The organism is Mycobacterium intermedium (assembly GCF_002086275.1).
Taxonomy (GTDB): domain Bacteria; phylum Actinomycetota; class Actinomycetes; order Mycobacteriales; family Mycobacteriaceae; genus Mycobacterium; species Mycobacterium intermedium.
Genome location: NZ_MVHT01000038.1, coordinates 1 through 56047, shown reverse-complemented (window position 1 = coordinate 56047; position 56047 = coordinate 1). Strand labels below are relative to the sequence as shown.

At 65.0% G+C, this 56047-nt stretch carries 57 protein-coding genes and 1 pseudogene (1 of these 58 cut by a window edge); 31 read left to right on the top strand and 27 right to left on the bottom strand.

Features of this window, described 5'->3' with window-relative positions; all coding sequences use genetic code 11:
• Both BST27_RS15180 and BST27_RS15175 read right to left on the bottom strand, forming a co-directional pair.
• Positions 1–324, bottom strand: partial view of an enoyl-CoA hydratase/isomerase family protein gene (locus BST27_RS15180; protein WP_232007280.1) — the 5' portion only. It extends 303 nt beyond the left edge of the window; only the first 324 of its 627 coding nucleotides appear in the window; its start codon is at positions 322–324; its stop codon lies off the left edge, out of view.
• A gap of 87 nt (positions 325–411) precedes the next feature.
• Positions 412–1047: a TetR/AcrR family transcriptional regulator gene (locus BST27_RS15175; RefSeq protein ID WP_069419383.1), complete on the bottom strand. Its 636-nt coding sequence runs from the start codon at positions 1045–1047 to the stop codon at positions 412–414.
• A 177-nt stretch (positions 1048–1224) separates the two neighbouring features.
• Here BST27_RS15175 and BST27_RS15170 point away from each other — a divergent pair, with 177 nt between their 5' ends.
• Complete coding sequence (locus BST27_RS15170) at positions 1225–1800, top strand: FKBP-type peptidyl-prolyl cis-trans isomerase (protein WP_276014435.1); 576 nt, start codon at positions 1225–1227, stop codon at positions 1798–1800.
• 26 nt (positions 1801–1826) lie between these two features.
• Here BST27_RS15170 and BST27_RS15165 read toward each other — a convergent pair whose 3' ends face one another.
• On the bottom strand, positions 1827–2174 hold the full coding sequence (locus BST27_RS15165) for a WhiB family transcriptional regulator (RefSeq protein WP_372515481.1): 348 nt from the start codon (positions 2172–2174) through the stop codon (positions 1827–1829).
• A gap of 485 nt (positions 2175–2659) precedes the next feature.
• Positions 2660–3052 carry a hypothetical protein gene (locus BST27_RS34805; protein ID WP_079220221.1) on the bottom strand — a complete coding sequence of 131 codons (393 nt, stop codon included), beginning with the start codon at positions 3050–3052 and terminating at the stop codon, positions 2660–2662.
• 73 nt (positions 3053–3125) lie between these two features.
• Between BST27_RS34805 and zwf the strand changes: the two genes are divergently transcribed.
• Positions 3126–4622, top strand: a complete 1497-nt coding sequence (gene zwf, locus BST27_RS15155; protein WP_069419382.1) for a glucose-6-phosphate dehydrogenase — start codon at positions 3126–3128, stop codon at positions 4620–4622.
• A gap of 23 nt (positions 4623–4645) precedes the next feature.
• Here the strand turns inward: zwf and BST27_RS15150 are convergent, their stop codons facing one another.
• On the bottom strand, positions 4646–6448 hold the full coding sequence (locus BST27_RS15150) for an adenylate/guanylate cyclase domain-containing protein (RefSeq protein WP_069419381.1): 1803 nt from the start codon (positions 6446–6448) through the stop codon (positions 4646–4648).
• 39 nt (positions 6449–6487) lie between these two features.
• Positions 6488–6700, bottom strand: a complete 213-nt coding sequence (locus tag BST27_RS15145) for a VOC family protein (RefSeq protein ID WP_069419380.1) — start codon at positions 6698–6700, stop codon at positions 6488–6490.
• Between the two features lie 41 nt (positions 6701–6741).
• Here BST27_RS15145 and BST27_RS15140 point away from each other — a divergent pair, with 41 nt between their 5' ends.
• Complete coding sequence (locus BST27_RS15140) at positions 6742–7509, top strand: SHOCT domain-containing protein (protein ID WP_069419379.1); 768 nt, start codon at positions 6742–6744, stop codon at positions 7507–7509.
• Positions 7510–7530: 21 nt separating this feature from the next.
• Here the strand turns inward: BST27_RS15140 and BST27_RS15135 are convergent, their stop codons facing one another.
• On the bottom strand, positions 7531–7950 hold the full coding sequence (locus tag BST27_RS15135; RefSeq protein WP_197518109.1) for a pyridoxamine 5'-phosphate oxidase family protein: 420 nt from the start codon (positions 7948–7950) through the stop codon (positions 7531–7533).
• A gap of 135 nt (positions 7951–8085) precedes the next feature.
• Here BST27_RS15135 and BST27_RS15130 point away from each other — a divergent pair, with 135 nt between their 5' ends.
• Positions 8086–9543 carry an aldehyde dehydrogenase family protein gene (locus tag BST27_RS15130; RefSeq protein ID WP_069419378.1) on the top strand — a complete coding sequence of 486 codons (1458 nt, stop codon included), beginning with the start codon at positions 8086–8088 and terminating at the stop codon, positions 9541–9543.
• Positions 9544–9546: 3 nt separating this feature from the next.
• Here the strand turns inward: BST27_RS15130 and hrpA are convergent, their stop codons facing one another.
• A complete protein-coding gene (gene hrpA / locus BST27_RS15125; protein WP_069419377.1) occupies positions 9547–13455 on the bottom strand; it encodes an ATP-dependent RNA helicase HrpA in 3909 nt (1302 codons plus the stop codon).
• 198 nt (positions 13456–13653) lie between these two features.
• On the opposite strand from hrpA, the gene BST27_RS15120 reads away from it, so the two are divergent.
• Genes BST27_RS15120 through BST27_RS15100 form a run of 6 tightly spaced genes read left to right on the top strand, consistent with a single transcriptional unit; the run spans position 13654 to position 18287 of the window.
• A complete protein-coding gene (locus tag BST27_RS15120; protein WP_069419376.1) occupies positions 13654–14973 on the top strand; it encodes a PPE family protein, SVP subgroup in 1320 nt (439 codons plus the stop codon).
• Between the two features lie 48 nt (positions 14974–15021).
• Entirely contained in the window at positions 15022–15198 is a 177-nt protein-coding gene (locus tag BST27_RS32440) for a hypothetical protein (RefSeq protein ID WP_170062324.1), read from the top strand.
• Positions 15195–16091: an SGNH/GDSL hydrolase family protein gene (locus tag BST27_RS15115; RefSeq protein ID WP_079219575.1), complete on the top strand. Its 897-nt coding sequence runs from the start codon at positions 15195–15197 to the stop codon at positions 16089–16091. The genes BST27_RS32440 and BST27_RS15115 overlap by 4 nt, the downstream gene beginning before the upstream one ends.
• A gap of 41 nt (positions 16092–16132) precedes the next feature.
• Positions 16133–17227: a YihY/virulence factor BrkB family protein gene (locus BST27_RS15110; RefSeq protein WP_069419375.1), complete on the top strand. Its 1095-nt coding sequence runs from the start codon at positions 16133–16135 to the stop codon at positions 17225–17227.
• 33 nt (positions 17228–17260) lie between these two features.
• Complete coding sequence (locus tag BST27_RS15105) at positions 17261–17599, top strand: DUF3253 domain-containing protein (protein ID WP_232007279.1); 339 nt, start codon at positions 17261–17263, stop codon at positions 17597–17599.
• A gap of 43 nt (positions 17600–17642) precedes the next feature.
• On the top strand, positions 17643–18287 hold the full coding sequence (locus tag BST27_RS15100; protein ID WP_069419374.1) for a cutinase family protein: 645 nt from the start codon (positions 17643–17645) through the stop codon (positions 18285–18287).
• 124 nt (positions 18288–18411) lie between these two features.
• On the opposite strand, the gene BST27_RS15095 is transcribed toward BST27_RS15100, so the two are convergent.
• Positions 18412–19263, bottom strand: a complete 852-nt coding sequence (locus BST27_RS15095) for a PPOX class F420-dependent oxidoreductase (RefSeq protein WP_069419373.1) — start codon at positions 19261–19263, stop codon at positions 18412–18414.
• A gap of 257 nt (positions 19264–19520) precedes the next feature.
• Here BST27_RS15095 and BST27_RS15090 point away from each other — a divergent pair, with 257 nt between their 5' ends.
• Both BST27_RS15090 and BST27_RS15085 read left to right on the top strand, forming a co-directional pair.
• Positions 19521–20783, top strand: a complete 1263-nt coding sequence (locus BST27_RS15090) for a L,D-transpeptidase (protein WP_069419372.1) — start codon at positions 19521–19523, stop codon at positions 20781–20783.
• A 67-nt stretch (positions 20784–20850) separates the two neighbouring features.
• Positions 20851–21546: a DUF899 domain-containing protein gene (locus BST27_RS15085; RefSeq protein WP_069419371.1), complete on the top strand. Its 696-nt coding sequence runs from the start codon at positions 20851–20853 to the stop codon at positions 21544–21546.
• Here BST27_RS15085 and BST27_RS15080 read toward each other — a convergent pair.
• Both BST27_RS15080 and BST27_RS15075 read right to left on the bottom strand, forming a co-directional pair.
• Positions 21530–22393 carry a cyclopropane mycolic acid synthase family methyltransferase gene (locus tag BST27_RS15080; protein ID WP_069419370.1) on the bottom strand — a complete coding sequence of 288 codons (864 nt, stop codon included), beginning with the start codon at positions 22391–22393 and terminating at the stop codon, positions 21530–21532. The two genes, BST27_RS15085 and BST27_RS15080, sit on opposite strands and share 17 nt — an antisense overlap.
• Before the next feature lie 104 nt (positions 22394–22497).
• On the bottom strand, positions 22498–22776 hold the full coding sequence (locus BST27_RS15075; protein WP_069419369.1) for a hypothetical protein: 279 nt from the start codon (positions 22774–22776) through the stop codon (positions 22498–22500).
• Positions 22777–23182: 406 nt separating this feature from the next.
• Between BST27_RS15075 and BST27_RS15070 the strand changes: the two genes are divergently transcribed.
• Positions 23183–24598: an APC family permease gene (locus BST27_RS15070; RefSeq protein ID WP_232007278.1), complete on the top strand. Its 1416-nt coding sequence runs from the start codon at positions 23183–23185 to the stop codon at positions 24596–24598.
• Here the strand turns inward: BST27_RS15070 and BST27_RS15065 are convergent.
• Positions 24595–25392 (bottom strand): DUF1906 domain-containing protein, encoded by a 798-nt coding sequence (locus BST27_RS15065; protein ID WP_069419367.1) that lies wholly within the window; start codon positions 25390–25392, stop codon positions 24595–24597. The genes BST27_RS15070 and BST27_RS15065 overlap by 4 nt on opposite strands.
• Before the next feature lie 22 nt (positions 25393–25414).
• Positions 25415–26209: a class I SAM-dependent methyltransferase gene (locus tag BST27_RS15060; RefSeq protein ID WP_069419398.1), complete on the bottom strand. Its 795-nt coding sequence runs from the start codon at positions 26207–26209 to the stop codon at positions 25415–25417.
• A gap of 245 nt (positions 26210–26454) precedes the next feature.
• Here BST27_RS15060 and BST27_RS15055 point away from each other — a divergent pair, with 245 nt between their 5' ends.
• The 3 genes from BST27_RS15055 (at position 26455) to BST27_RS15045 (ending at position 30132) form a co-directional block, all read left to right on the top strand.
• Positions 26455–26859, top strand: a complete 405-nt coding sequence (locus BST27_RS15055; RefSeq protein ID WP_069419366.1) for a Fur family transcriptional regulator — start codon at positions 26455–26457, stop codon at positions 26857–26859.
• Between the two features lie 33 nt (positions 26860–26892).
• Positions 26893–29130, top strand: a complete 2238-nt coding sequence (gene katG / locus BST27_RS15050; RefSeq protein ID WP_069419365.1) for a catalase/peroxidase HPI — start codon at positions 26893–26895, stop codon at positions 29128–29130.
• A 162-nt stretch (positions 29131–29292) separates the two neighbouring features.
• Positions 29293–30132: a glucose 1-dehydrogenase gene (locus tag BST27_RS15045; protein WP_069419364.1), complete on the top strand. Its 840-nt coding sequence runs from the start codon at positions 29293–29295 to the stop codon at positions 30130–30132.
• Positions 30133–30135: 3 nt separating this feature from the next.
• Here the strand turns inward: BST27_RS15045 and mmaA2 are convergent, their stop codons facing one another.
• Positions 30136–30999, bottom strand: a complete 864-nt coding sequence (gene mmaA2, locus BST27_RS15040) for a cyclopropane mycolic acid synthase MmaA2 (RefSeq protein ID WP_069419363.1) — start codon at positions 30997–30999, stop codon at positions 30136–30138.
• 66 nt (positions 31000–31065) lie between these two features.
• A complete protein-coding gene (locus BST27_RS15035) occupies positions 31066–31899 on the bottom strand; it encodes a hypothetical protein (protein WP_069419362.1) in 834 nt (277 codons plus the stop codon).
• Between the two features lie 120 nt (positions 31900–32019).
• Here BST27_RS15035 and BST27_RS15030 point away from each other — a divergent pair, with 120 nt between their 5' ends.
• The gene (locus BST27_RS15030; RefSeq protein WP_069419361.1) at positions 32020–32712 is read left to right on the top strand and encodes a cutinase family protein; all 693 of its coding nucleotides are present in this window, start codon (positions 32020–32022) and stop codon (positions 32710–32712) included.
• Between the two features lie 21 nt (positions 32713–32733).
• Here the strand turns inward: BST27_RS15030 and BST27_RS15025 are convergent, their stop codons facing one another.
• Complete coding sequence (locus tag BST27_RS15025) at positions 32734–32985, bottom strand: hypothetical protein (protein WP_069419360.1); 252 nt, start codon at positions 32983–32985, stop codon at positions 32734–32736.
• 788 nt (positions 32986–33773) lie between these two features.
• On the opposite strand from BST27_RS15025, the gene BST27_RS15020 reads away from it, so the two are divergent.
• The 4 genes from BST27_RS15020 (at position 33774) to BST27_RS15005 (ending at position 37429) form a co-directional block, all read left to right on the top strand.
• Positions 33774–34073, top strand: coding sequence for a PE family protein (locus BST27_RS15020; protein ID WP_069419359.1), 300 nt, complete (start codon positions 33774–33776; stop codon positions 34071–34073).
• Between the two features lie 27 nt (positions 34074–34100).
• The gene (locus tag BST27_RS15015; RefSeq protein ID WP_069419358.1) at positions 34101–35279 is read left to right on the top strand and encodes a PPE family protein; all 1179 of its coding nucleotides are present in this window, start codon (positions 34101–34103) and stop codon (positions 35277–35279) included.
• Positions 35280–35342: 63 nt separating this feature from the next.
• Complete coding sequence (locus BST27_RS34515) at positions 35343–36512, top strand: PPE family protein (protein ID WP_069419357.1); 1170 nt, start codon at positions 35343–35345, stop codon at positions 36510–36512.
• Positions 36513–36586: 74 nt separating this feature from the next.
• Complete coding sequence (locus BST27_RS15005; protein WP_069419356.1) at positions 36587–37429, top strand: glycoside hydrolase family 16 protein; 843 nt, start codon at positions 36587–36589, stop codon at positions 37427–37429.
• 26 nt (positions 37430–37455) lie between these two features.
• Here the strand turns inward: BST27_RS15005 and BST27_RS15000 are convergent, their stop codons facing one another.
• The gene (locus BST27_RS15000) at positions 37456–38961 is read right to left on the bottom strand and encodes an FAD-dependent oxidoreductase (protein ID WP_139805166.1); all 1506 of its coding nucleotides are present in this window, start codon (positions 38959–38961) and stop codon (positions 37456–37458) included.
• Between the two features lie 62 nt (positions 38962–39023).
• Here BST27_RS15000 and BST27_RS14995 point away from each other — a divergent pair, with 62 nt between their 5' ends.
• Positions 39024–40166, top strand: a complete 1143-nt coding sequence (locus BST27_RS14995; protein WP_069419355.1) for a serpin family protein — start codon at positions 39024–39026, stop codon at positions 40164–40166.
• On the opposite strand, the gene BST27_RS14990 is transcribed toward BST27_RS14995, so the two are convergent.
• The 3 genes from BST27_RS14990 to BST27_RS14985 form a co-directional block, all read right to left on the bottom strand.
• Positions 40163–41212, bottom strand: coding sequence for a M48 family metallopeptidase (locus tag BST27_RS14990; RefSeq protein WP_069419354.1), 1050 nt, complete (start codon positions 41210–41212; stop codon positions 40163–40165). The two genes, BST27_RS14995 and BST27_RS14990, sit on opposite strands and share 4 nt — an antisense overlap.
• 93 nt (positions 41213–41305) lie before the next feature.
• Entirely contained in the window at positions 41306–41455 is a 150-nt protein-coding gene (locus BST27_RS32435) for a hypothetical protein (RefSeq protein ID WP_156789264.1), read from the bottom strand.
• A gap of 175 nt (positions 41456–41630) precedes the next feature.
• Entirely contained in the window at positions 41631–42479 is an 849-nt protein-coding gene (locus BST27_RS14985) for a class I SAM-dependent methyltransferase (RefSeq protein WP_069419353.1), read from the bottom strand.
• 74 nt (positions 42480–42553) lie between these two features.
• Between BST27_RS14985 and BST27_RS14980 the strand changes: the two genes are divergently transcribed.
• Positions 42554–43564, top strand: a complete 1011-nt coding sequence (locus BST27_RS14980; RefSeq protein ID WP_069419352.1) for an NADP-dependent oxidoreductase — start codon at positions 42554–42556, stop codon at positions 43562–43564.
• Positions 43565–43570: 6 nt separating this feature from the next.
• On the opposite strand, the gene BST27_RS14975 is transcribed toward BST27_RS14980, so the two are convergent.
• Positions 43571–43942, bottom strand: a complete 372-nt coding sequence (locus BST27_RS14975; RefSeq protein WP_069419351.1) for a hypothetical protein — start codon at positions 43940–43942, stop codon at positions 43571–43573.
• An 87-nt stretch (positions 43943–44029) separates the two neighbouring features.
• On the opposite strand from BST27_RS14975, the gene BST27_RS14970 reads away from it, so the two are divergent.
• From BST27_RS14970 to BST27_RS14950, 5 genes are all read left to right on the top strand, one after another.
• A complete protein-coding gene (locus tag BST27_RS14970; RefSeq protein ID WP_069419350.1) occupies positions 44030–44299 on the top strand; it encodes an EF-Tu/IF-2/RF-3 family GTPase in 270 nt (89 codons plus the stop codon).
• 23 nt (positions 44300–44322) lie between these two features.
• Positions 44323–45792: an amino acid permease gene (locus BST27_RS14965; RefSeq protein ID WP_069419349.1), complete on the top strand. Its 1470-nt coding sequence runs from the start codon at positions 44323–44325 to the stop codon at positions 45790–45792.
• 70 nt (positions 45793–45862) lie between these two features.
• The gene (locus BST27_RS14960) at positions 45863–46132 is read left to right on the top strand and encodes a hypothetical protein (RefSeq protein ID WP_069419348.1); all 270 of its coding nucleotides are present in this window, start codon (positions 45863–45865) and stop codon (positions 46130–46132) included.
• 120 nt (positions 46133–46252) lie between these two features.
• Positions 46253–47008, top strand: a complete 756-nt coding sequence (locus tag BST27_RS14955) for an SDR family NAD(P)-dependent oxidoreductase (RefSeq protein ID WP_069419396.1) — start codon at positions 46253–46255, stop codon at positions 47006–47008.
• A 32-nt stretch (positions 47009–47040) separates the two neighbouring features.
• Positions 47041–47862, top strand: coding sequence for an alpha/beta fold hydrolase (locus BST27_RS14950; RefSeq protein ID WP_069419347.1), 822 nt, complete (start codon positions 47041–47043; stop codon positions 47860–47862).
• Here the strand turns inward: BST27_RS14950 and BST27_RS14945 are convergent.
• The gene (locus BST27_RS14945) at positions 47853–48761 is read right to left on the bottom strand and encodes an NAD-dependent epimerase/dehydratase family protein (RefSeq protein ID WP_069419395.1); all 909 of its coding nucleotides are present in this window, start codon (positions 48759–48761) and stop codon (positions 47853–47855) included. The two genes, BST27_RS14950 and BST27_RS14945, sit on opposite strands and share 10 nt — an antisense overlap.
• A gap of 433 nt (positions 48762–49194) precedes the next feature.
• Here BST27_RS14945 and BST27_RS14940 point away from each other — a divergent pair.
• The 3 genes and pseudogenes from BST27_RS14940 to BST27_RS14930 all read left to right on the top strand — a co-directional run.
• A pseudogene (locus BST27_RS14940) lies at positions 49195–49746 on the top strand (PPE family protein); the annotation flags it as partial.
• A 45-nt stretch (positions 49747–49791) separates the two neighbouring features.
• Positions 49792–50211, top strand: a complete 420-nt coding sequence (locus tag BST27_RS14935; protein WP_069419394.1) for an NYN domain-containing protein — start codon at positions 49792–49794, stop codon at positions 50209–50211.
• Entirely contained in the window at positions 50201–51175 is a 975-nt protein-coding gene (locus BST27_RS14930) for an NAD(P)H-dependent flavin oxidoreductase (protein WP_069419345.1), read from the top strand. Before BST27_RS14935 ends, BST27_RS14930 begins: the two co-directional genes overlap by 11 nt.
• Here BST27_RS14930 and BST27_RS14925 read toward each other — a convergent pair.
• Genes BST27_RS14925 through BST27_RS14905 form a run of 5 tightly spaced genes read right to left on the bottom strand, consistent with a single transcriptional unit; the run spans position 51145 to position 55987 of the window.
• A complete protein-coding gene (locus BST27_RS14925; protein WP_069419344.1) occupies positions 51145–51771 on the bottom strand; it encodes a CAP domain-containing protein in 627 nt (208 codons plus the stop codon). The two genes, BST27_RS14930 and BST27_RS14925, sit on opposite strands and share 31 nt — an antisense overlap.
• Before the next feature lie 13 nt (positions 51772–51784).
• Complete coding sequence (locus BST27_RS14920) at positions 51785–52132, bottom strand: DUF732 domain-containing protein (RefSeq protein ID WP_069419343.1); 348 nt, start codon at positions 52130–52132, stop codon at positions 51785–51787.
• 29 nt (positions 52133–52161) lie between these two features.
• Positions 52162–53589, bottom strand: a complete 1428-nt coding sequence (locus tag BST27_RS14915; RefSeq protein ID WP_069419342.1) for an MCE family protein — start codon at positions 53587–53589, stop codon at positions 52162–52164.
• On the bottom strand, positions 53589–54746 hold the full coding sequence (locus BST27_RS14910; RefSeq protein WP_069419341.1) for a virulence factor Mce family protein: 1158 nt from the start codon (positions 54744–54746) through the stop codon (positions 53589–53591). Before BST27_RS14910 ends, BST27_RS14915 begins: the two co-directional genes overlap by 1 nt.
• Positions 54746–55987, bottom strand: coding sequence for a virulence factor Mce family protein (locus BST27_RS14905; protein WP_069419393.1), 1242 nt, complete (start codon positions 55985–55987; stop codon positions 54746–54748). Before BST27_RS14905 ends, BST27_RS14910 begins: the two co-directional genes overlap by 1 nt.
• Positions 55988–56047 lie beyond the last annotated feature (60 nt).

The following is a 56047-nucleotide window of genomic DNA, read 5'->3' as shown; positions in this document are numbered from 1 at the left end:
CCGGATCTTGGCGATCGACGTCACGGGCAGGTGCGAGAGGCGGGTGCTGGTGTCGACCACCAGCGGATAACCGGTGACCCCGAGGTTTGTCGGTGTTTCCGCTACCCGCGACGTGTCGTAGTGGTTCAAGAAGTAATCCGGATTGGCCGACTCGAACACCACCACACGCAGCTGGCTTGACGCTTCCATCTGGTCGATCAGCTCAGGTAGTTCGACGAGCATCTCAGGGGTCACCAGATTGATCGGCGGGTTATCAAAGGTGACCCGCCAGAGAGACTCGCTTTCGGCGACCACCGAAAAGTGGGTCCCCTGCTGAATTCTCATCCCGCTGGCCCGTCTCTTCGTGGCTGTCGACGGGCGGCAGGTGGTTCCGCTACATCAACCTTGTCAGCAGTGTAGAAGATCTGACCCCTAATCGACGGGCTCGACCGCGCGCTCGACCATCGGCGTCAGCACATCGTGGGCAAACCGCCGCAGCTCGTCGTCATCGCCGAAGTCGGGATCCGTTGGCGGAGCGGAGATATAGGTCATGAACAGCCGTGCGAACACGTCGGCTACCCATCGCACCGGCTGACTCGGAGTTGCCGGCTCGTCACCGTGGATCTGCCTGGCAATGAACGCTGCGCCGATATTGAGCAGTTCGGCGTTCTCGGTGGCGGACAGCGCCGACTCGGTGTGGGCGGCTCGGCGCAGCATCGGGTGCGAACGCGAGAAGCGCACAGCTGCGATGAACGCCTCGACAATGCCGTCGTGCGGGTCCGCGGTCTTCTCGATGGCATCCGCCACGGCGGCAAGGAAGCGCTGGGTCTCCCGTCGCACCAAAGCTTCCACGAGATCGTCGCGCCGGGGATACCGCCGGTAGACGGTCATCCGGGCCACCCTCGCGCGCCGTACCACGTCTTCGACCGTAAGTCGTTGCAGTCCAACGGTTGCCGCCTCTTGGAGGGCGGCGTCTAGGATCCGCTGGGTCGTGCGGTCGGCGGCCTCGAAGTCGGCGCCACCAGTCGCGGCGGCGCCGAGCATCCGGACCAGCGCGCCCTCGGTCACCCGGCCGCTTTCAGTTGCAGCCCGACCATCTTCTCTAAGTCGTCGACGATCTGTTGGCGAGGCAACTTCACGATAAACCCCTGCGATATGAGTGAGACGGAATCTAACTAATCTATACCATTTGCCTGGTAGCCGGGCCTCCAGATGCGGCCAGATCCTCACGTTGCCGGGGACGAAATGACAGACGGTAGCCTGACGGCCGTGAAAGCCTCCCGGATGTATTCCTCCGTCGCTCTCGCGGCCTGCACGGCCGCCGTTCTCACCTTCGCAGGCGCGGGTACGGCAAGCGCGGCCGCAACTTGTCCCACCGCAGCACCACAGAACAGCGGAACGCCGGAATGGACGCTTTCGGGGACCACCGGCAGCGTCGCGGTCACCGGATCCACCGACACGACCGCTCCCGTGGTGAAAGTGACGGAACCGTTCAGCGTGAACCAGACCCAGGTGCATACGCTGCGCGCGGGCGACGGGCCGGTCGTCTCCAACACGGCGACGGTTTCCGTCTGCTACATGGGCGTCAATGGGCGCGACGGGTCGGTTTTCGACAGCAGCTACCAGCGGGGTGTGCCGGTCGACTTCCCGCTCACCGGAGTAGTGCCGGGCTTCCAGAAGGCCATCGCCGGACAGAAGGTCGGATCTACCGTCGCAGTCGCAATGACTTCGGCGGACGGCTATCCCGAAGGTCAGCCACGAGCCGGAATTCGGCCTGGCGACACGCTCGTCTTCGCGATCAAGATCCTCAGCGCCACCTGACCACGAGGGCCGTTACCCGACGGCCTCTATCCGGTGGAGCGTTTAGCGCGCTTTTCGAAGAAGCTCGCCCACGAAACGACCTCGGGATGCTGCTTGAGCAGCGCCCTGCGCTGGCGCTCGGTCATACCTCCCCAGACCCCGTATTCGACCTGGTTGTCGAGCGCATCCGCGGCGCATTGCTGCATGACGGGGCAGTGCCGACAGATGGTCGCGGCCTTGCGCTGCGCGGCGCCGCGCACGAAGAGTTCGTCGGGGTCTGCGGTCTTGCACGCCGCCTTTGTCACCCAAGACCGGTCTTCTGAAGTGGTTGAGCGCGGGGCGCTTTTTATAGCTACCAAATCAAGTCGCCGGGGAACCGAGCGCATTTCTGACACCGAACTCATCCTTTCGTCTCTGCCGCAATTTGCGACCGTCTCCCCCGGTCCAAACAATGTGCGCTCGATGATGCCTTCGGGTGGGCTGATTCGCGCGCATCTCAATTTTAAGTTGGCCTCTCGGGTGCTGAGTGCACCAATTTTCCGGGCCGACGTGCTTGTCCCCGCAGTGGGTATTTGCGCAGGTCGGCGGCGTGCAGCGGGTCTTGAGGAAGCATCTGAAGAGCCACCTGCCGAAGCGAGGATGCTTTGGCTGTCAATCTTCTCGTCATCACTTCGTCGGTCCTGGCGCTGGCATGGACTGGTCAAGCGGCCGAAGTTGCGGGCCGACGTGTGGCGGCCGCTATCAAGTTAATAAACAGCGCGGATTCGGCCCTCGATGACGTCGTGGAATTGCGACGATCTATTCAGTTGTTGCGGACAAGATTGCCGAACTCGCCGAGAGGGCATCGGATCGCCGAAATCGTCGCGCCTAGTTTTGGCGATTACCCGAGTGGCGGCAACAACGGCGGCCGGCACGAGTTGGAGGCCGGATCCCACCACCAGCCGTTGTCACAGGCGAGCGGCTGCGGCCCCACCCCCAAGGGGCGGCACACGTTGGCCGTTGGATCCCACCATTGACCCGCCTCACACGCGAGCGGCTGCGGCCCAACTCCCAAGGGCCGGCACGTATTTGCCGTTGGATCCCACCACTGGCCGGCATCGCAGGGCAGAGCTTCGGGTGCGTTGGCTGGGCGGCACTGATTTGCCTTCGCGTCCCACCATTCACCGTCGGCGCATGCCGCTGAACTCACCGCTGGAGATCCGAGCGTCACGACCGCCATCGATGCCACCGCTAACCCCGCAACAGAGAGCAGACGGCAAACGATCGTCCACATCGCACACCCCCGTGTAGTCCTACGTTGCTGCATTCAAGTAGACACAGCGGACCGGTATCGACATTATGCACGGGTGGCCACCAAGAAACCGCAGACGATCTCGTATCCGGCGCCCGAATCGCGCCCCCACCGTACGGACACCGAAACGTTAGAACCTCACGTCATCGTGTTGTTCGGGGCAACCGGAGATCTGGCCAAGCGCAAGCTGATTCCCGGCTTGGCCCATTTGGATCAGTCCGAGCTCGCACCCAATATCGAAATCGTCGCCACGTCGCTGGAAGACCTGAACGACGACGAGTTCCGGAAGATCGCCAAGTCCGCGATCGACTCGTTCGGTTCGCATCAGCTCACGACGGACCAGTGGGACAACTTCGCCCGCATACTTCATTACGTCCCGCAGGGTGCGGGACCCGAGGCACTTGCGGAGGCGGTCGCGCGGGCGGAAGCCAATCTGGGCACCGACGTCCGGCGATTGCATTACCTATCCGTCCCCCCGAAAGCCGCGCGCGCCGTCATCGACATGCTGCGGGAAGCCGATCTCGTCGAGCGGTCCCGCGTGGTCATGGAAAAGCCGTTCGGCACCGACCTGGAAAGTGCGATCGCTCTCAACGACTTCTTGCACGAAACATTCGAAGAATCGCAGATTTTCCGCATCGATCACTTCCTGGGCAAGGAGGCGGCTCAGAACATCCTGGCGTTCCGCTTCGCCAACGGCCTGTTCGAGCCGATCTGGAACCGCAACTTCATCGACCACATTCAGATCGACATACCCGAAACCCTCGGACTCGACGAGCGGGCGAACTTTTACGAAAGCACCGGAGCCTATAAGGACATGGTGGTCACCCACCTCTTTCAGGTGATGGCCTTCGTTGTGATGGAACCACCCACTGCTCTTGAGCCGCGCGCGATCAGCGAGGAAAAGAACAAGGTGTTCCGGTCGATGCTGCCGATCAAGACCTCTGACGTGGTGCGCGGCCAGTTCGCCGGATATCGCAACGAGAAAGGTGTGGCCAAGGATTCCGACACCGAGACATTCATCGCGCTCAAGGTCGGCATAGACAACTGGCGCTGGGCCGGGGTTCCGATCTATCTGCGTACCGGCAAGAAGATGGCAGAAGGCATTCGCATCATCTCGATCGCGTTCAAAGAGGCTCCCCGAACGATGTTCCCGCCAGGTTCGGGCGTAGGCGCTGAGGGCCCCGACCACCTCACGTTCGACCTCGCGGACGCGTCGAAGGTGTCGCTGTCCTTCTACGGCAAGCGGCCGGGACCCGGCATGAAGCTCTACAAGTTGTCCATGCAGTTCTCGTCTCAGGAAATCGACACCGTCGTCGATGTGCTGGAAGCCTATGAACGGCTCATCCTCGACGCGATGCGCGGCGACCACACACTTTTCACCACTGCCGAGGGCATTGAATCGTTGTGGGAGCGTTCGGCAGAACTGCTCGACGACCCGCCGCCGGTCAAGCTGTATCAGCCAGGTACCTGGGGGCCCAACGCGATTCATCAACTGATCGCGCCGAACGCGTGGCGGTTGCCGTTCGAGCGCGGTTGGCGCGAAAGGCGTTAGCGCCGTAGCGAACTCGACCGCTATCAGGCGGTTGGTAGGCGTAAGAAGGCGACGGGTTCGGTGAAGCCCTTGAGTGCCACGGTCTCGTTCAGCTGTGCGGCGCCGGCCAGAATTTCGTGCACTGCGGGATCGGCTGCGACGGCCTTGGACAGCACGATGTCGCCACCAACGCTTTGGCCCTGCAAGCGCGCCGCCATGTTCACCGTTGAACCGAAGTAGTCGAGCCGATCGTTGAGGGTCACCACGACGCTGGGCCCGGCGTGAACGCCGACCTTGAGCACGAGGTTGTCGTCTCCATCGCTCGACGAACCAACCTGTTCCTGCATGGCCAGCGCCGCGCGCACGGCCTGCGCCGGATCGACGAACGAGGCCATCACGGCGTCGCCGATCGTCTTGACAACCGCGCCGTCATGGTCGCGCACAATGGCGGCCAACAACCGAAAATGCTCCCGCACCAGGTTGTACGCCGCGGCATCGCCAACCCGTTCGTAAAGGGCCGTCGAACCTCGCAGGTCCGTGAACAACAGCGCGACCTGGCTGACACCGGCGTCGTCGCCGGGCCGTAGCGTTGCCGCCGCGAACAAATCCCGAAAGGCTTGGAACGAGATCACTTCTGGTGCGGTCAGCGCGTCCCGTGTCCACGTTCGGTCTTCGATTACTGCGGCTACCTCGAATTCGGCATCGTTGACGAACGTCACGCGTCCCTGTTCGTCCGAATCACCCGGGCTGTCAAGCAATTCGACGCCCCTCGCTGTAACGCGGGCAGAGGGAAAGGAGCCAGATTCATAGTCCACGTCGACGAACTCGCCGGGATGCGTCGTGCGCAATCGGTACGCACCGGGCGGAAGATCGACGGCGACCTCGCGCCGCTCGCCCGGCGCCAACAGCACTTGGACAGCGACGTGCGGTGTCTGCATCGGGCCGGACAGACAGAAACTGCTGGAGGGCACTGGGCGTACCGCCGGTGTCGGCGCGAATGTCAGCTCGACGTTGCGTTCGAAATCGCGGTCGTAGTCGATGTTGCAGGAGGGGCAGTGCGCGCCGTGCGGCAGGTCGGCGAGCGTGGAAACGCTGCCGTTCGGCCCGCGGCAGTTGGTGCACAGCAGATCCCATTTCATGGTGAACAGCCCCGCCTTGACTCCGGCCAGGCAAGCCTCGGTTGCCGCGCGCGGCGTCACCCCAAGCTCTCGCGCCAAGACTTTGGGCCGGATTCTGGTCAGGTCGACCGCCATGCCTTGCAACGCGAAGTCGGCGAGCCAGTTGCCCAGCCCGTTGCCGTAGGGGCCGCGGTCCATCTCGCGCGCCATCGCTGCGGCCCGCTCACGGGCACCGGGCGGCAGTTGCGGCTCCGGCAAGACGAAAGGGGTGATGCGCTCGTCCCTGTTGTCACCACGAGCGAAGGTGAGTGCCTCCTGGATTCGCTTGATGAGGTTTTCGCCCGCTTGGGTCGCCAGCCGCGCGCCGAACAGGCGGCCGACCAGGTTCAGCGGTTCCCATTCGAGGGCATAGGTGATGCTCGATCCCCCTTGGCCGTCGGACTCGAGGTCGAACACCGGCCCGAAACGGCGGAAGGGGCCCTGGGTGAAGACGCGGGATTGTCGGAAGTGTCGACCCCAAACCCACTCGTACGGTTTTTCCTCCCAAGCCAGCATGAACCCGGCCGCCTTCGCGCGGCCGCGGCGCAGGACCGTGCCGTTGGGTTGCGGCGTCTCCTCGAGCGTGTAGGGCGGCAGCCCCAAGGCTTCGTTGAGCCGGTTCGTATCGGCCACCACTGGCCAGAGTTGCTCCGGCGGCAGGTCGAACGTCCAGGTCCAAGTGCGACGCATCGACTGGAACTCTAGACCGATTTATGAGTGCCGTAGGCGTCAGTTTTGATCGGTGGTCAGGAAGTGGATGACTTCCCACAGGTGCCCGTCGGGATCCCGAAAATATCCGGAGTAAATGCCCCACGGACGCTCCCCCACCGTGCCCACCCGCTGGCGGCCGGCCGCCTGCGCCGTGGACTGGTTATGCGTGTTTTTGGATGTGGCGACCGGGGTAAGACGCATCTGATCGCCATGCAGCGCCTCAGGCGACATGCGTAGGCTCGAAATGACTCCAACGACGAAAGATTTAGACGATGAAGGCAACGGTGACTCCCGACGCCGAAAAGGCTGTCACTGAGATTGCGCAGCGCCATGGGCTGTCCCGCGAGGCGGTGCTGGCCATGTTGTTCGCCATCCATGCCGGCGGCGGCACCATGGCACAGTTTTCCATTCCCGAACTCGGCGGCTCCGGACAATGGATGCGGGGCGGTATGACGATGGTCGGCAACATGTTCGACAACGCGCTCAAGGCGCGCGTCGACGCGCTGTGCAATGAACTGGCGCAGCTGCTGACCACTACGACGGTGTTCCCCGCACCGCACACCCAAACCCAATTCCAGGGCGGATTCACCTCCTCCAACTGGTGGCCCGCTGACCTGGGCGTCCCGAGCTCGACCGGCGCGCAGAACAACGCGCGCTATGCGGTCTTCCCGAGCACGCGCAGGCTGGCAATTCAGATCGACGGTGTGACAAGGATTTATGACACCGGCGATCACCAGATTGGTGGCGTGCAACAGCAGCAGGGCGGCGGTGGATACGGCTCGGTCCAGTTCACCAGCCAGTTCGGCACCTTCGATGTATCCAGCTTGCGTGAGTTGGGCACCGGCCAGGTGGCCGAAACGCCCGCGGCCGCGCCCGCTCCGCATTATCGGTCCGAACCCGCAGCGCCATCCGTGGCCGGATCCGGCGATTCCGCGAGCATCGTGGCGGCCATCGAGTCTCTTGCCGGGCTGCATCAGCGCGGCATCTTGTCGGACGAAGAGTTCGCCGCGAAGAAGGCGGAACTGCTCAGCCGGCTCTGAGGTGTGCGCCGCGCGGCGGGGCTATTCCTTGGTGTAGTCGGTGCTCAGCCAGCGCTGGGGACGCATCCGAATGATGACCGAGTCCGCGCTCAGGTTCTGGTCGGTGAACTCGTTGCCGCCGGCCTCGCCCAGGTAGCGGACGGCGATGGCACGCGCGTCGGCGTCCTGAGCGGGTTCGATCGCACTGACATCGCCTTCCGCGGTGACGTACCGGTAGGGCCACTGTTCGTCCTGAACGGTGATGGAGAACCGCCCTGCCGGGCGGATCAGCTTTTCTTTCACGCTGCCGCGTTGGGTCCAAAGCACCACCTCGCCGCCCGGCTGGTATCCGTACCAAATCGGAACCGCCAACGGCGCGCGGTTGGGACGCTCGACCGCAATTACCCCGACGTGGACTGCGCCGAGGAAAGTTTCCCGTTCCGCGCTGGACATCTTCGCCATATCACCCTCCAATCGTTGCTCGATGGAACCCGGCTGACCTCCGCGCTATTCCGCATTTGGGTGGTGGACACGGTTAGGTTAACCGCGTAACTTCAGCGACGCGGGGAGTTGTGGTCACGCCGAGAGGGGATGCTTATGAGCGTTCAGGCTGTACTAGACGAGGTGCGGAACAGGCCGGGCACCGGCGACGTGATCCCGGTCATCAATCCCTCGACCGAGGAGCAGATCACCGAGTTCACCGACTGCGGGCCAGAGGCCGTCAACGATGCGGTGGCCCGGGCGAAGGAGACCGCCGAGTCCGGCGTGTGGTCCGGCAAACCGGACTACGAACGCGCCAAGGTGTTGTGGCGGGTCGGTGAGTTGATCGACCAGAATGCCGAACTCCTCGCCGAGCTCGAAATGCTCAATGCCGGCATGTATCCCACGCAGGCCAAGATGCAGGTGTCGGTCGGTGCCGAGTGGTTCCGCTACTACGCCGGCTGGTGCACGAAGATCGAGGGCATCGCGCGGGATGTCAACACGGGCGGTCTCTCCGGAGTGGACTCGCACATGCACACGTACACGGTCAGGGAGCCCTACGGGGTGGTGGGACTGATCTTCCCGTGGAACGGACCGGTGTTCAACTTCTGTGCCAAGTTGGCCCCGTCGTTGGCCGCGGGTTGCAGCAGTGTGGTGAAACCCGCTGAGGAGACACCACTTTCGGCACTCGTCCTGATGCGGCTACTGGCCGAGGCCGGCGTGCCCGACGGGGTGGCGAACCTGGTGAACGGTTACGGGCACACGGTTGGTGCGGCCATCACCGCCCACCCTGACGTCGAAAAGGTCGCGTTCACCGGTTCGACGGAAGTAGGGCGTGAGATCGTGCATGCCTCGGCGAGAAGCAATCTCAACAAGGTCACCCTGGAGCTCGGCGGCAAGTCCCCGGTGTTGATCTTCGACGACGCGAAACTGAAGAAAGCAATCACCCTGGCCGCCTTCGGCACCTTCGTGCACTCCGGGCAGGCGTGCGTGTGTGGCTCCCGGATCTTGGTGCAGCGCAGCGTCTACGACCAAGTGGTGGAAGGCATTGCCGCGATCGGCAATCACCTGAAGATGGGTGCCCCGAACGAAGAGGGCACCATGAGCGGGCCCTTGATCAGCCAGAAGCAACTCAACCGCGTGCTCGGTTATCTCGAGCAGGGCAAGGCCGAAGGCGCCGAAATCGTCAGCGGCGGTTACCGACTCGACCGCAAGGGGTACTTCGTGCATCCGACGGTCGTAACGAACGTCGACCCCGACACGAGCCGGCTGTTTCAGGAGGAGATCTTCGGGCCCGTCGTCACGATTCTGCCGTTCGAAGACGAGGACGAGGCCGTCGCACTGGCCAACAACAGCACCTATGGGCTGGCCGCCACCGTGTGGACCAAGGACATCGGCCGCGCGCACCGGCTGGCGAAGCGGCTGAAGGCCGGCACCGTCGGGCTGAACTGCCAGATGCAGTACGACCACTCGATGCCGTTCGGTGGTTACAAGCAATCCGGCTGGGGCCTCGAGTCCGGCAAGGCCGGCATCGAGACTTACCTGCAGACCAAGATCGTCTGGGCCCAGATGTAGCGGTCACGCCTGATCGAGCACGGCGTCGATCGCCCGGTAAATCCGCTGCTCACTGACCGGACGCGGTGTCCCGAGCTGCTGGGCCCACAGGCTGACCCGAAGCTCCTCGATTTGCCGCGCGATGTCGCGGACCGCCGCGGTTTTTCGCCGCGCGGGCGATAGTGCGTGCAGCAGTTCGTCGTAAGCGTGCTGCACATTGTGCACGCGCTGCATCCGCTGCCGGTCGGCTTCGACCGCGTGCGGCAGGCGGTCGAGACGCCGACCGATCGCGGTCAGGTAGCGAGCGAGGTCGACGAGATGATCGCGGCCCGTGGCGGTGACGAACCCCGTCGGCAGCAGCTGATTCAGTTGCGCGCGCACGTCGGCGATCGCCTCGGCCTGCGCGGGCGGCGGGTTGGTGGGCAGCAACAGTTCGACCTCTTGGGCCGCGGCCAGCACCCTTTCGACGCGGCCCACGACGTCGGCGGTCGTCGCCACGAGCGATTGGGCCACCCGATCCCGCAATGCGGCGAACTCGTCGCGCGTCCACACCGCAGCGGGTATCAGCGCGTCTACCGCGGCATCCGCGCAGTCGTCCAACAGGGCGGCCAGCGAGCCGTCCGGATTGACACGCAGCGTCAATTTGGACCGCGGACTCAACTGGCGTTCAACGGCTTTGACCGGTGACGACACGCTTGATCGGACCAACCGCCGCAAGCCGGGCCGCATGGCCTCGTCTTGCTCCGCCGACGTCGCAAACACCCGAAGGTCGACCGCATCGCCCGCCGCCACGAAGGCCGGAAAGCCCCGAACAGCGCGTCCGCCCACGGTGCGTTCGACGACGCGCGGCAGCACTTCCAACTCGTCGGGCCAGGACCGCAAACCCGTCCGTTCCAGCTCACCGGCGACCGCTTCGGCCACGGCCTGCCTGGCCGGCGTCGCCAACCGCTGCTGCAGTGCCGCAAGGTCTTTGCCGCGGGCCACCTCCGCACCGTCGGCTTCGACCGCGAAGGTTACCCGCAGATGCGCGGGTACCTTCTCCAGATCGAATGCATCGATGGGCACCAAAACACCGGTGCGACGGTGCAATTCGCGCTGCAACGCGGTAAGCAGCGGCTCGTTGCCCGGGTCCAGGTTGGCCAGCACCGCGCGGGCGGTGTCGGGCGCGGGTACGAAGTTGCGCCGCAGGTCCTTCGGCAACGACCGGATGAGCGTCGTCACCAGCTCCTCCCGCAACGCCGGTACCTGCCAGGCGAACTCGTCGCCACCCAGCCGGGACAGCACGTCGATCGGCACATGCACCGTCACACCGTCGTCGGCGGCACCGGGTTCGAAACGATAGGTCAGCGGCAGCGCGACATCGCCGGCTTCCCACCTGTCCGGCCGGTCGGCGTCGCCGGTATCGGTGGTGTGCAGCAGGTCATCTCGAGTAAACGTCAGCAGGTCGGGGGTGTGGTGCCGCTGCTTCTTCCACCACGCGTCGAAGTGCCGCGCGGAGACGACCTCGGCGGGGATGCGCGCGTCGTAGAGCGCATACACCTCGTCGTCGCCGACCAGCAGGTCGCGGCGACGGGCCCGCTCCTCCAGCTCCTCAAGCTGCTCCCGCAGCCGCGCGTTGTCGCGGAAGAAGCGATGGCGCGTCTGCCAGTCGCCCTCCACGAGTGCGTGTCGGATGAACAATTCCCGCGCCACCACCGGATCCACCCGGGCGTATCCCACCCGACGCCGGGCGGCCAATGGCAGGCCGTACAGCGTGACCCGCTCGTAGGCCATGACCTCGCCGCGGCTGGCGTCCCAGTGCGGTTCGCTGTAGGTGCGTTGGACCAGCTCGCCGGCCACGCGTTCGACGATCTCCGGTTGGATGCGGGCGGCGGTCCGGCCGTACAGACGGCTGGTCTCGACCAGCTCTGCCACCACCACCCAGCGCGGCGGCCGCTTGCTGAGCACCGACCCGGGTGCGAGCACGAACCGCGAATTGCGCGCGCCTTGGTACTCGCGGCCGTCCTCGCGGCGCATGCCCACGTGCGACAACAGCCCGGCGAGCAGCGCCGCGTGTATCGACGCCGGGTCCGCTTCGTCGTCGGACTCGGTCACGCCGAGGTCGCGGGCTATGCTGCGCAACTGCCCGACCAGGTCCTGCCACTCCCGGATGCGCAGGTAATGCAGAAATTCGTTACGGCACAAGCGTCTAAAAGCATTGCCGGACAGGCTCTTTCGTTGTTCGCGCAGATAGCGCCAGAGGTTGAGGTAGCTGAGGAAGTCGGAGTTCTCATCGGCGAAGCGGGCATGCTTCTGGCGGGCCGCCTCTTCGCGGTCGGACGGTCGTTCCCGCGGGTCGGGGATGGTCAGGGCGGCGGCCAGTACCAGCACCTCGCGTACGCACCCCTCGACCTGGGACTGCAGAATCATCCGGCCCAGCCGCGGGTCGACCGGCAGCCGCGCCAGGCGGCGGCCGAGATCGGTGATTGCGCCCTGTTGGTCGAACGCGCCGAGCTCCTGAAGCAGCTGGATACCGTCGCGAACGCTGCGCCGGTCCGGGGGGTCGAGGAACGGAAAGTTCTCGATGTCGCCGAGCTGCAACGCCGCCATCTGCAGAATCACCGCGGCCAGGTTGGTGCGCAGGATCTCAGGATCGGTGTAGCGCGGGCGGGCCTCGAAGTCCTCCTCGGAGTACAGGCGGATGCACACGCCGGGCGCGAGCCGACCGGACCGACCGGCCCGTTGCGCGGCGGAGGCCTGCGAAATGGGTTCGATCGGCAGCCTCTGCACCTTCAACCGGCGGCTGTAGCGCGAAATGCGGGCGTTGCCGGGATCCACGACGTAGCGAATCCCGGGTACGGTCAGCGATGTTTCGGCGACGTTGGTGGCCAACACGATCCGCCGGCCGGTATGGGGTGCGAAGACCTTCTGCTGCTCGGCGGTGGAAAGCCGGGCGTACAGCGGAAGGACCTCGGTGCGCTGCAAACGATCCGGCAAACCGGCGAGAGCTTCCGCGGTGTCACGGATTTCGCGCTCCCCCGACAGGAACACCAGGACGTCACCGGGCGGCTCGTTCTCGAGTTCGCGGATTGCGTCGACGATGGCGTCGACTTCGTCGCGGATCTCGGTGCGGACGATTTCGTGGTCAGGATCGTCGGGGTCGTCGTCCTGTCCGGCGGCGACGGGGACTTCCAGGGGCCGGTAGCGAATCTCGACCGGGTAGGTCCGCCCGGACACCTCGATGATGGGGGCGCCATCGAAGTGGTCCGCGAAGCGTTGCGGCTCGATCGTCGCCGACGTGACGATCACCTTCAGATCGGGGCGGCGCGGCAACAGCTGGCGCAGGTAGCCCAGCAGAAAGTCGATGTTCAGGCTGCGCTCGTGGGCCTCGTCCAGGATCAGGGTGTCGTAGCGCAGCAGGCGACGGTCGCGCTGTATCTCGGCGAGCAGGATGCCGTCTGTCATCAGCTTGATCAGGGTGCGGTCGCTGACCTGGTCGGTGAACCGCACGCTGTAGCCGACCACGTCGCCGAGCGGGGTTTTCAACTCGTCGGCGATCCGTTGCGCGACGGTGCGGGCGGCGAGTCGACGGGGCTGGGTGTGCCCGATGGTTCCCCGCACGCCGCGACCCAGTTCGAGGCAAATCTTGGGCAGCTGGGTGGTTTTTCCGGATCCGGTCTCACCGGCAACGACGACGACTTGGTGCGCCTTGATCGCTTCGGCAATGTCGTGGCGCCGCTCGCTGACCGGCAATTCGGGGTAGGTGATCGTGGGTACTGCCGCGAGCCGCGCCGCGACCAGAGCTTCGGCCGCCTCCACCTGGGCGGCGAGCTGCCGCAGCTTTCCCGGATTCGCCCCGCGCAGGTTCTTCAACCGCCTGCCCAGCCGCGCCGCGTCGCGGGTGGGCAGGCCATCGAGCCGTCGGCGCAACTCGGCGAGGGACGGTTCGGCCATTCCGGTCAGCGTAAAGCCTCTCCGTGAGTGTGACTGGTCACGTCGGTAGACCAGTTCGCCCTGGTTGGGGTTGGGCTGTGCAGCAAACGGGAAACAGGCATGAGCAACATATGAAATAAACGTGAATGAAACTTGACCCGCGACCCCTTGGCTGGAGACGGGGGTGTCAGTTCATTTCACGAGGCTGGAGGACCTGTCATGGATTTTGCATCGTTGCCGCCGGAGGTCAACTCAGCCCGGATATACGCCGGCCCCGGTGCGGGCCCGATGTTGGTCGCTGCGGAGGCGTGGGAGGCGCTGGCCGCCGAGCTGCAAACCACCGCGAGTGCGTATGAGGCGACGATTGCGGGGCTGACCGCCGGGCCCTGGTTGGGTCCGGCGTCGATGTCGATGGCAGCCGCCGCCGCGCCGTTCGGGGCGTGGTTGTGGGCCACCGCCGCTCAGGCGGAGCAAACGGCGACGCAGGCCGGCGCGGCGGCCGCCGCATACGAGGCGGCATTCGCGGCGACCGTGCCGCCCCCGGTGGTCGCGGCCAACCGTGCCCTGCTGCTCGCTCTGGTAGCGACGAACATCTTCGGGCAGAACACTCCGGCTATCGCGGCCACCGAGAGCGAGTACGCCGAGATGTGGGCGCAGGATGCCGCCACCATGCTCGGCTACGCCGGCGAGGCGGCAGCGGCCACGTCGCTGACCCCCTTCAGCGAGCCGGCCGCGATTGCCGATCCGGCCGGGGCGCTCGGGCAAGCCGCTTCCGTCACCGGGGCGGCCGGCGTTTCGGCCGGTCAAGCGCAAGGCGCGGTGTCGAATGCCGCCGAGGCATTATCGGCGGTGCCCAACGCGTTGAGCTCGCTGGCCAGTCCCGCTGCGGGCTTGTCGCCGCTGGATGCGCTGGGCATCCTCGATTTTTTGGTGGGCGTTGGTGGCGTCGGGGTCGACGCTCCGCTGGCTGGCTTGGCGCTCCCCTACGACGTCGCCGCCTTCTACAACGGTCTGCATACCGACGAACTGGTAAGTGGCTGGGCCGCGGTCGTGCCTTGGCCCGGCATTGGGCCGGCGCCGGTAGCACCCTTTCCGCCGCTCGGATCGGCGGTGTCGGCGGGTGTCGGCGAGGCCGCTTCGGTGGGGCGATTATCGGTGCCAACCGGCTGGACCGTGGCCGCCCCGGAAATGCGCCTGCTGGCCACCGCGTTGCCGGCCGCAAACGTCGCCGCGGCCGCGGAAGGGTCCGCGGCGGAGGCCGGAAGCCTGCTCGGCCAGATGGCGTTGGCCGGTATGGCCGGGCGTGCCATGGCCGGCCCGATCGGGGGCGGCGCGGCGTCGCGCGTCCGTAGCGGCGAGCGTGTGAAGGGAGGAACAAGCAAGCCGAGCGGTGAGCCGGCCCAGCCCGTGCAGGTCCCGCCGGGCGGCCCGATCACCAGCATCGCGGCCGAGCTGCGTGAATTGGCCTCGTTGCGGGATTCGGGCATCCTCACCGAGGACGAGTTCGTCCAGCAGAAGCAACGACTGCTCGCCTTCTGAGAGCGAACGAACAGCTTTATGTCCTGCCCTACCGGGTATGAATGCGGTATGACGGACCGCAGCGAGCGCCAAAGCCGCTCCGAGCAGCTGGAAAACATTGTCGACGACCTCGACGAGAAGGTCGCCGAGGAGCGCGAGGCCGAAGGCGTGCCCGGTAAGCCCAGTGACCGGGAAGAGGCCGCGGCCGACGCCCCGGACGGCCCCGAGCAAGAGCCGCCGGATTGAGCCTGCACGCGAAGCTCGTCGGCGCTGCCGCCACGCTCGTCGCCGCCACTGCGGTCTGCGCAGCACCGACCCGACCGGGACTGGATCCCGCTCCCACGATCGACGCGACCGGCATGACCTACGTGGCGCTCGGCGACTCTGCGGCCGCGGCGCCGTTGGTGCCTTATCAAGCCGACCCGCCCGGTTGCCTGAAGTCGACAAACGACTATCCCTCGGTCCTGGCCAGAGGCATCGGCGCCCGCAGCTTCAGTGACGTCGCCTGCAGCGGTGCCACCACCGCCGACATCACCTACCGGGCGCAACAGACGCGGCGTGGATCGGTTGCTCCGCAGATTGACGCGATCGGTGACGAGACGGAGTTGATCACCATCACGATCGGTGGAAACGACATCGAGCTGGCTGGCAGCGCCTCGAAATGCCGGCGCAGTTCCCTGACACTGCCGGCCTGTTTTGACGAATTCACCACGGCCGGCCAGGACCGGTTCAGCGCGGCGATCCGTCGCCAGATCCCGGTCTGGGAAGACATGGTGGACGCGATCCGAGCGCGGGCGCCACGTGCTCGAATCGTCTTCGTCGGTTACGGCAGGTACGTCCGGTCCGGCGGATGTTTCGGACGGCAGCCCATCAATCCGCGGGATGCCGATTACTTCCAGGCCAAGGTCGACGAACTCGACGAAGCGCAGCGGGCATTAGCCGCCCGGAAGCGGGTCGAATTCTTCGACACCAGGCCGTTGTCCGTCGGACACGACATGTGCGCCCCCGCCGAACAGCGGTATTTCGAAGGGTTCGTCCTCAGCCATGAGGCCGCGCCGCTACATCCGAACGCGATGGGCGCCACCGCGGTGGCCAACGCGTTGGCCCAGCACTTGGCCACAACGCGGACAAACACCTAATCCCGGGTGTGGACCTGCCTGTTCGGGGGGATTCGGTTGATATGACCGACGTCGACACCGGCAACACGTCGTCAGAGCACGAGCAGCGCCCGCTCGACCCCGACGACCCGAGCAAGCCGGAATCACCTGACGATCTGACGAGGGCGTCGTGGATGTTCGTGCTGCGAAAAACCGCCTTCGAATTCCGCAAGGATCAGTGTCTCGACCTGGCCGCGGCACTCACCTACTACGCGGTGCTGTCGTTATTTCCCGCGCTGCTGGTCCTGGTGTCCCTGCTGGGCGTGATCGGCGAGGGCCGGCGTACCACCGACGCCCTGGTCGACGTGGCAGCCCAATTGGTTCCTGCTTCCGCGCTCGACCTGCTGCGCCAACCGATACAGCAAGCCGTCGACAATCCTTCGGCGGGTGTGGCGCTGGTGTTCAGCGCGCTTGCCGCGCTGTGGTCGGCGTCTGGCTACATCGGCGCGTTCGGGCGCGCGATGAACCGCATCTATGAGATCGGCGAAGGCCGCCCGGTGTGGAAGCTGCGTCCACAACAAATGGTGCTGACCCTGGCGGGGTTGCTACTGGCAGGTGCCACCGGTTTCCTGCTGATCGTCAGCGGCCCGATCAGCAAGGCAGTCGGCGGCGCAATCGGGCTGGACAGCGCCGCGCAGACCGCGTGGGCCGTGGCCAAGTGGCCGCTTGTGCTGGTGCTCGTCATGATGGCGGTCGCGATGCTCTACTACGCCACGCCGAATGTCCAGCAGCCGAAGTTCCGGTGGCTCAGCATCGGCGCGACCGTCGCAATCGTGGTCTGGGCACTGGCTTCCCTCGGCTTCGGCGTGTACATCAGCCGTTTCGGCAGTTACGACAAGACCTACGGCGCGGTGGGCGGCGTCATTGTGTTCCTGCTGTGGCTCTGGATCACCAATGTGGCCCTGCTGTTCGGCGCCGAACTCGACGCCGAACTCGAACGGGGGCGACAACTGCAGGCCGGCATCGCCGCCGAACGAGAGTTGCAGTTGCCGCCCAAAGACACCCGCGTCATCAAGAAGAACGAAGCCGCCCAACGCAAGGACATCGCGCATGGCCGACGGATTCGTCTCAACCGCGGCCGACGGCTGCGCGGCAACCGGGACGGTCAAAACGCGTAACGGATGCGACAGGTGGGCAGCCTTGATCGCCTTGTGACTCGGATACGGGACGAGCTCCGCAGGGCACGCGACGACGGGGGTCCCGCGGCCGACGACGCCGAGACAGCGCTGGCCGACGGACCCGTCCGGCAACGCCTGAGGTCATCGATCCGCGCGCTGGCCGCGCACCGCGGCCCGAACAGCAGCATTTGTCCATCCGACGCTGCCCGGGCGGTCGGCGGCGACGACTGGCGCGACCTCATGGGCGAGGCCCGCGACCTTGCCCGGGAGTTGGCCAGGTCAGGGGACGTGGAGATCACCCAGCGCGGCGACGTCCTTGATCCCGACGGCGCGTGGCGCGGTCCTATCCGGATCAGAATTGTCGCTCGTTGACGCCGGCGCGCTACCTGCTGCGCCGGTATGTCAGCATTTGGGAATGAATTCACGCAGTCTTGCTCGCTTCGCCGCCGTCGCGATCGTCGCGACATGGGCGCTGCTGAGCGCACCCCTCACGACTTTCGCCGCTTCGGCCGACCCATGCTCGGACATCGCGGTGGTCTTTGCCCGCGGTACCCACCAGGATCCCGGCCTCGGAAATATCGGCGAGGCCTTTGTCGACTCCCTGGCAGCGCAGACCGCTGGGCGCTCCCTCAACGTCTACGCCGTCAACTACCCCGCGAACGACGACTACCACAACAGCGCGAACGCTGGGGCCAGTGACGCGTCCGCGCACATTCAGGAGGTCGTCGCTGGCTGCCCCAACACCAAGCTGGTGCTCGGGGGTTATTCGCAGGGTGCGACCGTGATCGATCTGGCCAGCACATCGGTGTCGCCGGCGGCCGCTAATCAGGTCGCGGCGGTCGCTCTGTTCGGCGAGCCGACCAGTGGCTTCTCCTCGATGCTGTGGGGTGGTCAACCGTTGCCGACCATCAGCCCGGCGTTCGCCCCGAAGACCATTAGCCTGTGCGCTCCGGACGACCCGATCTGCACCGGCGGCGGCAACATCATTGCCCACGTTTCTTACATCGAAAATGGGATGACAACGCAGGCAGCGACTTTCGCGGCCAACAAGCTGAAGTAATTTAGGGGGCCATTGCGACGTTGACTCTGCGTGTAGGGCGGGAAAATGCGAGATGACACCGCCAAAAGCGCAGAGTCAACGCGCGCAGGGGGCCACTGCGGCGTTGACTCTGCGTGTAGGGCGGCTAAGTGCGAGTAGCCTCCGCCCTCAGCGCAGAGTCAGCGCGCGTCGGGTGGCCTGACGTCGACGGAATGAGCTCGGCATGCACCGTGCGGCCGAACTTGGACCGCATCAGCCGGTGTGCCGTAGGCACCGCTACGCCATGCAGCAACGGGTATTTCCGCCGCAGCAGCCGAGCCGCTTTGCGATATTCGGCCCCCTCCAGCAAGCGCACCGTGCCGGCTTGTACCGGGCCGGTTGACTTGCCCGATCCCGTGGCGGGTCCGAATTCCACGTTGGGGTTACGTCGAAGCCGACGCACCTTGATCGCCCGCTCGAAGCTGCGGAAGTAGGCGCGGTCGCCGTCGACGACGATGCTGACCGGGCTGGTGCCGGGAGTGCCGTCTTTGCGAAACGTCGTGAGGTTGATGGTTTTCTGCCGCACGTAGGGAGCGAGCGTCGGGGTGGTGGCGGGCGCGACCCGTCCCAGGACGTAGCCGAGTTGCCGTAGCCGCAACACGAACGCGATGACCAGCTGCACCGAAATCGCTGCGAGCAGCCAGGCCTGCAAGGTCGAGCCACCCAATTCGAGGTCCACCACATGGTTCACCGTGTGCACGGTGTTGGCCACCGCGAACCCCGCTAGCGCGGTGGCCAGGGAATCGGCCCAGATCAGGGCCAGCAGCAGCGTGACACCCAGACCGAGTTGGAAGGCGCCGACATCATGCAAGAAGTGCAAGTGCGCTGGGAACTGCACTACCTCGGCGAACGAAGTCGGATCGACCAGGCACCATATCCCGATGCCGATGAAGGTCGCGCCGGTGAGCGCCGTCACCGCGACCAGGTAAACACGCGCCAAAGCGCTTGAGTTGCTCATTTTGCACCCTCCGTGTGTCCTCCGTAAGTACGTGGTGTTCGTCCACAACCCTCAGACGAGAGAGGGTGGGGATATGTGACAGCGGATTACGACCGGGCGGCAGCGGGCATAGACAGTGCCATGACTGATCCCCCTCAGGCGCCCTGACAACGGTTTCACGGCAGGAGAAACTGGCTACCTCATAGGTAACACTGTTAACGGTGGGCGCAGGTGAAACACGCACCCACACAAGAGAATGCAAGGATTCGGCAACTCCAGTGGCTTCCGCAAACAACGGTCAGCTTCGCCGCCGGCTTCCCGGCGGTTGGCCCCGCAGGCTTCTGATCGCCCTTTTCGTCATTGTCGCCCTGGTCGGCGCGGTGCAGCTCGCATCAGAGCTACGCTCGGGGCGGATGTCCGCGAAAATATCTGGCCCAGCACAGATTACGATCACGCCCGGCCCCAACGCACGCGACGTCAACCCGGTCGCGCACGTCCAGGTCGAAGCCGAAGTCGGGACATTGGACGAAGTGCGCATGGTCAATGAGAATGGCTTGACCGTCGAAGGTGTCATGACCCCCGACAACACCGTGTGGAAGCCGGTCGTGCCGCTCGGCTATGGACGGAACTACACCCTAACCGTTACCGGTCGAGGAACCAATGGTGTTGTATCCGAACAGGTGTCGTCATTTTCGACGGTGCGACCGTCGAATCAGACCAAAGTGTCGTTCACCACGACATCGGAGGCCACCCTGCGCGAAGGCGGCACCTACGGTGTCGGCACAGTGATCGTCGCCCACTTCGATGAACCTATCTCCGACCGGGCAGCCGCCGAAAGGCAACTGGTGGTGACCACAGATCCGGCCGTAGCCGGTTCGTGGTTCTGGGTCGACGACCAGAACGCACACTGGCGCCCGGAGGCCTACTACACTCCGGGCACATCGGTGACCGCAGAGGCAAAAGTCTACGGAATCGGTTTGGGCCAAGGATTATTCGGGCAGGAAGACACCCGCGTCTCCTTCCGGATCGGCGATGCGCACATTTCGATCGCCGACGACGCCACGAAGCTCGTCAGCGTCTTCAACAACGGATCCCTTGTCCGCACCATGCCTACCTCCATGGGCATGGGTGGCACGGAAACCGTCGGCTCCCAGACACTTTCCTTCTGGACTCCGCCGGGTACCTACACCGTCATGGACAAAGGCAATCCGGTGATCATGGATTCGGCGACATTCGGACTCCCCCGTAACTCGCGGCTCGGATATCGCGAAACCATCAACTACGCCACCCGGATCAGCTCCGACGGCATCTATCTGCACCAGCTCGACTCGACGGTGTGGGCCCAGGGAAACACAAACACCTCGCACGGATGCCTGAATCTCAACGGCGCCAACGCGAAGTGGTTTTACGACTTCTCCGTGCCGGGCGACGTGGTCGAGGTCCGAAACACCGGCGGTCCCCCGTTGAAACTGGCGCAAAACGGCGACTGGACACTGAGCTGGGACCAGTGGCGTCACGGCAGCGCCCTCACACACCGATGACTTTTCGGCGGTCCGACGGTCTGACCCTGTAAGGAAGCCTCGACCCCCGATGCAAAGGTGGATTCGCATGCCCAACGCACTACCCCCCGTCGTCGACCCGCAGAGCTGGCGTGCCGCCCTCGACGAGCTGCGGAAACGTGAGAAAGCCGCCACCCGCGAACTGGACGCCATCGCCGCACAACGGCGGCGGTTACCGATGGTCGAACTACCTGACTACACCCTGATCGGAGCGGACGGACCCATTCGCCTGGCCGACGTGTTCGGCGGCTGTCATCAGCTCATCACCTACCACCACATGTGGTCCAACGGCGCGGAGTGGCAGTGCGGCGGTTGCACCGGCTTCACCTCGCAGTTCACTCGTTTGGAATTCCTCGACAACTACGACGCGCGGTTCGTCGTCGTCACCAACGGGCCCATCGACGAGGCGCTGGCCTACCGACGCAAGGTCGGCAACCGGATGCAGTGGTACTCGACGTCGGAAAGCTCGTTCGGGGCCGATATGGACGCAGCTCCGGGTGGCGGCTTCGCGGTCAACGTGTTCCTACGCGACGGTGACACCGTCTACCGCACCTGGCACACCAACGGCCGGGGCACCGAGCAACTCAGCCACACGTTCGGGCTGATCGACATCCTGCCCTGGGGCCGCCAAGAGGAATGGCTCGATTCGCCCGACGGCTGGCCCTCGCGGCCGACCTATTCGGGATGGCTCGATTCGCCCGACATTGCCCGCGCGTACGGGCCGGCCGCTACTTCTGCAGGGTGAACTGGTTGACGTCGATGTAGCCGGTGCGGAAGAGGTCTGCGCAGCCGGTCAGGTACTTCATGTACCGCTCGTAGACCTCTTCGGACTGAATCGCGATGGCTTCGTCCTTACGCGCACCGAGGGCTTCGGCCCACAGGTCGAGAGTTCTTGCGTAATGCTGCTGCAGGGATTGACGTCTGGTCAGGCTGAAACCGGCCGCCGCGGCGTGCTCCGCAACCATGACGGTCGACGGCAGCCGTCCACCCGGGAAGATCTCGGTGAGGATGAACTTGACGAAACGGATCTTCTCCATCGAGATGGGTAGGCCGGTCTCGTCGAGTTGCTCTTTGGTCAGGCCGGTGATCGTGTGCAACAGCATCACCCCGTCGTCGGGCAGTATCTTGTTTGCCCGCGCGAAGAAGTCGTCGTAACGATCGTGGCCGAAGTGTTCGAACGCGCCGATCGACACGATCCGGTCGACGGGCTCGGTGAAGTTTTCCCATCCCTGCAGCAGCACCCGCTTCGTGCGCGGAGTGTCCAGTTCGTCGAACCATCTCTGGACGTGGCTGGCCTGGTTTTTCGACAACGTCAATCCGATCACGTTGACGTCGTACGTCTCGATGGCCCGACGCATGGTGGCGCCCCAGCCGCAACCGACGTCGAGCAACGTCATGCCGGGCTGCAGTCCAAGTTTGCCCAGCGCCAGGTCGATCTTGGCGATCTGGGCCTCCTGCAGCGTCATGTCTGCACGTTCGAAATACGCGCAGCTATACGTCTGGGTGGGATCCAGGAACAGTCGGAAGAAGTCGTCGGACAGGTCGTAATGCGCCTGTACGTCGGCGAAATGCGGTGTCAGCCTCTCAGCCATGCTCGATCTGGGTGCCTTCCGGCTAAGTGGCCGCGTGGGTCGCGTGCCAAACCCGGCCGGATTACCCGATGATGCGCCGGCGCAAACATTTCGCCGGCGCGCCGTCAGCCGTGCGGTGCCTCGCTGATCTTGCTGTCCGGCTTCCCAACCGTCTGGCAATATGCCGACACCGACGTGCGGGTTGCCGTGAGCTCGAGACCGCTGGGTTCGGCGCCATTCTTGTCTTTCAGCATTTTGCTGACTTCATCGTTCTGCTTTTTCTCGTCGTGCGTGACAAAGTCCTTGCACTTTGTATCGCCGCCGGTGTTGATGACTTCCGAGGGTGAACATCCGCTGAACAGCAACGCAGCGATCGCGATCGCCACAGGCGCAATTGGCTTCATCGTGGGCCTTTCCCGAACTTGGCGTGGTCGTTAGCTATATAGACCGTGAAAGCCAATTCCAAACGCGCAAAAAAGTCAGTTGGAGGCATTGCACGACTCGACCAGCGGCGGGCCGTAAGTGGTCGCCCCGCACTCGCATTCCCAGCAGATGTGTGGGCCGCACGAACACGAGATGGTGGCGACGATCATATGCCCCGGCAACAGCCAATGGCCGCGCTGACACCGCAGCGGGCGACGATCCATCCACTGCGAACGCCGGCGCGCTGACTCCCCCAGGTCAACACTCACGCGATCACAGTGTCATCGGCTGGCCCGCCAAAGCCAGTGCGACAGGTGAATCGTTATCCTTTGTTGTTACTCGTTGACCGTGTCGTTGTATTCGTAATCGCCAACTGAGAGGCGACCTTTGGTAAGCAAGCTTGGCTTCTGGAGCGTCGTCATGCTCGGCGTCAACGCGATAATCGGCGCCGGCATCTTCCTGACGCCGGGCGCGGTAATCAAGCTTGCCGGTCCCCTCGCGCCGATGGCCTACATCTTGGCCGGCCTCTTTGCGGGCGTGATGGCAATGGTGTTCGCGACGGCCGCGCGGTACGTCAAGACAAATGGTGCGTCGTACGCTTACACGACGGCGGCCTTCGGCCGCAGGGTTGGCATCTATGTCGGTGTGACGCATGCGATTACCGCCTCCATCGCATGGGGCGTTCTCGCTTCCCTTTTTGTCTCAACGCTGTTGAAGGTGGTCTTCCCCGGCCACACATGGGCCGACAGCGACCAACTGCTCAGCGTCAAGACCCTTACGTTCTGCGCCTTCATCGGGGTGCTGTTGGTGATCAACCTGTTCGGCAACCGGGTCATCGCGTGGGCTAACGGCATTTCGACGCTCGGCAAGGTGTGTGCGTTGTCGATCTTTGTGATCGGCGGGTTGTGGATCATCCTCACGCAGCACGTGAACGACTACGGAACCTCTCGTTCGGCGTATGAGCCGACGCCCTTTTCCTTTTTCGGGGCCGTCGAGATGGGTACCAGCGCGGTGTCGAGCCTCGCGCTCGCCACTATCGCCGCGCTGTACGCCTTCACCGGGTTCGAGTCGATCGCCAACGCCGCCGAGGAGATGAAGGAGCCGGACCGCAACCTGCCCCGGGCGATACCCCTGGCCGTCATGTCCGTCTGCGTGATCTATCTGCTGGCCCTGGGGGTGGCGATGCTGCTCGGGGCGGACGACGTGGTGGCCTCGCACGACATCGTCAAACTGGCTGCACCTATCGACAACGACACTTTCCGGACGGTCGTCGTCGTCGGGGCGCTGGTATCGATGTTCGGCATCAACGTGGCCGCCTCGTTCGGCGCGCCGCGGCTGTGGACCGCCCTTGCGGACGGCAGGGTGCTGCCGACCGGTCTGTCGCGCACGAATCGCTTCGGCGTGCCGATGATCGCCTTCGCCATCACGGCGTTGTTGGCGATCGCGTTCCCCTTGTCGCTGCGGTTCGACAGCGCCAGCCTTACCGGTCTGGCCGTGATCGCCCGCTTCATTCAGTTCATCGTCGTGCCGATCGCCCTGATCGCTCTAGCGCGCTCCAAGGCGATCGAGCATGCCGCGGTGCCGCGAAATACGTTCACCGACAAAGTTTTACCGATATTCGCGGTGGTGATCTCCCTGGTGCTGGCGGTGTCTTTCGACTACCGGACCATTTTCGCGACCGGTCGAGGACCGAACTACTTCTCGATCACGTTGGTGGTGATCACCTTCATCGTGGTGCCGGCCCTGACCTATGTTCACTTCTTCCAAACTCGGAAACGCATGGTGCCCGCCACCGAGCGTTAGCGGACGAAGGCCCACTGCCCGAAATCGTCGGCGAGAACGTCGTCAACGTCGACCACGATGCCGCCGAGAACGGGACCTTCGACTACCGACTGCAAGAGCACCGCGCCGGGTTCGCGCACGCCGTGTGACCACGCGATGGTCTGCCAGGCCCACCAGTGTCCCGGCGTCGACGAACGGCCGATCACACCGTCTCTGATCGCCCACGCGCATGCGTTCGCATGTCCGTAGATGCCGGTGCGCTCCACGCCCAGCACCGAGTTGATCCCTCGAAACCATTGCAGCGCAACGTCATTCCACGTGCCCTGATTGATGTCCTCGTCGACGCTGAAGAAGATCGGAGCCGATCCCGGTCCGCCGGCGGCCGCGTGTATGGCCTGTGCCGTGCGCGCGTCGGCCACGCCGCCGTCGTACCCGCGGGTGTAGTCCGACGGCGCGTTGGGCCACCCTGGTTTGCCGTACTGGTAGTTGCTGACGATGTGCAGTCCGGCCGCGCGTAGCGAGTCCGCGTATGCGCGGGTGAGCGGCTTCGCCTCGAAGTTCGCGCCGGGCCGACATTCGGATACGTAGTTGACCACCCCGGCATAGCCTGCCGCTTTGATCTCTTCGGGTGCGATGCGCCGCTCGGCGAAGTCGATGAGCTGTATGCCGGCGGCCGATGACGGCGGGGCTGTCGACATTGCGGCCAGTGGGGCCAGGCCGCCCAGCAGGACCGGCGCCAGGGCGTATTTGAAGACGTCACGTCGGGTAGCGGTGCGGTGAGCGCCGACTTCGCGCGGCACGGCCGATTCGGACATCGCGCGATGGTAACAAATGGTCTTAAACGGACAGGGTTTCGTCGCGGCCCTGCTCGGCAAACCCGGGGCGTGAGAACGCCGCGGCTATCGAAGGCGGCCCGAACCGCGAGGGCGGCGACAGCAGTTCGAACCGCATGCCGGGGTCAGCCGCTTTGCCAAGGGCTTCCAGAGCCGAAGGGCTGTAGGCGCGCAGGGCGCTGATGAGGCCGTCATGCATTCCGGGCCGCAGCGTCGGCCACGGCAACATCAGCGGCAGCAGTGGGAGTTGCACGAGCGCCGAGAGCACGAATTGTGCGGGCGAATGGCGCTTAAGGTCGATGACCAAGAAGCGTCGGCCGACGCGGGTGCCCTCGGCGATGGCGCGGCAGGCGGTCAGGGGCGGTAGGTGGTGAAACGCGAGGGCGAAGACCACCAGGTCGTAGCTACCGTCCTCGGCGTCAATCGCGGTGGCGTCGACGAGCATGGTGCGCGCCCGCGGGTGGCTGCCCAGTGGTCCCCCAGCGATTTTCGCCACGGAGGTGGGATCCACATCGCTGACGGTGACGGTGGCCGTCGGGTGCAGCGCAAGGATGTTCGCGGAAAGCTTGCCGTGGCCGGCGCCGAGTTCCAGGATCCGCGGATTGGGAATGTCCGAAACCAACTTCAACGCGGCACGGGCGTTCTTCTCGTGCTGCTTGGTCAGGGTGCCCATCCGGTCGAGCATGGTGATAACCCGCTGCTTGACCTCGTCCGATACGTCGTCGCGGTCGAGATACTCCAACGCGTCAGTCTGGAACTTGCGGTCCAGCCACGACGCGTCGGGCCCGCCCCGCGGCATGATGGCGATCGCTTGGTCTTCCACTGTCTCCCTATCCGTGGCCGCTCGTGTCCGTCGAACGTCACGCTAGCGCGTCAATCGCATCCCAGCGCCGCACCAGCGTGACGCTCAACGCCAAAACATTTGCATTACAACGTTATTCGCGGCTGCCCAAGACACATCTCCACCGAGTCTTGACTCGGTCCAGAAAGGGGCGTATTGATGACGACGTGCCCTCAACGTCGGATCACGCGGGGCGGTTGCGTATGGCCGAACTGCGTGTGACCCGGCCCAGGATTGCGGTCCTGGAGGCGGTGCATGCCCATCCCCACGCCGATACCGAGACGATCTTTTCGGCAGTGCGGGTCTGGCTCCCCGACGTTTCCCGACAAGCCGTCTACGACGTGCTCAACGCACTGACCGCGGTTGGTTTGGTGCGGCGCATACAACCGTTGGGTCTGGTCGCCCGCTATGAATCGCGGGTCGGAGACAACCATCACCACGTGGTGTGCCGGTCATGCGGTGTCATTGCCGATGTCGACTGTGCGGTGGGTGAGGCGCCCTGCCTGACACCGTCTGACGACGAAAACATCTTGGATGGCTTCGTTCTCGACGAGGCCGAAGTCATCTATTGGGGCCTGTGTCCCGAATGTTCCACCGTCGGTTCGTAATTCAGCCCGATTCAACTCACTGGAAGGAATGTAGTGTCAACCGATACATCTGATAGCCGCCCGCCCGCCCCCAATGAGTCGGCGAGCACCAGCGAGAGCGAAAATCCGGCAATCCCCTCCCCTAAGCCGAAGGAAGGGGCGCCATTGAGGAACCAAGACTGGTGGCCCAACCAGGTCGACGTGTCCAAGCTGCACCCGCAGAACCCGTTGGGTAACCCGTTCGGCCCAGACTTCGACTACGCCGCGGAGTTCGCCAAGCTGGACCTGGACGCCCTCAAAGCCGACCTGATCTCGGTCATGACCACCTCGCAAGACTGGTGGCCGGCCGACTACGGCCATTACGGCGGCTTTTTCATCCGGATGAGCTGGCACGCCGCCGGTACCTACCGCATTTTCGACGGCCGCGGCGGCGCCGGCCAAGGCCTGCAGCGCTTCGCCCCGCTCAACAGCTGGCCAGACAACGCGAGCCTGGACAAGGCGCGTCGGCTGCTGTGGCCGGTCAAGAAGAAGCACGGTAACAAGATCTCCTGGGCAGACCTGCTGGTGCTCGCGGGCAACGTGGCCCTGGAGCACATGGGCTTCAAGACCTTTGGGTTTGCCTTCGGCCGGCCCGACGTCTGGGAACCTGAGGAAGTCCTCTTCGGCGAGGAGGACGAATGGTTGGGCACCAACAAGCGCTACTCCGGCGAACGCGAACTCGCCCAGCCGTACGGCGCGACCACGATGGGTCTGATCTACGTCAATCCCGAAGGCCCCGAAGGCAAACCGGATCCCATTGCCGCGGCGAAAGACATCCGTGAGACGTTCGGCCGGATGGCCATGAACGACGAGGAGACGGCCGCCCTCATCGTTGGCGGGCACAGCTTCGGCAAGACGCACGGTGCCGGCGACGCCGACCTGGTCGGACCAGAGCCGGAGGCCGCCCCGATCGAGCAGCAGGGCTTGGGCTGGAAGAGCTCGTACGGCAGCGGGGTTGGCAAGGACGCGATCACGAGCGGCCTTGAGGTGGTCTGGACGCCCACACCGACCAAGTGGGACAACACCTTCCTGGAAACCCTGTACGGCTACGAGTGGGAACTGACCAAGAGCCCCGCCGGAGCCTGGCAATACACGGCGAAGGACGGTGCCGGCGCGGGCACGATTCCGGATCCGTTCGGCGGACCGGGCCGCAACCCCACGATGCTGGTCACCGACGTCTCGCTGCGCGAGGACCCGATCTACCGCGAGATCACCAGCCGTTGGTTGAAGAACCCCGACGAGTTGGCCGACGCTTTCGCCAAGGCCTGGTACAAGCTGCTGCACCGTGACATGGGACCGATCTCCCGTTACCTCGGCCCATGGATTCCCGAGCCGCAGCTCTGGCAGGATCCCGTTCCGCCCGTGGACCACCCGCTGGTCGACGAGCAGGACATCGCGGACCTCAAGGCCAAGGTTCTCGGCTCCGGTCTGACGGTTCAGCAGTTGGTGAAGACGGCTTGGTCGTCCGCGGGCAGTTACCGCAACACCGACAAGCGCGGCGGCGCCAACGGGGCCCGGTTGCGTCTGGAGCCGCAGCGGAACTGGGAGGTCAACGAGCCGTCCGAGCTGGACAAGGTGTTGCCGGCGCTGGAGAAGATCCAGGCCGACTTCAACGCGTCCGCCTCCGGCGGCAAGAAGATCTCGTTGGCCGACCTGATCGTGCTGGCCGGGTCCGCCGCCGTCGAGAAGGCGGCCAAGGATGCCGGCTACGAGATCTCGGTGCATTTCGCGCCCGGACGGACCGACACCACGCAGGAGCTCACCGACGTGGAGTCGTTCGCGGTGCTCGAACCGCGGGCCGACGGGTTCCGCAACTACGTCCGACCCGGCGAGAAGGCGCCGCTCGAGCAGCTGTTGATCGAGCGGGCCTACCTGCTGGGCGTGACCGCTCCTGAGCTGACGGTACTGGTCGGCGGTCTGCGGGCCCTTGGTGCCAATCACGGTGGCAGCAAGCACGGCGTGTTCACCGACAAGGTCGGCGCGTTGACCAACGACTTCTTCGTCAACCTGCTCGATATGAACACGGAGTGGAAGGCGTCGGAGACCGCGGAGAACGTCTACGAGGGATTCGATCGGGCTACCGGGACTCGCAAGTGGACCGCTACCGCCAATGACCTTGTGTTCGGCTCGAATTCGGTGCTGCGGGCCCTCGCCGAGGTGTACGCGCAGGACGACAATGGCGGCAAGTTCGTCGAGGACTTCGTCGCGGCCTGGGTCAAGGTCATGAACAACGACCGGTTCGACCTGAAGTAGCCACCTGAACTAACCATCGCTCCGTCGACACCCCGCGGGCCAGCCCCGCGGGGTGTCGTCGTCTGTGTCTGGTTTGCACGTCGTTGGGTTTATCCGAGCCAGTACCGGCTACCCCGCCAGGTTAGAGCCGACGTGGCAGCCATGACAGATAGGAAGCAGCGCATGGGATTTCCCGAGCAGCAACAGGCCGTCCCGGGCATTCAGGCCCGCATGGATCCGGTCCCGGATTGCGGCGAGCAGAGCTACGTCGGTTCGGGAAAACTGGTCGGTAAGAGCGCCGTTGTCACCGGTGGCGACAGTGGCATTGGCCGCGCCGTCGCAATCGCCTACGCGCGAGAGGGCGCCGACGTGCTGATCTCCTATCTGAACGAGGACGAGGACGCGCAAGACGTCGCACGGTATGTGGAGGACGCAGGGCGTAAGTGCGTGCTGGTGAAGGGCGACCTTTCCGACCCGGACCACTGTCGTGCCGTTGTCGACCGCGCGGTGTCAGAGTTCGGTCAGATCGACGTCCTGGTCAACAACGCGGCCTACCAGATGATGCACGAGACGATCGAGGAGATCTCCGACGAGGAATGGGACTACACGTTCAAACTCAACGTGGGAGCCTATTTCTATCTGACCAAGGCGGCGCTGCCGCACATGAAGGCCGGCTCGTCGATCATCGGCAGCTCGTCGGTGAATTCCGACTCGCCCAACCCCACCCTCGCCCCCTATGCCGCGACCAAGGCGGCGATAGCCAACTTCTCGGCCAGCCTGGCCCAACTTCTTGGGCCGCAAGGCATTCGGGTCAACAGTGTGGCGCCGGGCCCGGTGTGGACGCCGCTGATTCCCGCGACCATGTCGCCGGAGAAGGTGAAGGCGTTCGGCGACAATGTGCCGCTGGGGCGTGCCGGTCAGCCGGCGGAGTTGGCCGCGATCTATGTGCTGTTGGCGTCCGACGACGCGAGCTACATCTCCGGAGCCCGGGTCGCGGTCACCGGCGGCAGGCCGATTCTCTAGCCACTACTTGACCAGCGTGAACTGGTTGACGTCGATGTAGCCGTCGCGGAACAGGTTCGCGCAGCCGGTCAGGTAGTGCATGTAGCGGTCGTAGACCTCTTCGGACTGGATTTCGATGGCCTGCTCCTTGTGAGCCTCCAGCGCCTGCGCCCACAGGTCGAGCGTCCTGGCGTAGTGCGGCCGCAGCGACTGGTTGAGGGTCAGCTTGAAGCCCGCGGCGCTGGAGTGCTCCTCCACCATCTCGATGAGCGGCGGCGCGCCGCCCGGGAAGATCTCTGTCTTGATGAAGTGGAAGAACCGGAGGATCCGCATGGACAGCGGCAAGCCCAGGTCGGTCATCTGCTGTCGCGAGTAACCGGTGATCGTGTGCAGCATCATCACGCCGTCGTCGGGCAGAATCTCGGCGGCGCGCTTGAAGAAGTCGGCGTGCCGGTCGTGGCCGAAGTGTTCGAAGGCGCCGATCGACACGATGCGGTCGACGGGCTCGGTGAACTGTTCCCAGCCGTTGAGCAGCACCCGCCTGGTCCGGGAGGTGTCCATCTCGTCGAACTTCCGCTGTACGTGCGCGGCTTGGTTCTTGCTCAGCGTCAGGCCGACGACGTTGACGTCGTACTTCTCGATGGCCCGGCGCAGGGTGGCGCCCCAGCCGCAACCGATATCAAGCAGGGTCATCCCGGGTTCCAGGCCCAGCTTGCCCAGCGACAGGTCGATCTTGGCGAGCTGAGCTTCTTCCAGGGTCATGTCGTCCCGCTCGAAGTATGCGCAGCTGTAGGTCTGGGTCGGGTCCAGAAACAGCCGGAAGAAGTCGTCGGACAGGTCGTAGTGCGCCTGTACGTCGTCGAAGTGCGGCGTCAGATCTTCGGCCATGGTGTTGTGGTGCCCTTCCGAGGTCGTTCGGCGAATAATGCTCCCACGTCGCTGGCAGCGTTTGCACTAGTGCAGTCGATTCAGTTGCGCCTTGGCGGCGCTGAACGACTCCTGCGCGGCGTCGTTGGCTTTCATCGCCTTTTCATATCGAGCCTCGGCGCTGTCGAGAGCGCGTTCGGCCTCCCGCAGCGTAGCCGCAGCGTCGTCGCGGCGTTGCCGAGCGGCGTCTCGTTCGGATTGCAACTCGGACACCTTGGCGTCGGTTTCCGCCTTGACCTGCTCTGCCTCGGCGACGGCAGCCTGCAGTTTCTCCAGCTCCTGCGCCTTCTGCCGCGCCTTGTCTTCCCTGCTGTCGTCCCGCGCGGATTTCGACGATTTCGGCTTTTCTTTGCGGGACTCCTTTCGGGACGGCGCTGGGGCCGCCTCACCGAAGCCACCGAAGCCTGACCACTGCTCGGCTTTGGTCAGTCGGCCCAGCCGCCCTCTGAGCTCGGCGTCAGCGATCGCTGCCTGCAGCGTTCCGGTCAGTTCGTCCCGCAGCGTCCCGGACGGCGGTTTCACGTTTCCCGATTCGGAAGCCAGTTTGAACGCGTCTTTCGAGAGGTCTTCGATGAGGGCTCGTTGTTTGGCGGACAACTCGCGGACCTTGGCGCCGTCCATTTCGGCGTGCGCCTGCCGCAATCGGTCACCAATGTCGGCCAGGCGCTGGACGGCGTCGGGGTGCCGCAACGCCAGCAAGTTGGCGACCCAAGCCACCGTCGTCGGCTTGCGGGCCGCGGATATGCGTTTGGCGGCGTCAGCGTCACCGCGGTCCTTGGCGGCCTTGGCCAACCTGGTGCGTTCCGCGGTAAAAGCCTCGGGCGGCACGACGTACAAGGTGTCGAGTTCCTCGTCGGCCATATGGCCATGATCCCTCGGCGGCCCGAGCGCATGGGCGGACTTGTCGCGGCGGGTGGTTACGCCTGGGTGAAAGGCGGTAGAAGCATGCCAACAGTGCCCAGGAGTGGCTACCATCGTCCCGTGCGCGCCATGGTTTCTCGTCGATCAATCGTTGTCCTCGCGGCGGTCTTTATCGCGGCGTCGCTTTCGGTGGCTGCCGCAGTCCTGCCGCCCGGCACGCCGGGGAGCGCGGGGATCGCCGCGGCGGCGAACTGTCCTCAGGTCGAGGTTGTTTTCGCCCGCGGGCGGTATGAATCACCGGGACCCGGAATCCTCGGCAATGCCTTCATCAACGCCCTCCGCTCTCGGATCGGCGGCAAGAGCATGGCGACATACGCGGTGCGCTACCCGGCCGACACGGAGATCGACATCGGCGCCAACGACATGAGCCACCACATCCAGAGCGTGGCCGCCAATTGCCCGGACACTCGGCTGGTGCTGGGCGGCTACTCGCTCGGCGCGGCGGTGACCGACGTGGTGTTGGCGGTTCCGATGAATGTCTTCAAGTTCGACAGCCCGCTCCCGGGGGGGATTGACCAGCACATCGCGGCCGTCGCCCTGTTCGGCAATGGCAGCCAGTGGGTGGGTCCGATCACCAACTTCAACCCCATCTACAACGACCGGACCATCGAGTTGTGTCACGGGGCCGACCCGGTCTGCAACCCGGCCGACCCAAACACCTGGGAGCAGAACTGGCCGCAGCACCTGGCCAATGCGTACGTCAAGGACGGCATGGCGAACCAGGCCGCCGACTTCGTCGCGAGCAAGCTGTAGTCGGCTAACCGGGCGGTTGGTTCAGCGGAGTACCTGTCGGGCGACCGACCCGAGCCGCTTGCGGCTTGCCGCCGCGAGCGTGTGCTGCTGTGTGAAGCCGTGCTGAAGGCGGCGGGCCAGCAGCAGGGCACCCAAAGCGATCGCGCGTCTGCCGAGCGCTATCCGACTGGTTCGCTGTTTCCAGGTAAGGGTCTTGGGATCCGCGCGGCGGCCGAAGTGGTAGCCGATGCAGAGAGCCGCCACGAGTGCGGGGGCAACCGCCAGCGCCGTCATGAAGAACAGCGTTCCGTGTCGCCGTCGCGCCGGAGTCACATGTGAGCTACGCCTTGGCCAAGAATGCGGACGGGTCTCAAACCACCTCTGTCGGCCGGATTGACCGAATTCCGGCCGCGACCATGGCGGGCACAATAAAATCACGTTGAAAATTATTCTGGCCGCTAAAGACGATGAGCGCGCTTCGGCGCATGAGAAATAAATATGTTCACTCCAATTCTAATCCTTGACGATTGCAAAGGTCATATCTGCATCCTGAACAAAAATCTGCGCCATTCTTCAGGACTGTGCTAGTTGGCCAGGCGTCGGTGCTCACCAAACTGATATCCGAATGCCGTCGACAAGCCGACGAGGCGCCGTGGCGCCCTCCCGCACGCACCTCGCCGAAGTTGCTGGAAACCGGTCGATACAGACACGGCATGCACTTGAAACGCTTGTATCAAAAGGGGAATCGGCTCTTTTGCGGGCTAGGGTGAGCTGCGTCACAAAGCTTGCTGTCTAGGCCTGGCCGGGTCACGCGCCGCCGCGATGTGTCGGTACCCGCGCGGCACTCAAACATCGCGGCAGCCGGCTCCAAAGTCCTTAGCGTTACCTGTGAAAAATCCAGGTTAAAATCAGGGTGAATGTTGACGAAACGTCAAGATCAGCATCGTTTTGACGGTTTCGGGCGTTTTGAACCTACCCTCTCGCTGTCAATACCGTCCTCAACGACAACGGAACGCCCTGAGGTGTTCGACGAGCACAGCGACGTGTTCGCACAAATCCCGACTGGTCGCTGGAGGAATTTTATGTCTTTCGTAACCGCATATCCAGAGGTGCTGGCTGCGGCGGCCAGCAACCTGCAGTCGATCGGCGCTTCGTTGAACGTCGCAAACGCCACTGCCGCTGGCCCGACGACCGGAGTCGTCCCAGCGGCCGTCGATGAGGTTTCGGTGCTGACGGCGGCCCAGTTCGCCACCCACGCCGCCCGGTTCCAGGAACTGCACGCCCGGGCCGCGCAGATTCAGGCGGCGTTGTCGGCGACGTTGGCCACCAGCGCGGGTTCGTACGCGGAGACCGAGGCGGCCAACGCGGCGGCGGCGCTCTAGTCGGCCCGAGTCCAAAAGGGGGAACTGATGGTCGATTACGGATTGTTGCCGCCCGAGATCAACTCGGCGAAGATCTACGCCGGCCCGGGCGCCGGTTCGCTGGTGGCGGCCGCGGCGGCATGGGCCGGCCTGGCCGCTGAGCTGCAGGAAGCCGTCGCGGGCCACCGGTCGGTGATTACCTCGCTGACCAGCGGCCCCTGGCTGGGGCCAGCCGCGGGGTCGCTGCTTGCGTCGGTAAGCCCGTTCATCACTTGGCTGGAGATCAGCGCCGAAGAGGCCGCAAACGCTGCGAGTCAGGCGAGCGCCGCAGCGACGGCCTACGAGGCGGCGTTCGCCGGCTCCGTTCCGCCCCCACTGATCGCGGCCAACCGCGCCTTGCTGGCCGAGTTGGTCGCGACCAACATTTTCGGGCAGAACAGCCAGGCGATCGGGACAACCGAGGCTCAATACGCCGAATTCTGGGCACAGGATTCCGAGGCGATGTACACCTACGCGGGCAGGGCGGCCACGGCTACCAAGTTGGCGGACTTGCCCGCACCGGCCGAGGTGGTGGACCCCGGGGCGGCGGCAGACCAGGCAATCGCGGTGTTCAAGGCGCAGAACCAAGCCGTCGCCACCCAAGTCGGCAACATGTTGAACCAGATCAACCCCAGGGTCTCCGAAGTGCTGAAGACGCTGTCAGCGCCGATCAACGGTTCGGCGATCGACCAGTGGATCGTGGCAAACACGCCACTCGACGACGTGGTCTCGCTGTTCAGCAAGTACCTCTCGCCGTACATCTCCTCCCTGCAGTCGATGATTCAGTCGACACAATCCTTCGGCCAGGTCAGCAACGGCCTTACCGCTATGGCCAACTTCGCGAAGCCGGCGGCTTCGGCGGCCAAGGCGGCCGAGGGGGCGGCTCAGGCAGCGGGGGCGGCCGCGGCAAATGCGGGGGCGAACATCGGGTCGACCGCGGCCGGCGTGGCAGCGGGGCTGGGCAAGGCGATCCCGATCGGCGGGCTCTCGGCACCGGCAAAGTGGGTCCCGTGGCAAGCCACCACCAATCCGGGAGTCGCCACCGCGATTCCGGCCGCCGCCGAAGGCGCCAACAGCTTTCCCATGGCCCCTCCGTTCGGGCAGTTCCTCAACGGCGGTTACGGCCGAAATCAGCCGACGTACGGGTTCAAGCCGTCCGTCATGGCGAAGCCGCCGGCCGCCGGTTAATCGGCCGGATCACCGCAGCGGCTGCCGGCTGAGCGGTCTACAGGCATCAGGGGACAACAAGCGATGGTTGACTATGGCGTTTTGCCGCCCGAGATCAACTCGGGGCGCTTATATGCCGGTCCGGGGGCGGGACCACTGCTCGCCGCCGCATCGGCGTGGGGTTCGCTGGCGGCCGACTTGCAGGCGGTCGCGGCGGGTCACCGTTCGGTGATCACCGGGCTGACGAGCGGTCCGTGGCTGGGAGCGGCGTCGGCGCAGCTGCTCGCTGCCGCCACTCCGTTCATCACCTGGCTGGACAGCAGCGCCGAGGAAGCCGAAGAGGCCTCGACCCAGGCGTACGCCGCGGCGACGGCCTTTGAGGCGGCGTTCGCGGCGACGGTCCCGCCACCGGTGATCGCGGCCAATCGGGCATTGTTGGCGGCGTTGGTGGCCACCAACTTTCTTGGCCAGAACACCCCGGCGATCGCTGCCACCGAAGCCGTGTACATGGAGTTCTGGGCTCAGGACGCGGCAGCGATGTACGCCTACGCGGGCAGTTCGGCGGCCGCGACGCAGTTGGCGGAACTGCCGGAGCCTGCCGAAGTGGTGAGCCCCGGCGGGTTGCTTGACCAGGCGCTTTCGGTGCTCAAAGCCCAGAGTGAAGCCGTCCAGGGCGAAATCTTCCAGGTGACGTCACAGATCAACGCAAGGGTCAGCGACGTCCTGCGAACCCTGTCCGCGCCGATCAATGGCCAGGCGATCGACCAGTGGCTCATCGCCCACACGCCGTTCGACGACCTCGCTCCCGTTTACAGCAAATACATCCCGCCCTACCTGCCGCTGCTCCAGGCGGTGTTCCAATCGGGACAGGCGTTGGGGCAGGTCAGTAGCGCCTCGGTCAACATGTCCAAGTTCGCCGGTGTGGCTCCGGTGGCCCAAGGCGCCGCCCAGGCCGCCTCCGCAGCACCCAAGCTGTCGAGCAGTGTCGGTAGCGTGGCCGCTGGTCTGGGCCGATCGGTTCCGGTCGGTGGGCTATCGGTGCCGGTCAGCTGGACGGCCAGCGCGACGCCCAACCCGGGGGTCGCAGCTGCCGCGAACGTCTCGGCGATCGAGGCCGCCGTCGAGGGCGCCGTCGCCGACCACGTTCCGGTGGCCCCGCCGTTCGGGCAGTACATCAACGCCGGTAACGGTCGAAAGACCCCGTCATACGGGTTCAGGTTGACCTTCATGACCAGGCCGCCGGCGGCGGGTTAGTGGCTCCGGACGGCACCAAGCGGCAGGTCGTCGATTTTCATCGGGTCCGGCGTGGCTGCTAGGGTGCCTTGCTAATGCCGGAAATTGATCGTCGCCGTTTGCTGTTGATGACGGGCCTGCTGACCGGCGCGGCCGCGCTACCAGCGGCCCCCGTTCACGCTGATCCACTCCCCCGACCACTGGACCGGGTCCCGCCGCCAGCGGCGCCCAGCGGCGCCACAGGGACATACATCTTCCACGACGAGTTCGACGGACCGGCCGGTTCGGCCCCGGATCCGTCGAAGTGGACGGTGTCCAAGGCCCGCGAAACGATGAAGGATCCGACGTACTGGGAGCTGCCCGAACACGTCGGGCAGTACCGAGACGACCGGCGCAACGTCTTCATCGACGGCAACTCCAACCTGGTCATAAAGGCCTTCAAGGATGGCGACACCTATTACGGCGGCAAGGTGTTCAGCCCCTGGCAGGGCGGCATCGGCCACACCTGGGAAGCGCGCATCAAGTTCGACTGCCTGACGGCAGGCGCCTGGCCGGCTTGGTGGTTGTCCAGTGACGCGCAGGGTGAAATCGACATCATCGAGTGGTACGGGAACGGCAAGTGGCCCTCGGCGACCACCGTGCACGCCCGCTCGAACGGCTCCGAATGGAAGACGCACAACATCGGGGTGGACAACGGGTGGCACACCTGGCGGGTCCAGTGGGACGACGCCGGGATGCGGTTTTGGCTCGACTACACCGACGGAGCACAGCCCTACTTCACGGTGCCGGCCAACTCCCTGGCGGACTGGCCCTTCAACAACCCGGGCTACCAGGTGTTCCCGATCCTGAATCTTGCGGTTGCCGGCTCCGGCGGCGGTGACCCCGGCCCCGGAACCTACCCCGCCCAGATGCTGGTGGACTACGTCCGAGTCTGGTGACGGCTACCCAGCCATCCAAACCGTGGTCAGCACGGGGTCAGATCGCGGGTGGCGGGCCCTTCCAGCACCGTGCCGTCGGGCGCGAACCGCGAGCCATGCAGCGGGCACTCCCACGCCTGGTCGGCATCGTTCCAGTTCACGATGCCGCCCAGATGCGGACACACCGGCGAGACCTGCTTTTCGGTTCCGTTGATTCGGCTTCGCGCTTGCAAGTGCCACGGCGGTCCGCTGACCACGCCGCCCTCATCCGTAGGGCTGCGTCGGGCAATGCGCGTCGCCGGCGTGATCCATCCCCTCGGCAGATAGAAACCGACCTCGAGGTTGGCTTGCAGGGCCGTCGGCAAGCCGGTGATCTCGTGGCGGCTCCAGCTGGCGAACGCGTCGGCCCAGTCCATCCGCCCGCCCAGGATCCGGCTGGACAACGCCAATGCCGCGGCGGGACCGTTGGTCATCCCCCACTTGTTGAAACCCGTTGCAATGTAAATACTTTCGCTGTTTGGCAAGATGGGGCCGACGTACGGCAGGCTGTCGATCGGCGTGTAGTCCTGTGCTGACCAGAAGTGGGTCTGCTCCGCGCCCGGGTAGTGCTCACGGGCCCAGGAGGTCAGTTCCTCAAGTGCTTGCGACGGGCTCTTCTTCCGACCGACGGTGTGTCCGGCGCCGCCGACGATCAACATTTCGCCGTCGGGGGTCGGCGCGTAGCGCACCGAACGCGTCGGCGAATCGGTGGAAAGCATCATCGGCCGGGTGATGGAGCCCGGCACTTTGAAGGCCAGGCAGTAGGACCGCGACGGTTTCACCCGGGCGAAGTACCCGCCGCGGTCCAGGATCGGAGTTCCCGTGGCGAGCACGAGCTTGTCGGCTTGAAGTTCGACTTCGCGTCGGGTCGCGTCGGTCACGTACACCCGTGGGCCCTTACCCAGCAGGGACACCCGACGTACCCGGGTGCGTTCGACCAGGCGTCCACCACGCCTGAGTAACTCGGCCGCCAACGAGTCCAGGAACGGCATCGGGTCGAACTGTGCCTGATTGGCCAGTCGCACACCGCCGTGGTACGGGAACGGAACGTCGGCATCGTCGGCCCACTCGACAGGCAATCCCGCCGCCTCGCAGGCCTTCAATTCGAGGCGTGCCGACGGAACTCCCCGTTGCGATTGGGCGTAGGTGTACGCATCCTCGCGCTGCACGGGGATCCCGTTCGTCTCGCAGTGGTTGAGCACCCACTCCATGCCTTCGCGATTGCCTTCGACGTAGGCGCGAGCGACCTTCTTGCTGTGCTTGGCCTGGACGCTCGTCAGTTGGGTGCCCTGCAGCAGGCTCAGCTTGGCGGTGGTGTTGCCGGTGGCGCAGGCGCCGACCGTCCGTGCTTCCACCACCAGCACGTCTTTGCCGGCGCGCGCCAACAAGACTGCGGTCGTCAGTCCGGTGATGCCGGCACCCACGACGATGACGTCGGCCGAATGGCCGCCGTCATCCAGCGTGCTTGCGGTCCAGCGGGGTTCGCCTCGATTGGCCAGCCAAAGTGAAGTCACGCCTGAGCTGATACCCGGGTCAGGCCAGCTGAAACACCGCACACCTGGTTACAGTGCGGTGCGTGGACGTCGGCGCGCTCGTTGTGCGGTATGCCCGGAATTTCTGCCGGCTGCACGCCGGAACGCACTCGGTGTCGTCGCCGCTCGGTGCGTGGTTGATCCTGGCGCTCACCGCTCCGGTGGCGCGCGGGGCGATCCGAGACGAACTCGAAGGGGTGCTCGGAACCGACGCGAAGCGCGCCCGACGCGCGCTCGATGATCTGCTTGCCGACCCGCCCGAGGCGGTTCGGATCGCGCTGGCGATGTGGGGCCTGGACGGATGGCCGGATCGGTTGCCCGCCGCTGTCCAAGCGGGCCCGATTCCTACCCAGGCGCAGGCCGATGCGTGGGCGCGCGATCACACCGACGGCCTGATCGATCGTTTTCCGGTCGCGGTTTCGGGCATGGCGGCGGTACTGGCCAGCGCGTTGGCGACCCGCATCAGCTGGTTGCGCCCCTACGACCTGGCCGACGCCGCCGATTTGGCATCGCCGTGGAGTGCCAAGGTCGCCGATGTCTTGACGCTGCACGGTGCCTATGGCTACCTCACTGAGGTGGCGGATCTGGGCCTCGTGGCGGTGCACACCGCCTTCGGCAGCGACTCCCTCCAAGTGACGTCGGTCATCGCGCGCGCGGACGCGCCGTCCGAGGCGGTGCTGGCCGCGGCGCACGACATCGCCCGTCGGGATGCGAACGGAAGCCCGGTGCGCCGCCTGGGTCTGTCGAAATTGCCTCTGGGACAAGGGGATTTCTGGACGATCACCGAGGAACGCCGACCGGGTGGTGACCAGGTCCGGGTGGTGTTGCCGGCCTGGACGGCATCGTCGGACCATGACCTGAGCGCTGATCGGCGCCTTGGTTTCGGCGCGGTCGCCCGAGCAATCGGTGCGGCCGTATCGGTGCCCCCCGAAGTTGACGCGCGGCAATCCGCGGTGGCCCGTTACGGCCAGTTCGGCTTCGAGGCCGCGGCCGTGACCGCGGTCGCGCTGCGCAGCGCGATGCTGCCGCTAGGGTTGTCACGCACGGCGACACTGATTTTCGGTCATCCCTACGCCGTGGTCGCCGTGACCGGTGGTCGCCACAGGCGCGACCCGTGGGCCGGTGTGCCGGTCTTTGCCGCGTGGGTCAGCGACCCGGCCGAAGTGAGCGCAGTTTCTACGGGTTAGCCGTTGCGGGGCTGGCGCCACTCGTTGATCTTGCGGCCCAACGTATCTGCGGCGGTGGTGGCGGCTCGCCCCACGCCATCGACGACACCGCCGAGGCCGTCCCGGATGCCCCTGATCAGCGGGTCGTCCGATTGGTCGAAGCCGTCTTTGTAGTGGCGGGCCGCTTCACTGAAATCATCTGTGACAGAGAACTTTTCGTCTTCCTCGCGGCGCGGGTAGTCCCCCGACATGATGCGGCCGTAGCCACCGGTGTCGACCCAGCGGGTCAGCGCGGCGGCGCGCAGCACCGAGAACGGATGGGTCTGCAGCTCCAAATTGAGCAACTTCAGCACCCCATCGACCATGTCCCCGGATTTTTCGTACTCCCGTGCTTGCGCCAAGAAGGCCTCCGAGTCCAGCTTGTCGAGCCGGTTGCCGCCCGCCAGCTTCATCTCAACACGGATCGCGGTTTCCAAATCCTGGCTGCACAGCAGCCCGGCGCGGTCGCCGGAAAGTTCCGATTTGCGTTGCCATTCGAGCAGCGCGGCCACAATCGCACGCAGCGCCCAACCGCCGACTGGCATGAAGCCGAAGGAGTGTGCCAACCGCATCAGATGCATCATCATCGTGCGGTACACCGCGTGACCGGATAGGGCGTGACCGAGTTCGTGGCCGACGACGAACCTCAGCTCGTCGTGGGTCATCAGGTCGTAGAGCCCGGACGTCAGGACGATGAACGGCTGATCCATCCCGATCGTGTAGGCGTTGGCGACGGGCGATTGGCTGATGAATATCTCGGGCTTCTCCGGGGCATCGAGAACGTCGGCGCATTCGTCGAGCAGCGCGTTGACGTCGGCGAACTGCCGCGGTCCCACGCGGGCCGCGCTGGCCAGGTAAAGCAACCGATGCTGCCGTTCCCGCAACATGCCGGACAGCAACTTCAAAATCTGATCGAATCCCTTGAGCCGGCGCAGCGCCGACAACGCGGTGCGGTCAGCGGGATGCTCCCACGCACGCGAACTTATGCCCGGAAGGGTGATCCGAGTGGTGGCGGGTGGCTGAGACATGTACGCGGGTCCCCTCGATGGTCCGGTTTTTCAGGATATCGGGGGCCGTCTACAACGGTTCTGAGAAAGCCAGGCGTCCCGGCCGGCAGGTGCTCAGGCGGGGGTGTCGGCGCTGGGGCGACGACCCAGGTATGCGGGGTGGCGCCGCATGGCCTCGAGGCGCTGCCGATCGTATCGGTGTGCCGCGATCCACTTGGGGTGTGACTGCAGATCGATCACCGTAGAGTTCGATGACTTTGCCACGCTTTTCAGCTCCTTCCCCCTGTGCAACGTCCGCGGACGAACCTTGGCTCTCTGGATGCGTCTTCACGCTTGTCCCACAGGATGCCCAGCAAACCTGTGACCAAACCGTGTCCGAAGTTGAGAATTTGCCGTGAATTTTTCACGGTAGGGGCGGCCAGGTGGTCGTTCATGCAGATCACTGCGTGAGCAGGGCTGCGGCGCTCCACGGCCTGCGCGGGCCCGGTTTGCGCGGGTCCGGTTCGGGTCGCCGGGCAGCGAGGCGCATCAGCGGCGGCAATCGGTGCAGCCGACGCGCCGCGCTGAGCAGCGATTCGGATTCGATGACCCGCCAGCCGAGGTCCTCGAAGAAGGCCAACCCGTTTTCGGGCGCGAAGATGAACGGCGCATTTTCCAGCAGACCCGCCATTCTCTTGTTCATCATTTTCTTCAGGCCCGGTCCGGCGAAGTCGAGCATCCACCAGGCGACACTGGGCTGTTTGATGGCGGTGGACAGCGCAACGACGTCGCGCTCCTCGAGGTACATCAGCAGGCCCTCGGTCAGCACCAGCGCCCGGTTGGCCCCGTCCAGCGCCTCGTCGAAGAAGGCGTCGCGGGCTTGCGGGTCGGACAGGTCGACGGCGCTGCGGATCAGCTTGCAGCGCGGGGTGGCGTCCGCGAGCAGCTGCGTCTTTTCTGCGAGCAACGGTGGCAGGTCGGCCTCCACCCAGGTGAGATCGGCAGGCAGATCCAGCCGGTAAGGGCGGGTGTCGAGGCCGGCCGCCAGATTCAGCACCCGGTCGCAGCCCTGGGCGATCGCGTCGAGAATGGCGTCGTCGATGAGTTTGGTGCGCGCGACCAGCCACCAGCCGTTGCGGGTGGATCGCGGAACTCGGGCAACGATGGCTTGGCCCTGTTCACCCGCGAGGCGTTCGGCGTATGGGTCGCTGAACAGCGCGTCAGGGCGTGCCGATTCGGTGGCCCGGTGCAGGGCCGTCCACCGGGCAGTGTCGGAAACATGCGTGATGACGTGCGCCGAATCTGACATAGCTGCGTTATAGCACCCCCTCCGACAAGGCCGGCGGTCTTCGGGCGCCTGCTCGGCGTGTGTACGGTGCGCTTATGCCTGATCGAAACCGCCAGTTCCTGCTCCGCGAGCGCCCCGCCGGACGGATCGGCCCCAACACTTTTGAGCTGCATGAAGAACCGATTCCCGAGATCGGCGACGGCGAGGCCCTGGTCCGCATCGACTGGATCTCCCTCGACCCGACCAACCGCATGTGGATCAACGACACTCCGACCTACCTGCCTCCGGTGGGTATCGGCGAGGTGATGCGCGCCGGCGGCATCGGCGAGGTGATCGCCTCGAAGAACCCGCACTATCCGGTCGGCCAGATCGTGCAGGGCCTGGTCGGCTGGCAGGAGTACGTCGTCGCGTCCGCCACGGCGCCGTTGCTGCCGGTCGAAGTCGCCGAGGGGGTCTCACCGAGTGCCTACCTGGGCGCGCTCGGGATGACCGGGCTGACCGCGTGGATCGGGATGCGTGACATCGCCAAGCCCAAGCCGGGCGAGACGGTGGTGGTCTCGGCGGCGGCGGGCGCGGTCGGTTCGGTCGCGGGCCAATTGGCCAAGGCCGACGGCGCGCGCGTCGTCGGAATCGCGGGTGGCCCCGACAAGTGTGCGCTGCTCACCGAGCAACTCGGCTTCGACGCCGCGGTCGACTACAAGGCCGACGATTGGCTGACTCAGCTGACCAATGCCACGCCCGACGGCATCGATGTCGACTTCGAGAACGTCGGCGGCGACATCATGGACGCCGTCTTCGCGCGTCTCAACATCGGCGCGCGCATCGCCCTCTGCGGCCTGATCTCGGGCTACAACGCCGAAGATCCCCCGCCTGGGCCGCGCGCGTTCGGAAACCTGCTCATCCAGCGGGCCAAGCTACAGGGCTTCATCGTGCTCGACCACTTCGGCCGCGCGCGCGAGGCGATCAGCGAGATCGCCGGCTTGATCACCGCCGGCAAGTTGACGCCGCTCGAGACCGTCGTCGAGGGCTTCGAACAACTGCCGACGGCCATCAACATGTTGTTCGACGGCAAGAACGTCGGCAAGCTCTTGGTCAAGTTGACCTAGCCGGACCTAGCCGGCCGCCGCGACGACGAGGACCACGGACCAATCCCGGGGGTCGACGCGCACCGGGACTTGAGCACCCACGGTGATGTGCGGCGCCGTCGCCAGCTCGAGCGCCACTCGCCGCGTGGCCCGGTACGGGTCCTGGTCGGGCAGCTGCACGTCCAGCTGTAGTTCATGCCACGAGCCCAGCGTGGTGGTTGCGACGTTCTCGCGGATACCGACGATCGTTGCCACACCCGCCAAACCTTCGCGGGTCAGCCGCTCCCGCTCGGCGTTGAGCGCGCTGAGCTCCGCGAGGCTGTCCTCCGCCTGCCGCTTATCGGCTCGGGTAACTCGTTGTCCCGCACTGGCGTTACGTGCCCGCTTGAACCAACCCACGTCACCTCCTTGTGCCTAGGCTGTTCATAGATCCTGAACAGTGTGGCATCTCGCAGGACAACGGTACGGCTAGTACCGTTTCCCAGCATGTTTCGCATGACGGTGCAAGACGTGTTTGTCATTCGTGGGCGCGGGGCCGTGGCGACCGGACAGGTTGAATACGGGGAACTTCGCGTCGGTGACGAGGTGGCGATCAACGATGGCCGCCGGGTGAAAGTCGACGCCATCGAGGCATTCCGTAAGAAGTTGGACAAGGCGGTCCCCGGCGAAACCGTTGGCCTGCTGTTCAAGAAGCTGTCGAAGGACGATCTTGCGGCCGGCGATGTGCTCACCACATCCGGCTATTTCCTGGCCTGAGGGATCCCTGATGGAGCTAAGTCATGGCGAGTGATCTTGTCGGCGACGCGTCTGAGGCCACCCCGGCCACGCAAGCCACCCAGGCCTCGTCGCACCTGCATCGCGCCCTCTCCAATCGCCAGATACAGCTGATAGCGATCGGCGGTGCGATCGGCACCGGCTTGTTCATGGGTTCCGGGCGGACGATCTCGCTGGCCGGACCGGCGGTGTTGATGGTGTATGGGATCATCGGCATCTTCGTGTTCCTCGTGCTGCGCGCCATGGGTGAGTTGCTGCTGTCGAATTTGAACTACAAGTCTTTCGTCGACTGCGCGGCCGACCTGCTGGGCCCCGCGGCGGGCTTTTTCGTGGGGTGGTCGTACTGGTTCGCCTGGGTGGTCACCGGCATCGCGGAAGTCGTTGCGATCACCGGCTATTCAAAGTTCTGGTGGTCCGGCTTGCCGTCCTGGTTACCGGTGGTGTTGACGGTCACCCTGGTGCTCGCCTTCAACTTGTTCAGCGTCCGCAACTTCGGCGAGATCGAGTTCTGGTTCGCGTTGATCAAGATCGTGGCGATCCTGGGGCTGATCGTCGTGGGCGGCTTCTTGGTGGCGACCAGCTTCGTTTCTCCGGACGGTGACCGCGCGACGCTCGCCAACCTTTGGAATGACAACGGTTTCTTTCCAACCGGATTCATGGGCGTGGTCAGCGGGTTTCAGATCGCGTTCTTCGCGTTCGTCGGCGTGGAGCTGGTGGGCACCGCAGCCGCCGAAACCGCCGATCCGCGCCGCACCCTGCCCCGCGCGATCAACGCGGTCCCGGTGCGGGTGGCGATCTTCTACGTCGGAGCGCTGCTGGCCATCCTTGCGGTGGTACCGTGGCGGCGGTTCACCAGCGGGCACTCCCCGTTCGTCACCATGTTCTCCCTCGCGGGGTTTGCGGCGGCGGCGTCGATCGTCAACTTCGTGGTGATCACCTCGGCCGCATCATCGGCGAATTCCGGCGTATTCTCCACGGGTCGAATGCTTTTCGGCTTGGCAGACGAGGGTAGCGCACCGTCGATCTTCCGCCGACTCAACCGCGGCGGCGTGCCGGCCCCGGCGCTGCTGGTGACCGCTCCCCTGTTACTCATCGCGATTCCGCTGCTCTACGCGGGCGGTTCGGTGATCGGGGCCTTCACCATCATCACGACCGTCTCGTCACTGCTGTTCATGTTCGTGTGGACGATGATCGTGGTCAGCTACTTCGCTTACCGCCGTCGACACCCACAGCGTCATGCCGAGTCGGCGTACAAGATGCCAGGTGGTGTGGCGACGTGCTGGGCGGTGCTGGCCTTCTTCGTCTTTGTGATCTGGACCCTGTTGAACGAACCGGAAACCGCGGTTGCGCTGGCATGGTTTCCGCTCTGGTTCGCGGCCCTGGGCATCGGGTGGCTGATCGTCCGCCGCCGTCCCGGCCGTGCGGAACGCTACCGGCAATTCCAGGCGGAGATGAACCAGAGTTGGGATCGGTAGCCGCCGGCCCCGTCTGTACTTCTCGCAACGACGTCACCAACGAGGCGGCGTCACACGCGAAAGGAAGACAATGAACATCGTCCCAGCCGCTGTCGAGCAGCAGATCAACCGCGTCGACCGCCAGTACAGCCTGTGGATCGGGATCAGCCTCGCAGCGACCGCGGCCTGGTCGTTTTTCCGCATCATCTGGACGCTCATCTGGTCCATGAGCTACGGCTGGTTCGTGGGTTCTCTGGCCGTCAACTTCGTGGTGTGGGGCGTGATCGGGGCCGTCGCGGCGATCGGTGCCGTCGGCTTCCTCAACCGCTACTTCAAGGGGCCCGGCTCCGAGCGCGTTTGACACCTTTAGCGGAAATCGGTCCGGACCAGTGGTCCGGGCCGATTCCGTTTGCGGTTCGGCGACACGAGAGAATCAGGTGTTCTCGACGCTCGACGATTCACCGATGAAGGGAGCAACCGATTGACCGGGGCGCAGAACCGCGTGGCGGTGGTGACGGGTGGGGCGTCGGGCATCGGTGAAGCCACTTGCCGCGAACTCGCCGAGCGCGGCCACAAAGTGGGAGTCCTGGACATCGATGGCGAGGCCGCGCGGCGGGTCGCAGCCGAGTTGGAATCGGGCGGCGTCGCCGCGCTGGGCGTCGACGTCGACGTCACCGACCGGGCGGCCGTGGAAGCCGCGTTCGCGGAGGTGCGAAGGGTGCTGGGGCCGGTCGCGGTGTTGGTGACCAGCGCCGGCAAGGCGAGCTTTTGTCGTTTCACCGACATCACCGTCGAGTCCTGGCTGGAAATCGTCGACATCAATCTGCACGGCACCTTTCACTGCTGCCAGGTGGCGCTGCCGGACATGATCGCGGCGGGCTGGGGGCGCATTGTCACCATCTCGTCCTCCAGCGCGCAACGCGGGTCGCCGCGCATGGCGCACTACGCGGCGTCCAAGGGGGCGGTCATCACATTGACGAAATCACTTGCGAGCGAATATGCGTCGAAAGGAATCACGGTCAACAGCGTGCCGCCGTCCAGCATCGACACACCCATGTCGCGCCAATCTCAGGCCCAGGGCAAGTTGGGTTCGCCCGATCAGCTGGCAAAGCTGATCCCGGTGGGACACATGGGTTCTCCCGAGGACATCGCCGCGGCGGTCGGTTTCCTGTGCTCGGAGGAGGCCGGGTTCATCACGGGTCAAGTGCTCGGGGTCAACGGCGGCGCGGTGATGTGAGCCGTCGGTATGCGGCGTAATGTCATGAACCCATGGCCGATGAGATCAAATTCGTCGCTGCCAACGGGTTGAGGTTCGCCTACCTCGAAGAAGGCTCCGGACCGCTGGTGCTGCTGCTGCACGGATTTCCGGACACGGCGCATTCCTGGGACGACCTTCGGCCGCGGATCGCTGCGAAAGGCTACCGGGTGGTGAGCCCCTTCATGCGTGGCTACCACCCGAGCGAAGTGCCTGACCGAGACCCCGATCAGGAGACCCTGGCCGGTGATCCGCTCGCGCTCATCGAAGCGCTCGGCGCCCAGAATGCCGTCGTTGTCGGGCACGATTGGGGCGCCTCCGCCGCGTACGGCGCGGCGGCGCTTGATCCGCGGCGGGTGACGAAGCTCTTCGTTATCGGCATCCCGCACCCGGCGGCGCTCAAACCGTCACCGAAGAAGCTGTGGGGCGTTCGCCATTTCGCGGCCTACAAACTGCCGGGCGCCCCACAACGGTTTGCGCGCAACGACTTCGCTGCCCTTCCGGTGATCTACCGGCGATGGTCTCCGACGTGGAACCCGGACCCGAGCGAGTTCGATGCCGTCCGTGAGAGTTTCGCCGATCCGGCGAGTTTGAACGCGGCGTTCGGCTACTACCGCAAGCTCTCCCCCAAACCTTCGCCGTCACTGAAGACGCGGATCACCGTGCCGACCGTGGTGTTCGCAGGCCTCGACGACCCGATCGTCACCCCCGACGATTACCGCGGCGCTGCCCGGATGTTCGAGAACGAGTACACCGTCGAAGAGGTCCCGGGCGGGCACTTCATGCACCGGGAGCACCCCGAGGTCTTCGCCGAACGCTTGCTGGCCTATCTCTGACGCACCAACTCGGGATGGAACTTGGCCACCATCCGGCGGATCCCGTCCCGCCAGTCGACAGTGGTTGTGGGACCGACGATTTGGTGTAGTCGTGTCACATCGACCGGATTGCCGCGCAGGGCCTGCTCACTTTCGTCGAAAACCGGCACGTGCCCGATCAGCGTGCCGATATAGGCGCACCATTCCTGGATGCTGACAATTTGGTCCCCGGCCCAGTTGATGGTGGTCGCCGGAACCGACGCCGCCTCCAACAACTTCGGGAGGGAGGCGATGATGTCGTCCTCGTGGATCGGGTTGTAGCGGGCGGGTCCGCCGGGCGGGACAGGGATCGGGATGCCGCCCAACATCATCTCCATGTGGAAGTACGGCCACCCGCCGTTGTCGCCGTAGGGGACGTTGAGACGGGCGATGGTGGTCGGGACGCCGAGGACCCGGGCCATCGTCCGGGCCACGGTCTCCCCCGCGATCTTGGAGATGGAATAGGTTGGGAACAGGAACTTGTGGTTGTCGCCCAACGCGGCGCGCTCGGTGCGCAGCTCGTCGTCCGGCGGATCGTAGACGGCCGCAGATGAGCAGTGCAGGAACGCCTTTACGCCACGGCAGTGCGACATGAGCAGGCCGACAGACTCCGCATTCGCGCCGAGGTCCTTGTCCCACCTGCCGCTCTTGGCCACCGCGAGGTTGAGCACGTAGTCGAAGTCGGACGGCAGCGCGGTGAAGTCACCGGCGGCCAAGTTGACCGCTTCGCACCGCACGCCAGCGCTTTCGAGATCCGCCCGGGCTTCGGGGCTGGTGAAGCGGGCGATGCCCCAAACTTCGTTGTCGGCTGCCAACGCTTTGGCGATGGGAGCGGCGACCTGTCCCGTCGCGCCGGTGATCAGGATCCTCGACTCACGCATCGGCCGATGGTATGCCGTGTGCTTCTGCTTGTTTTCGTCGCCCGCGTGGTACGGCCCCGCGGTCAGTGGCCCCACAGGATGGGATAGCACTATTTGCCGTTTATTTGTCGACCGTGATTAATTGCAATTCGTTGCAACTCGTGCGCGATGAATTCATGCACGAAGCGCCAAATTGACCGGTCATTCGTAGTGCTCGAAAGGGGTTACCCAGCTACAGATCTCGGCATCCAGCAAGCCGTACCCGCTTGACTTCCAGGAGCTGCAAGACCTCCTGGAATTGCCGTGTACAGCTTTTTTACATCAATCTCAATAATTATCACAGTTCGAAACATTCGGGCCTGTTATCTACGCAGGAGTCAATTTTCGGTTGTGCGCTGACACACCAACGAGATGCTCACCGAAACGGGTCGGAAGGGCATCGCACATGCCGTCGGTTGGGTTGGGGCAGTTCACGTTGCCGTCGGTGTCAATCCCGGAGATCACCACTCCACCGCTCACCATCGGCCCGGTCAAGCTCGCAGGATTCGCCCTGCCTCAGATCACCACCCCCGAGATCACGATTCCGTCGTTCACCCTCGGGCCAATTGGGCTGGGGGCCTTCAGTACACCGCCACTTTCCATCCCGAGCATCCACCTGCCCGGCACGATCATTGCGGAATTCGATGTTCCCCCAGCGCCCGGCTTCTTCAATACCAGCACTACGCCGTCGTCGGGTTTCTTCAACAGCGGCACCGGCGGCAATTCCGGCTACGCCAACAGCGGTGCTGGTCTGTCCGGTTGGTTCAACAAGAACGCTCCCGGCCTGCTCGGCGGCTCGGGCTACCAGAACTACGGAAGCCTAATTTCCGGTTTCAACAACTTCGGCAGCGGTATATCGGGATTCGCCAACACCGGTGTGCTGGATCTCGCGCTGCACAGCTTCGTCTCCGGGATCGCCAACGTCGGCAACAACATCTCGGGCCTGTTCTTCCAGGGCACAACCTGACCCTCGTCTCCTACGCTTGGGCTGGAGCCCCGTGAAGGAGTGAGTGTGCGGTGGATTGTTGACGCCATGAACGTCATTGGCAGCCGTCCAGACGGATGGTGGAAGGACCGCCACGGCGCGATGGTCGATCTGGTCGAACGACTCGATCATTGGGCATCGGCCGAAGGCGACCCGCAGCAGGTCACCGTCGTGCTGGAACGGCCGCCGTCGAAGGCAATCCGCTCGTCCGTGATCGAGATCGCCCACGCGCCCAAAGCCGCCGCCAACTCGGCCGACGATGAGATCGTCCGCCTGGTGCGGCGACTGGTAGACGAGGAGGCAGAACCCGACATTCGAGTCGTCACGTCGGACAAGGCACTGTCCGACCGAGTGCGCGGCATGGGTGCATCCGTCTACCGCGCGGAGCGCTTCCGCAACCTCATCGATCAGCCCGACACCACCGCGGGAGCAACCGATGGCGATTGACCAGACCGCCCAGACGGCACCCAACCGGGTCTGCCAACTCGCGGGGACAGACATCCCCATCATCCAGGCGCCAATGACCTACATCGCCGGAGCGCAATTGGCCGCGGCGGTATCGAACGCCGGCGCACTGGGCATCATCGAGACCACCTCGCCGCAGGGACGGGCCGATCTGCAACGAGTGCGCGACCTCACCGACCGGCCCGTCGGTGCCAACATCGCGCTGCTGTTCAACCGCGACCCAGCAGTCATAGACCTGTTGGTGGCCAACGGGATTCGTTTCGTCACCACCTCGGCGGGGGATCCCGCACTGTTCACCGCGCGGCTGCACGACGCGGGCATCACGGTATTCCATGTGGTGGGAACCCTGGCCGCAGCCAAAAAGGCCGTCGACGCTGGAGTGGATGGCCTGGTGGTCGAGGGCGTCGAAGGAGGCGGATTCAAGAACCGGTTCGGCGCCTCGACCATGGTGCTGCTGCCGCTGGTGGCGGCCCACGTCGACGTTCCGGTCGTGTCCGCCGGCGGGATCTGTGATGCCCGGTCCATGGCGGCCGCGTTGGTGCTGGGCGCGGAAGGCGTCCAGCTGGGCACCCGGCTGCTCGCCTCGGCGGACTCGCCGGTACACGGGAACCTTAAGCAGGCGGTCGTGCGCGCCGACGAGACCTCCACCGTCATGCTTCCGCTCGACGGCAAGCGAATGATGCGGGTGATCCGAACGCCCGCCGCCGACAAGCTCGACGCGTCAGCGTCTGTCGAAGAAGGCGGCGCGGCCTTGCAGCGTGTGCAGCGGCTCTATTTCGACGGCGACATGGACGCCAGCGTCGCGAACACCGGTCAGGTGGCCGGCCGCATCGAAGACCTGCCGCCGGCCGCCGACATCATTCAGCAGATGTGGGCCGGGTGCCGCGAAGTCCTCGGCGCCACGCTGTCCCGCTTTCACTGCGGTGGGATGCCCGGTGGTGGATAAACGCCACGCAGGATCCACGGGAACCAGTCCACGGCATATTCGACCTCATCACTGGCGTCGTAGTGGGGGCTGGGATCGATCGGCACGTTCCCCTGTGGGGCCGGGCGGTCGGATTGACCATAAACGGCCACCACGACGGTGCGGTCCACGCTGTTTTCCGACCACACCCCGATTTGATTGTTGGCGCAGTTGGACATGATCGACATGTAGCCGGGGTTGTAATACCACTGGTTGAGTACCTCGATCCCGCTGATTGCCATGGCGGGATTGATCGCCACGGTCTGAGCCACGTTCCCGCGGAACCCGGCGGCATTGGCGCGGTCTTGCGGTGTTGACCCGTCAGAACCTGTGTCCCCGTCCAGGTTCCGGTGGTTGAGTATGTCAACGGCGTGCCATTGCGCGGCCAGTTGTAGCTGCGGGTTGATCTTGATGTCGTTGGTGCAGCCGGCCTGATGCTGAATGGTGAAGACATTGGCGACGACTCCGTCGTTGAGTCGCTTGTTGTCGGCCTGCGCGGCGGGAGCGGCGAGCCCCACTGTGGCCCCCGTGGTGCTCGTGGCGAGCAACGCAGACAGGGCCAGCCCTCGAGGATGCATAGCGGTCTCCCTTCTATCGCCGGGCGGCGGAGTTTCGCAGTTGCCAGATCAGCGCCGGGCATAGCTCGTTGACGGCTTGGCTGAGCAGATAGGAGGCCTGATAGTCGTCGGTGGTGTTGAAGTCTGCCTTGATGTCGCCGATCAGCTGTGCATAGGTGCGGCCCTGAGACAGCCTGTCGCAGAGGCTATGTCCGTACGCCAGGGCGGCATCGGCATTGGCGAAGTTATAGCCGGGACGCATTGTGACATTGACCAGGTAGGCCACCACGTCGGCGCCGGCACGCGGCATGGCCGTCATCGGCGCGACGCCAATTAGCAGCGCGGCTGCCATTGCCGTGTGAGTCATCCTGCGCTGCATCATTGTTGCCTCATACCGGGGCGGCGGGTTGGTCAGCTGCCCGGAGGCAGCAGCATCGTTTGCCATGTCTTGTCCTTCGGGGCGGCTTGGGCCAGGTCGGCCCGGGTATAGCGTTGGCCGTCGGGTCCGACATAGGTGCCGGTGGCGGGGTCGTACGGCGCGGCCGCGATGGGCGGCGGTGACCCGGGCGGCAGTTGCGGGACATCCTGGCCCGACAGGGTGGCGTTGGGATCGCCCTTCCAAGTGAAGCCATCGTTGAGCGGCACAAAATTTTCACTGCTCTCGCACAACTTCACGGTGGGCGCCCGCTTGCCGGGCACCGTTTCGCATGGAATATTGCGTGCGCCACGAACATTCAGCATCGAGTCCTGCGGTACCCGGCAATACAGATCACCGGGTGGGCGAGCCGGAGAGTCCTCGAACGTGGCCCCTCGCTGCTGTTGTGCCGGCAGGAATCCGGTGGTGCAGGGCGGCGGCAAGTTGAGATTCAGGTTGAAGCTCAGGTACTGACCCCGATATGGCTGCTTGGTGTTCAGGTTGGCCACGACGCCCGCCTGGTCGGCTGCGACGGCCATCGGAAACACCACGAGTATTTGCTCGATGTCGTTCTGGTAGGTGAGGGCGACCTGCCCGACGCTGACCAGGTTGGCCAGTAGGACCGGCAGGGTGGGTTGCAGTCGCTCGACCAGTTGGGTCGTCTCGGCCAGCGCCGGCGGACCGTTGACGATGACACCGGCGACGGCGTCGTCGTGAGTTTGCAGCTCCCTGGTCACGGCGGCCAGTTGCGCCGCCCACGCGGTGATCGCATCCGAGCTGTGATTCTGCGTATCGAGTACCGCCGGCGCGTGGTCGATCAGCGACACCAATGGGTCGAGGTTCTTCCGCGCGTCGATGGCCAGGGTGGAGGTACCCGTGATCAGTCGGGAAAGCTCCGGGCCGAGTCCGCCCACCGCAGTGTAGGACTCGTCCACCACGGTCTGCAGGTTGTCGTGGGGAATCGCTTCCAGCGCCGTGTTGGCAGCGCTGAGCAGCTCGTTGATGTCCGGCGGAACCGATGTGTCGGCGACCCTGATCTTGTCGCCGTCCTTCAGGGGTGGCGATGTGGCGTTGCGAGGCAAGAGCTCTATGTACGTTTCCCCGATTGCCGTCTGACTGTGCACCTCGGCCTTGAGGTCCGACGGGATGTCGATGCCGGACTTGAGCGAAAGGACCGCCTCGACGCCGGTTTGGCTGAGCCGCACCGAATCCACCCGACCCACTTCGAAGCCTCGGTAGGTGACGTTGCTGGTGTCATAGAGCCCACCGCTTTCCGGCAACTCCACCGTCACGGTGTATCGGCCGACGCCGAACAGCATGGCGGGCAGCTTGACGAAGTGCAGGAAGGTGACCGCCAGCACGCCAACGGCGATGACGGTGAAGACGGCCAGCTGCAGCCTGACTCGACGCGGTAGGTGCAGCATCAGGGTCCCTGGTCAAAGTGGTAGGGGGCGGTCAACGGATTGCCGGGTGTGCCTCGATAGCCGCCTGTGCAGGGGCTGGGGAACTGCCCGATGGTGCGTCCCCACTGCAGCTCGAGCTGGGTGAGATGGCATTCCCACCGAGTGCCGGTAAACAGACCCTGGTCGATGCGGCTGAGCGTGAGATCGACGATCGCGGTCAGGTTGGCGTACTCGCCGCGCTGGAAGTTCTGGAACGTCTCGTTCGGGAAAGGGAACGTGAGCAACAGCGACAACGCCCGGGTCATGGCGGGCCCGGCGTTGGCGAGCGAGTCCAGCACCGGACCGAGTTGGGTCAACTCCCGGACCAGGTTCGTCTTGCTCTTGTTGACCGAATCCACGGTCAGCGCACTGAATTTGCTCAACTGATCCGCCGCTTCGACCAGCTTGTCCCGCTCGTCGTTGAGCACCCCGAGCGCATCCGGGATGGTCGCGAGGGCCTGGTCCAGGACCGGCTGCTGCGCGGCGAACTTGCCGACCAATCGGTTCAGGCTGTCCGCGGCCGCGATGATGTCTCCAGACTGGTCGTTGAGGTATGCGGTGAATGTGTCCAGTTGCCCGATCAGGCTGCGCAGGTCCTGCTCCCGACCGCGGAACGCGGTGCTCAACGCCTCGGTGATGTCCTGTATCTGGCCCAGTCCGCCGCCGTTGAGTACCAACGACAGCGCCGCCAAGGTCTGCTCGGTGCTCGGGTAGGCCCCCCCGCGGGACAGCGGAATGACCGAGCCGCCACGCAGCTTCCCCTGTGGCTCTTCGCCTTTGGGGGGCAACCCCAGCTCGATGTGGTACGAACCCAGCAGACTCGTCGTGCCGATCTTGGCCGTCGCGTTGGCGGGCAGATCGACGTCGCCGTTGAGTCGCATGCTCACCAGCGCATGCCAGCCCTGACGTTCGATCTTCGTCACATGGCCCACCGTCACGTCGGCGTACCGGACTCGTGAATTCTGCTGAATGTTGTTGACGTCCGGCATCTGAGCCTGAATCACGTAGGATCCCGGGCCATTACCCTCGGTGCCGGGCAGCGACAGTGAATTCAGGCCGCGCCAGCCACAACTGGATGTTGCGGACACCACCACGACGAGTAGCAGGCCCGCTGCCGCGCGGCGCCACGGAATGCTCATCAGCCGCCTCCCGGCGGGAGCATCAGGCCCTCCAGCCCGGCCGCGGGGTCGGTTTGAATGGGCGGTACGAAATCGGGCCGCATCCACTCTTCGCTGTACGTGACCTCGTTGGGGCGGGCCTGCGCACCGACGAAGAGGTTCTCCCCCAACGGCGGAAAGTTGTACTGGCGGTTCTTCACAATCGGCGCCATGTACTGCACGCAGAGTTTCGCGGCCTCCTCGCCGCCCAACCGGGAAGCGGCCTGAATCGCGCCACACAGGAACGCGAGCGGGTTGGCCATGTTGTTACCCGCCAGCGCGCCGGTGAGCGAGCCATTGGCCGGCTCGTAGATGTTGTTGAAGTTCTGCAAGACGGTCGGGCTGATGTGCAGCGTCTGCTTGATGTCGTCGAGGCTTCCGACGAGTGCATTGGTGATCGAGGCGAGCTTGTCGGTTGCGGTGCCGATCGTTTCGCGGTTGTCTGCGACGAAACTCTGCACGTCGGCCACCACGGCGTTGAGGTCCTCGGCGGCGCGCCCGACCTTGTTCGGATCGTCGGCCAGCAGCGACGACACGGCAGCCAGGTTGTGGTTCAGCTGTTCGAGCAGGTCGGCGCTGTCATGCAGCGCAGTGACCAACGTCGACAGGTTTTTCACGGTGGCGAAGATGTCGTCGCTGTGATCGCCGAGCGCCGAAACCGCTTGCGACAGCTTGATGACGGTGTCGCGGATGGTGGCACCTTGCCCGCGCAAGTTGGCGGCCGCGGTGTTGACCAGCGCGCCCAAGGTGCTGACACCACCCGGCTGGGTGGGCTTGAGCAATTCGGTCAACCGCTGCAGTTGAGTCCGCAGGTCGTCCCACTCGACCGGAACCGCGGTGCGGTCCTGCGGGATGACCGCGCCGTCGGACATGGTCGGCCCGCCGCTGTACGGCGGCGTCAGCTGAATAGCCCGGCCCGTCACCAATTGCGGGGACAGGATCGCCGCCTTGGCGTCGGCGGGCACCTTGTACCGGCCGTCGACCCAGAAGGAAACCTTGGAACTCAGCGGTTGCGGTTCGATCTTGAGGATCTTGCCTACCGGCACACCGCGGATGCGCACGTCGTCCCCGGCAAAGACTCCGGTGCTCTTCTCGAAGTAGGCGACCACGACGATCCGGTCGGATTCGCCCGCCGTCCGCATGGCGACAATTACCCCCGCGACGAACACCAGGGCGAGCGTTGTCGCCAGCACCGAGCGGACACGCCGCAGCTTCTGAGACATCCGGGTCACGACGGACCTCCGGGCTGTCGGGTGGGCTGTTGGGTGGGCTCTTGCGCGGGC

What these genes read in the sequence shown, in the direction of transcription:
- hrpA (WP_069419377.1), bottom strand. Translation starts at nt 13,455, where the DNA reads ATGGCCGAACCGTCCCTCGCCGAGTTGCGCCGACGGCTCGATGGCCTG.
- BST27_RS15015 (WP_069419358.1), top strand. Translation starts at nt 34,101, where the DNA reads ATGGTCGATTACGGATTGTTGCCGCCCGAGATCAACTCGGCGAAGATC.
- BST27_RS14950 (WP_069419347.1), top strand. Translation starts at nt 47,041, where the DNA reads ATGGCCGATGAGATCAAATTCGTCGCTGCCAACGGGTTGAGGTTCGCC.
- BST27_RS15060 (WP_069419398.1), bottom strand. Translation starts at nt 26,209, where the DNA reads ATGCCGCGGGGCGGGCCCGACGCGTCGTGGCTGGACCGCAAGTTCCAG.
- BST27_RS14930 (WP_069419345.1), top strand. Translation starts at nt 50,201, where the DNA reads ATGGCGATTGACCAGACCGCCCAGACGGCACCCAACCGGGTCTGCCAA.
- BST27_RS15025 (WP_069419360.1), bottom strand. Translation starts at nt 32,985, where the DNA reads ATGACGGCGCTGGCGGTTGCCCCCGCACTCGTGGCGGCTCTCTGCATC.
- BST27_RS32440 (WP_170062324.1), top strand. Translation starts at nt 15,022, where the DNA reads ATGACGGACCGCAGCGAGCGCCAAAGCCGCTCCGAGCAGCTGGAAAAC.
- BST27_RS15140 (WP_069419379.1), top strand. Translation starts at nt 6,742, where the DNA reads ATGAAGGCAACGGTGACTCCCGACGCCGAAAAGGCTGTCACTGAGATT.
- BST27_RS14980 (WP_069419352.1), top strand. Translation starts at nt 42,554, where the DNA reads ATGCCTGATCGAAACCGCCAGTTCCTGCTCCGCGAGCGCCCCGCCGGA.
- BST27_RS15085 (WP_069419371.1), top strand. Translation starts at nt 20,851, where the DNA reads ATGCCCAACGCACTACCCCCCGTCGTCGACCCGCAGAGCTGGCGTGCC.
- BST27_RS15130 (WP_069419378.1), top strand. Translation starts at nt 8,086, where the DNA reads ATGAGCGTTCAGGCTGTACTAGACGAGGTGCGGAACAGGCCGGGCACC.
- BST27_RS15095 (WP_069419373.1), bottom strand. Translation starts at nt 19,263, where the DNA reads ATGAGCAACTCAAGCGCTTTGGCGCGTGTTTACCTGGTCGCGGTGACG.
- BST27_RS14925 (WP_069419344.1), bottom strand. Translation starts at nt 51,771, where the DNA reads ATGCATCCTCGAGGGCTGGCCCTGTCTGCGTTGCTCGCCACGAGCACC.
- BST27_RS14970 (WP_069419350.1), top strand. Translation starts at nt 44,030, where the DNA reads ATGTTTCGCATGACGGTGCAAGACGTGTTTGTCATTCGTGGGCGCGGG.
- BST27_RS15055 (WP_069419366.1), top strand. Translation starts at nt 26,455, where the DNA reads ATGGCCGAACTGCGTGTGACCCGGCCCAGGATTGCGGTCCTGGAGGCG.
- BST27_RS14905 (WP_069419393.1), bottom strand. Translation starts at nt 55,987, where the DNA reads ATGTCTCAGAAGCTGCGGCGTGTCCGCTCGGTGCTGGCGACAACGCTC.
- BST27_RS14910 (WP_069419341.1), bottom strand. Translation starts at nt 54,746, where the DNA reads ATGAGCATTCCGTGGCGCCGCGCGGCAGCGGGCCTGCTACTCGTCGTG.
- BST27_RS15120 (WP_069419376.1), top strand. Translation starts at nt 13,654, where the DNA reads ATGGATTTTGCATCGTTGCCGCCGGAGGTCAACTCAGCCCGGATATAC.
- BST27_RS15080 (WP_069419370.1), bottom strand. Translation starts at nt 22,393, where the DNA reads ATGGCTGAGAGGCTGACACCGCATTTCGCCGACGTACAGGCGCATTAC.
- BST27_RS15065 (WP_069419367.1), bottom strand. Translation starts at nt 25,392, where the DNA reads ATGTCCGAATCGGCCGTGCCGCGCGAAGTCGGCGCTCACCGCACCGCT.
- BST27_RS15110 (WP_069419375.1), top strand. Translation starts at nt 16,133, where the DNA reads ATGACCGACGTCGACACCGGCAACACGTCGTCAGAGCACGAGCAGCGC.
- BST27_RS14985 (WP_069419353.1), bottom strand. Translation starts at nt 42,479, where the DNA reads ATGTCAGATTCGGCGCACGTCATCACGCATGTTTCCGACACTGCCCGG.
- BST27_RS15035 (WP_069419362.1), bottom strand. Translation starts at nt 31,899, where the DNA reads ATGGCCGACGAGGAACTCGACACCTTGTACGTCGTGCCGCCCGAGGCT.
- BST27_RS15145 (WP_069419380.1), bottom strand. Translation starts at nt 6,700, where the DNA reads ATGTCGCCTGAGGCGCTGCATGGCGATCAGATGCGTCTTACCCCGGTC.
- BST27_RS14920 (WP_069419343.1), bottom strand. Translation starts at nt 52,132, where the DNA reads ATGATGCAGCGCAGGATGACTCACACGGCAATGGCAGCCGCGCTGCTA.
- BST27_RS15020 (WP_069419359.1), top strand. Translation starts at nt 33,774, where the DNA reads ATGTCTTTCGTAACCGCATATCCAGAGGTGCTGGCTGCGGCGGCCAGC.
- BST27_RS14965 (WP_069419349.1), top strand. Translation starts at nt 44,323, where the DNA reads ATGGCGAGTGATCTTGTCGGCGACGCGTCTGAGGCCACCCCGGCCACG.
- BST27_RS34805 (WP_079220221.1), bottom strand. Translation starts at nt 3,052, where the DNA reads ATGTGGACGATCGTTTGCCGTCTGCTCTCTGTTGCGGGGTTAGCGGTG.
- BST27_RS14990 (WP_069419354.1), bottom strand. Translation starts at nt 41,212, where the DNA reads ATGTCTCAGCCACCCGCCACCACTCGGATCACCCTTCCGGGCATAAGT.
- BST27_RS15135 (WP_197518109.1), bottom strand. Translation starts at nt 7,950, where the DNA reads ATGGCGAAGATGTCCAGCGCGGAACGGGAAACTTTCCTCGGCGCAGTC.
- BST27_RS15100 (WP_069419374.1), top strand. Translation starts at nt 17,643, where the DNA reads ATGAATTCACGCAGTCTTGCTCGCTTCGCCGCCGTCGCGATCGTCGCG.
- BST27_RS15005 (WP_069419356.1), top strand. Translation starts at nt 36,587, where the DNA reads ATGCCGGAAATTGATCGTCGCCGTTTGCTGTTGATGACGGGCCTGCTG.
- mmaA2 (WP_069419363.1), bottom strand. Translation starts at nt 30,999, where the DNA reads ATGGCCGAAGATCTGACGCCGCACTTCGACGACGTACAGGCGCACTAC.
- BST27_RS14915 (WP_069419342.1), bottom strand. Translation starts at nt 53,589, where the DNA reads ATGCTGCACCTACCGCGTCGAGTCAGGCTGCAGCTGGCCGTCTTCACC.
- BST27_RS15075 (WP_069419369.1), bottom strand. Translation starts at nt 22,776, where the DNA reads ATGAAGCCAATTGCGCCTGTGGCGATCGCGATCGCTGCGTTGCTGTTC.
- BST27_RS15170 (WP_276014435.1), top strand. Translation starts at nt 1,225, where the DNA reads ATGACAGACGGTAGCCTGACGGCCGTGAAAGCCTCCCGGATGTATTCC.
- BST27_RS15150 (WP_069419381.1), bottom strand. Translation starts at nt 6,448, where the DNA reads ATGCGTCGCACTTGGACCTGGACGTTCGACCTGCCGCCGGAGCAACTC.
- BST27_RS14945 (WP_069419395.1), bottom strand. Translation starts at nt 48,761, where the DNA reads ATGCGTGAGTCGAGGATCCTGATCACCGGCGCGACGGGACAGGTCGCC.
- BST27_RS15045 (WP_069419364.1), top strand. Translation starts at nt 29,293, where the DNA reads ATGGGATTTCCCGAGCAGCAACAGGCCGTCCCGGGCATTCAGGCCCGC.
- BST27_RS34515 (WP_069419357.1), top strand. Translation starts at nt 35,343, where the DNA reads ATGGTTGACTATGGCGTTTTGCCGCCCGAGATCAACTCGGGGCGCTTA.
- BST27_RS14960 (WP_069419348.1), top strand. Translation starts at nt 45,863, where the DNA reads ATGAACATCGTCCCAGCCGCTGTCGAGCAGCAGATCAACCGCGTCGAC.